The sequence below is a fragment of the Bacillus sp. 7884-1 genome (assembly GCF_002272245.1).
Lineage (GTDB): Bacteria > Bacillota > Bacilli > Bacillales > Cytobacillaceae > Neobacillus.
The window spans coordinates 1-42,551 of sequence record NZ_NPDD01000145.1 but is presented as its reverse complement, the minus strand read 5'-3'; the positions used below and the strand labels follow the sequence as shown (position 1 = coordinate 42,551).

Genomic DNA, 42,551 nt, shown 5'->3' with positions numbered 1-42,551 from the left:
ATTTATAAAATTTTATAATAATGGTATATGATGTAATGAAAAACCGAGAAGGAGATATTGTAAAATGACAACTTCTGAAAAAAATTTAAGGATTTGCGACAAAGGACACAAATATTATAAAAGTAGTGATTGTCCAACCTGTCCGACTTGCGAGACAGAACGAACACCTAAAAGTGGATTTCTTTCATTACTCTCAGCACCAGCAAGACGAGCATTGGAAAACAATGGAATCACTTCTTTGCTGGAGCTATCAAACTATAGTGAAAAGGAAATTTTGAAATTTCATGGTATGGGACCAGCTTCTTTACCTAAACTGAGGGATGCATTAAAGGAAGACGGACTATCATTTAAAAACTAATCCCGAATCTTATCAAATTGCCAGCCGAAACAGGCTGCTTTTCTTTTTGACATTACATATGCTGGATATTTTTACGATAAAGAGAAATTATAGGTGATTGTTCAAATTATTTAGGAACGAGGTATTTCTATGAAATTGAAAAATGGAGAATATCATATTCAAATTAACTCCATTAAACATTGGATAAAAATTGAGGGGAGTGAAAATCAGACCACACCTTTGGTTCTTCTTCATGGAGGTCCAGGTGGAAATCATTACACCTTTGAAAGAACGATTGGACCTTCACTCTCTAAAACAAGAACCGTTATCTATTATGAACAGCGCGGCAGTGGCAGAAGTGAAAATCCTATTTCTGATGAAGACTATAAAATGGAACAGCTTATATCTGATTTTAGCAAAATTAAAAAATGGCTCGATGTGGATAAGGTTGATCTATTAGGCTATTCCTTCGGGGGTGAACTCGCTTTAGAGATTGCCTATACTCTACCGGATGATATCAATAAAATGGTGCTATCTGGTCCAAGTTTAATTGATTTAGAAATAGGAAAATTAATTCAAATTAATGGTTTTATGTCAGTAGGTGACACTCCATTGTTAAAACAGGTGAATAATCTCCTAAAAGAAAATCTTCCTATTAATCATTTATATGAGAAGGTATGGAATTTGGTAGATACTAGTACAGTTGATAGGCTGCTATTTGAAAATCAAAAAATTGCTGAACAGAATAGAAAGCGATGGGAAGAAAGCAAGCTGACCAATTCAGGATTAATGGCAAAAGTAATAATGAATCATCCTAGGGAAACTCCGTTACTTGATCGGTTAAACCACATTAAACATCAGGCTTTAATTATTACAGGTATGTTTGATCGAAATACAGGTGTACCCATTTCCAACCTCATACACAGAGAATTAAAAAATAGTGAACTAGTACTTTTTAATAAAAGTGCTCATTTTCCAGACCTAGAAGAACCTACTCGTTTTCGTGATACTGTATTAAACTTTTTAAATTCTTAATAGATAGGAAATAGTCCTTAGAAAGATACACAGAATATGTAAAGAAGTGTAACAGGTAACATAAGGGAGAGTACGTAATGGAAAATATCATTTTAGAAGTTGGATGGAGCAAAGCTAAGTTATTTTGCAGCTGGAGATTACAAGAATCCAACGATTGTTTGCCTGCATGGATTGGCTGGCAGTGCATATTATAGTTTCGCAGAACTGAGTAAAAAGTTATCTAATCACTTTCATCTTATTTTAATTGATCAACCAGGGCATGGGAAAAGCGCATCATTTAAGAATGAAGAAGACTATTTATTTTCAAATTTAGCCTCATGGTATGAAAAGGTTTTTGATTCCATATTGGACAAACCATTTTTTATTTTAGGTCATTCATGGGGAGCAGATGCAGCCTTACATTATGCAAAACATTATCCTATAAAAATTAAGGGAGTTATTCTACTTGATGGTGGTTTTACTTTTCCTGAATTTCAGGAGGAAATGACTTTTTCAATAGCCTATGAAGGATGGAACACCTATATTGATAATGCCAAGTATAACGATTGGGAAGAAATTCTTGGTGAGTACAGCACATTCACAAAGCGGTGGGATTCTACGATTGAACAGTCAGTGACTTCCATATTCACGAAGAAAGAAAAGTATGAACTAATCGCCTCGAAATTTACTGTTTTAGCCATCATCAAGGCTTTCTATGAAGAACCGTTTACAACTACATTTCCTTATATTAAATCACCATTATTACTGGTACATGCGACAGAGCCAAAAGAGTTACATGCAGCAAGGGAAAAAGGAATATCCCAATTAAAGAAAGATATTAAAGACGCTACTATTATTAAAATAAAGGATACTAGCCACATGGTTCAATGGGATAAACCCGACGAAGTAAGTTCCGAAATTATCAAATGGGTGAATAAACAATAAGTAAAACTTCTCAATTCACGATAAAAACCCCCAGAGCGACTGCTTTGGGGGATATTCCTCATTTGAAATTTATTATTCCACCGTAATGACTACTTTTCCTTGTGCATGCCCTTGTTCAAAATATCTGAATGCTTCGGGAACCTCGCTTAACGAATACTGTCTATCAATAATAGGCTTTACTTTACCGGATTCCATCAGTTCTTTCATAATTACAAGATCCTTTTGATTAGCTCTCTGTAAAAAGGTCCCCATTTTTTTACTCGAGGTCTTAGAGATCCAAGCTCCCACTGTCAAAGCCTGAAACATTTGAGACCCAGAACCTCCAACGTGGACAAATATACCTTTAGGTTTTAAAGCACGCTTATAATCCGAAAGTGATTGGTGCCCGTTCACACCAAGAATTAGGTCATAGGTATTCTTATTTTCGGTAAAATTTTCCTTCGAATAGTCAATGATGTAATCTGCTCCAAGCGATTGTAAAATTTCTACATTTCTTGTACTGCAGACACCTGTAACCTCTGCCCCTAATGCTTTGGCAATCTGAACAGCAAAAGTGCCGACACCGCCCGAGGACCCATTAATTAAAACCTTTTGCCCAGCTTGAATCTTGCCTTTATCTCGCAGACCCTGTAAGGCAGTGACTCCTGCCATCGGAGCCGCAGCCGCTTCTTCAAAGGACAAATTGGCCGGTTTTAAGGCTAATGCAATTTCAGGGACTGCCACATATTCAGCAAATGTGCCCCATCCACTGCTGGACAAATCCCCGAACACTTCATCTCCAGGTTGAAATTGAGTAACATCTTTGCCAACTGCTTCTATTGTACCGGCCACGTCACCGCCAGGAATGGAATACTTTGGTTTTAATAGACCAAAAGCAAAACGGGCTAAGAACGGTTCTCCCTTTAAAAGGACCAGGTTTCCGAAATTGACTGATGCAGCATGAACTTTTACTAATACTTGACTGTCATTAGGAATAGGTTTTTCAACCTCTGTTATTTTAAGAACATCTGGCGGACCATATTTTTTATAAACGATTGCTTTCATAAATGCCCTCCAATGAAAATATTATCATCAAAAAAAATGTCTAGAATTTTAAAACCTCTAGATAAATAGATATTCCAGTTGGAGGACTTTGAATACATATTCCATTTAATTAATGAAGAATCCTGGTTTTAACTGAACCCATTCATTTTTTATTGTAATTACACCTTTGTCTATACACCTTACCGTTTCCCTACATACTATAATTTGGACAAACCTTCATTCATCTTTGTGTAAAAAATATTAAGGGGTGGACATATTGGGTAAAGAAGCCAAAAAGAGTAAAGATAGGAAAAAAAGTGAGGCGAGCGGAAGGGAAGAAATAGTTTTAGCGACTCAAAAAGCAGAAACAGAAATATCGGTGAATAAATTATACGATGAGATAAGGAGATTGAACAAAAATTTAGAAAATATGGAAAATTCCACAACACAGAATTCTCCTACCACACTATCTAATCTTCTGGGGAATCTGGATCTTACCACAATTATCGCAATTCTTACCGTTATTAATAGTTTGATGAATAACAATCAATCTCAGCAAACACAATCTCAGCAAACAGAATCTCTGCCAAATATGATACAAGAAATGCTGCCGTTATTAAATATGACCAACACTAACACAGATTTTACTAAATAATTGAAATTACAACTAGAGGCAAATAAAAGGTAAAAGGATAGGGGACTGAAACAACAGTCCTCTATCCTTTTATTCCTCATCATGGACAAGCTATATTTACAGATTTATGTAAACAAAGACCACCCAATATTGATGGTCTATGCTTCCTTCTATAAGTCTAGAAGTTCATTAAAAGAATGAAGAGGATGAAGAGGAGGAAGATAATTAATAAAACTAAAGCGAATCTAGTGAAATTAGCGTTATTCATCCGAATCCCCCCTTTCTTTGAGGTGATTTGCTTCACGCTAATAATATATTCGGACAAGCATATATTATATAGGACAAGCTGTTAGTCAAACGTGGATTTTTAATAGAAAGGTAAAAATGTTTTTATTTTGTATATGAATTTTGTTATCTTTGATACAAGTACACTATAGTAATTGGAATAAAGAGGAGGACAGTAAAAATGACCAAAAAAATATCACTCATTCATTCTGCCAATTTAGCCCAAGTCGACTATGCCTACGCAAGTCGAATTCCAGCGGGTATGGACATTCTCTTTCTAGCTGGTGCCTGCCCGCTTACAAAAGAGGGAATCGTACCTGATTCAAGTGATGTTGAAATGCAAGCAAACCTTTGTGTGGAAAACTTAAAAGAAGCAATGAAGGAATGCGGGGCTTCATTGGAAGACATCGTCTATACAAGAGTACTCGTTGCTACTCAAAATCAAAAAGATCTAGTTACCGCTTGGGAAACGATTAGAAAAGAATTTGGTGATCATGATGTTCCAAGTACGTTATCAGGGGTTACGGTGTTGGGATATAGAAATCAGTTGGTAGAAATAGAGGCAGTAGCTGCAGTAGATAAAAAATAATAAAAAGGGGAACGGAATCCGTTCCAAACAAAATCGAGGGGATCGGTTATGCAGAAACACAAAATCATCATTACTCAGTTTGACCCGAAATATGCAGAACAAACAGTGAAAATGTGGAGAGAGAGTAAAGAAAAGGCTATTGGTCAGAAGGATATTCACAGTTTTGAAAATCACGTAAACTTTTTAAATCATATATTGGCTAAAAACTTTCAAATAGATTTAGCGTTAATGGATCTTAAAGTAGTTGGAATGATTGCCTATAATCATACTGAAATAAGTCAGCTCTATATTCATATTGATTATCAAGGAATTGGATTAGGCCAAACATTACTCGATAAAGCTAAACGCAATTCAATGGGAAGATTAACACTATATACGTTTGAAGTGAACAAAGTTGCACAACGATTCTATGAAAAACATGGATTTAAATTGATTGGCACTGGGCATGAAAATGAAGAAAATTTAGCAGATATTCTATATGAATGGAAATCTATATAAATCTAGGACTCCCACTATTTTCTAATTATTCACTATTATTTTCCTATTCCGTCTATTATGGAAGCGCTTTTATGTGAAGCGCTTCACATGTATAATAAGAGTATAAGAAATCCAATAACCGTAACTGGAGGAATCAAGATGCTGACAGAATTTTTTCTTGAATTCAAAAACTGGTGGTTTGGCGAGTCAATGTATAATGTAGAGATTGAAGAATTTGAACGGATTGAATCCAAGCATACAAGAGTTCACCATGATGAGGATATTTTTGAAATGATTAAAGTACATTAAACAAAAAAAATAAATTTTCAAAGAAGACATCTAGTTTAGAAGTCTTCTTTTTTTATATTTTTAGATGGATAAAATTCATAATCTGTTTGATTTTAGGGTGATTGAAGTTCAATTTCCCATGCTACTCTTATTCTACTAGGTAATTTACTTTGCATTCTTGGAGGGTTAAAAATGAGCTGTGGTTGTTCATCACATATTAGAGATGGAAAAGACATCGTTGATCATGTAAAAAGTAAAGGAAAAGATAAACTTGCACCAACAGTGGCGCATGAAATTAACTGCGAATGTGGAGAAATGTTTACGTTAGAAACAGTTGTTATGAACTGCCCAAATTGTGAAATGACCTATGCAGTAACACCTTGTGGGTCCAGTGATTTCCATAATATCAAGCTTGCCGGCATAAAATACGCTTAACAAAATACTATCATTTTGAACCCTAGGCTGCGGCACGCAGCCTTTTTTTTATTGCTCTAAAAATGCCTGATATTTGCATTCTTTCTATGATTTATTTGTTCTTCTGTTTTTTTTGGATTATTAAACGATCCAGGCTAGAGGCAATGACAATTCCTGTTGTATATCGAATTAAATCAACAAGAAGGAAGCCTTTACCCAAAATCAACGCTCCCAGCAAAGTTCCGCGAATCTGATTGATCCAATCTTCTTGATACAGCTGACTGAATTCAATACCGAAGCTTAACAAAATACTGAGGAATATCGCTGTTAACATGCTTTTTTTCAAAAATAAGAAGCGAAATCCGAAATAAACTATCATCGCCCAAAGGACATCTCCAGCATTCTCTGCCAAAAAGGAGAATAATAGATAGCCAAATTTTCTGGATGCAAGGCCCAGTAGAACCGTGATGATAACCCCTATAAAATATGTTCTCCTCAGTTGATGATGAGATTCATTATTAGAAATCATTGGCAACCCCTTTTTTCCATCGTATAATCTTCATTATATTAATAATAATTTTGAGTATCAAATTATTCTGATAGAGGTGTTCAGTATGCTAAAAATTGAAGAAATTGAATCCATCGAGTCTCATATAGATCAACTCTCTGAACTTTTGGTGAAGGTGGTAGATGATGGGGCTTCAATAGGCTTTTTACCGCCTATGAAGCTAGCAGATGCAAGACAATATTGGCATTCTGCATTAAAATCAGATGTCATCTTATTTATCGCAAAAATCGATGACGAAATTGTTGGTACAATCCAGGTACATTTTTGTACAAAGCAGAATGGTCTTCATCGAGCAGAAATTGCTAAGCTAATGACGTGTCCAAATGCTAGACGAAAGGGTGTTGCCCGGAGCTTAATGAAAGTGGCCGAAGAAAGAGCAATCAATGAAAGTAGGACATTACTTGTCCTTGATACAAGGGAAGGGGACCCTTCCAATCTGCTTTATCAATCACTTGGTTATATCCCCGCGGGAAAAATTCCTCACTTTGCCCTTTCAGGTGAAGGAGAGCTGGATACCACCGTTATATATTATAAAATTTTAAGCTAATATTTATTTGTAATCCTTAAGAAAATCCCCCTGGATATATTATTATCTGGGATTTTTTTTGCCCAAATTAAAATAACATAATTTTTAGAAATATCGTCATAATATTTACCTCAATTTCCTTAATATGTCTATATAATGAATGTGAATGGAGTTGTTCTGATTCTAAAACATTATTCTAAGGGTGGGAATCAAAAATGAAGTATAAAAAGGCTGTCAGTTTGCTAGTTTATAGCATATCTATCTTAGCTATAATTGCTACAACTGCAGGAATCTTTTCAAAGAGCGGCCCTGGAGAATATGAGCATATTTCTATACGCGGTGAAACAGTCACGATTTTCGGTAAAGGTATTTATCAGGATATGTCAGCTGATGTAGCAATTCAAGGAATCGCACAGGATGTTGTTACATTATTCATTGCCATCCCATTGCTTTTGAATGCACTATATTTTGCAAGAAAAGGTTCATTAAAGGGGAGAATAATGCTTTCAGGATCGCTGCTCTATTTCTTCCTTACCTACCTCTTTTATTTAGCTATGGCGATGTTTAATCCATTGTTTTTAGTATATGTCCTTCTATTATCGGCGAGTTTCTTTGCACTGATTTTAACGATATTTCCACTATATTTTGAGAACCTTAGTAAGTATTTTCATTCAAGGCTGCCTGTTAAGTTTTTAGGTGGATTTTTAATCTTTAACGCCGTAGTTATCGGTAGTTTGTGGCTACAGGTTGTCGTTCCACCCCTATATAAAGAAGGGATTCCAATCGATTTAGATCATTATACAACCCTAATTGTGCAGGGCTTTGATTTAGCACTTTTTTTACCAATCTCGTTTATATCAGGGGTCTTTTTGATTAAAAGAGTTCCGATTGGTTATTTTTTAGGTTCGATTTATTTTGTTTTTTTATCCCTTTTAATGACCGCTCTTTCAGGTAAAATCATCGGAATGGCGCTGGCGGGTGTTAATGTAGTTCCAGTAATATTCATTATCCCAACTATTAACTTGATTACGATTCTTTCTTCTATCATTATATTTAAAAATATCCATGATAAAGTGAACAGCGATATCGTAATTAACTTGTAGGCATAATATAAATAATCCTTGGATACATTCATATCCAGGGATTATTTTTTGAGGTTAAGATAAATAGTTCAAATAAAATAGATGCCATAATAAGTGGGCTTGATGTATAAACTTTTTGAGAAATAGAGAAGAGATTAATCGTGACGTTTGAAGGTAATGTTGGTAAGATTATAAAAAAGTAGCTGACATAAACATTTTTCCATAGATATTTCAAGATTGACTGAAAGCGAGATTGATTATGAGAGTGATAGGTATTGATTTGTCAGGGCCAAGTAATCATAAAGATACGGTTTTATCGTTATTTGAAAAACAGGATAGAGAATTAAAATTTCTCAAACTAATGAGTGATGTAAGTGATTTTGAAATATTAGAAGAAATTCAGACTCAAAGTAAGAAAGATGAAGTTATCATCGGAATGGATGCCCCATTATCCTATGAGGATGGCGGCGGAGACAGACAAGGGGATAAGCTGCTGAGACAGTTTATTATTTCGCTGGGAATGAAATCTGGTTCCATCATGCCTCCCACTCTCAATCGAATGGTCTATCTTACATTGAGAGGGATAAAACTTACAAGAGAAATTGAAAATTTGAAGACTTTCAATCCAATCTCCATTGTCGAAGTTCACCCAGGTGCCACCATTGGATCGAGACTTCCTCAAGAGGATTTCCCATATGTTTTGAAATATAAACAAGACTTGTCATCGAGATGTTTTATTAGAAACTGGTTGGGTGAGCAGCAATTAACCCAGCTTCCTAAATCTATTGTGGAAGAAAGCCATATCATCGATGCATGTGCAGCTGCTTTAAGTGCATGGCATTGGCGGGACCCATTATTCAAACCGAAATGGCTGCTTCCTGCAAATCCACCGCTGCATCCTTATGATTATTGCTGTTGATCTTTGTTTTTCACCATAATTGAAGTACTCAGAAAGGGGTCATGATAATGAAGTTTTATATTGTGGATGTGTTTGCCGAAAACAAATATGAGGGAAATCAACTAGCTGTTTTTATTCCAGAGGGGGAAATGGAACCAACCGAAATGCAAAAAATTGCTAGAGAAATGAACTTTTCAGAAACAACCTTTATTATGTCTGAATTACAGGATAATGGAGGATATGATGTTAAGATTTTCTCTCCTGATTCTGAATTACCTTTTGCAGGACATCCAACCCTAGGAACAGCCTATGTTATCAAGAACTTATTAGACCGTTCAGAAAGTAGTGAAATTAAACTTAATTTACCTGTTGGGCAAATACCAGTTGTGTTTGAAGATCAATACGCCTGGATGACCCAAAACCAACCTGAATTTGGTGCAAATGTGGAGATTGATAGAATTGCAGCTATACTACAAATTAATCAAGAAGATATCAATACTGATTTTCCGATACAAGTTGTAACAACTGGATTACCAAGTGTAATAGTCCATTTGAATTCATTGGATGCTGTAAGTCGTTGCAAAATTAATCATGGTGCTTATGAGAAACTCTTAAAGGATATTGGAGAAGTTAACCTACTTGTTTTTACAACCGAAACGACAAGCCCTGAAAATGATCTTAACGTAAGATTGTTTATGTGTAATTCAGGATATTTAGAAGACCCAGCAACAGGAAGTGCTAATGGGAATTTAGCAGGATATTTATTGGTACATAACTTTTTTAACTCCCATGAAATAAACTATCGTGTTGAACAAGGTGCTTTTATTGGCAGACCATCACTACTAAAAATAAATGCCAAAAAGATAGATAATCATTATCTCATCCAAGTCGGCGGGCAAGTAATTGTAGTTTCAGAAGGTAAGTGGTATTAAGAATCAAGTGAAGGGATATATACTATGCAAACATTGCCACAAACTCAACCGGTAAAGAAATACATACCACTTTCATTTTTTGTTATTTTTCTAGGATATCTAGTTTTTGGGTTATCTGAAAATATCAAGGGACCAGCGATTCCTCAAATGCAAATCGATTATGGAATCGATGAGCTGCAGGTTGGTTTTCTATTAGCCATTAATTCAATTGGTTTTTTAATTGCTTGCAGCTTTACTGGTGCTTTCTCATCTAAAGTCGGGATTAAGATTACGAGTCTGATAGCCTTTGGAACTATGGCGATTTCAGGTGTTTTCATTTATTTTTCTAGTAATTTTGCCTTTTTTTCCGTTTCTTATTTCATTATGTATTTAGGAAACGGAATGTTAGAAATTGCGTTAGCGATATTGGCTGCGAGAATTTTTACGAAAAACACTGGCTTTATGATGAACTTATCTCATTTCTTTTATGGACTTAGTTCGACGGCTGCCCCTTTGATGGCAGCGGGTTTAATGGGTATGACTTTTTTGGGTGGGCGTGAGCTAGGCTGGCAGGGAATGTATTTTGTCATGCTTTCCTTATGTATCATCCCTATGATTCCTGCATTATTTAGTACGCTACCAGTGAATCAAACAACTACTCACGACCGACTGCCTATAAAGATGTTTTTAAAGGACCGAGTAGCTTGGTTCATTATTATCATTCTGTCGTTTGGGGTTATTGTGGAACTGTCGATTGCCGGCTGGCTTGTTAACTTTCTTGAAAGATCTTTTCAATGGAGTTCAACAGCAGCTTCTGGGATGTTATCTATTTTTTTCCTCTGTTTTATGATAGGAAGATTACTTCTAGGATTTATAACCGATAAAATAGGATTTATGATTTCTATCATTATATTTTCTGGTCTTGCTGGAATTACGACCATTATAGCTACATTATTGGGATCATCGGGTGTATGGTTATATGCAGCAGCTGGATTTGGAATTGCTCCGGTTTATCCGACCGTAATGGCATTGCTTGCTAAAAGATATCCTAATGGTATTGATGCTGCTATTACCGTTACTGTAACGATTATGGGCATTGTGGTCGTTATCAGTAATTTATTCTTGGGAGCGATGATTGAATTTTTTAAAAGATGGTTTACAAGTCTTCTTGGAGCTGAAATGGGTCTGATGAGAGGATTTCAAGCAGGGTTTCTATTCATTGGAGTCTGTGGGTTATTATGTTCTGTCTTTAGTATTATTTTGTATCGCTATTTGAAGAAGCGAAATGAAGTCATGTAAACGAGGTAACCAATAGGTTGCCTCGTTTGTTGCGGGAAAGTTAATTTATAGATAGATTCACATTAGAGAAAGCTTTTCAAAGAGACTCTATTGAAAATTAATTGTACAAGCATATGTCGGACCTCCGGTATATGCTTTTTTTATTTTTTACGTTATGTAATTTCACTAAGTTTTCACCAACCATGTTTATAGTAAGAGCATAAGAAGAAGCGAAAGTCACGTTGCACCTATATTAACTAAAATATATTGGAGGAATTTAGGAATGGATAAAAAAGTGAAATGGACCATTATTGCTGTCAGTACTGCAACTGCATTTAGCTTCGGGGGATTGGTATTGAATAATCAAAATCCATCAAGTACAACGAATAGCACAGCTGAAAATAATTCAAATCAGGACAACTCATCAGGATTTAATGAAAATCAAGGCCAGCAAGACCGTTTTTCCCGCGGGAATCATCCGCAACGTGATAGTGAACAAGCTTCTGTACCATCTGCATCTTATGATGAAGGTAGCATTAGCCAAAGTTCACCTGACCAAGGATCATCCTCTTGGGGACAGGATCAATTCCAACAGGCTCCAAGCAGCGGATTTGAACAAGGGAATAGAAGTTCAGGTGCATCACGATGAAGACGAGAGAATTTAAGGCAATGAATTGCATGATTAAGTTAGACGGAATGAACAAGCAGGTTCAATTAGAAGTCGAGCAAATAATTCGTGAATTTGAGCAGAACACAAGCAGATTTATTCCCGATAATTATCTGTTCTATCTTAACAATAGAGCTCTAAATGTACCGATTCATTTAGATAAATCATTTGTGGATCTACTTGATCAGTCTCTAACACTAGCAAGGAAGACAGACTATTACGTTCATCCATTTATGGGTGATAACATGAAAGAGATTGGATATACTTCTTCTTTCCATGAGAATTACAAACCTATTTTTGAAGAAGGGAAGTTTGCTATAAAAGAATTTAATGAAGAACCAATTGAACGATTAACGGAAAAATGGCTCATAAAGAAGAGGGACTTCTCCTTTGATTTTGGCGGGTTTGGTAAAGGATATATTATTGACCAAGTTAAAAGATTGCTTCATCAAAAGGGCTTAAATCGTTCCCTCATTAATGCAGGTGGAGATTTAACCGTAATAGGATCCTATGAAGTTGGCATTGAACATCCGATATTAATGGGAAAAGATATGATGAAGCTTGTAATCAAGGATTGTGCACTGGCGACTTCAGGAAAAAATTATCGGAAGTGGGGGAAGGACCACACCGCATATCATCATATTTTAAACGGCAGAACAGGTGAACCCGCACAAAATGGAGTTTTACAAGCAAGTGTAATTGCTAACACCGTAATGGAAGCAGAAACAGCTTCAAAACTCTTATGCATTCTTCCTTGTGAGGACGCAAAAGCATTGCTAGCAATAAGGTTTCCTAAGATTGCTTATTTTATTTATTTTCAAAATAACCAAATCGCCATCGGTGGTGATACAACATTATATGAAGGACTGGAGGTAGCACAATGAATTGGATTTGGATCATCATTAGGGTCGCTGGTTTGGCAGGTTATTTTTTGCTGACATTATCTTTACTGGCGGGAATCTATCGACATATTCCACGAAAAAAGGGTAACATCCTCGCATTTCACCAAATAATCGGTCAGGTAGCCTTATTATTTATAGGGGTACATACTTGTTTATTTTTGTATGATACGTATCAGCCTTATACTTTAAAGTCCATTCTCATCCCCTTCGCTTCTCCAAATGACCCAATCTTAACAGGGATTGGTACAATAGCAACATATTTATTAGTAGTTGTTATTTTTACATCTGATTTTATGAAGGAATTTGGACGTTCATTTTGGAAAAAAACGCATTATCTAGTATTTCCACTGTGGATCCTTTCAGCTATTCATGGGCTTTTTCTAGGAACAGATTCACAAACCGTTTGGGCGGAGGTTCTTTACTTAAGTACGACATTAATGGGTGTTTTATCGACACTTTATCTTGTTATTTTGATGAATAAAAAGAAGGTAGGAAACGTAGGAGCTAGACAATGAATGAGACACAACGCATATTTTAAATAGGTTCTTTGATAGTCTTAAAATAATGGATGAAGAAATATATGCCTATCAATAGTATCTAAATCCAAAAAAGTCCCAAGTACTAAACCAGCACTCGGGACTCTTTCTTCTATAGATAAGGACTTTCATGCTTCGCCTTAAGCATATTCCAACGGCGGTCAACTTCCTTATCAAACATCTCCAGCATGTCTTTGCTATTTTCATTGAGTAAGTGTTTCGTTTTACCCATTAGCTTCAGCCATTCAGATACGGCTAATCGTTTATTTTTTTCCTCAGGGTTATAGGTAACTGTTGTAATACCATGCTCAACTTCATAAAGAGGGAAGAAGCAGGAGTTAACGGCAGCCTCTACAATCGTTTGTCCTAATTCATCCTTTGATTTCCAGTTCAATGGGCAGGTAATTAATATTTTCCCATATACTAAGCCTTCATTATTCGCATACCACTGTGCTTTCGCGGCTTTCTTTAATAGGTCACGGTCAAAGGCTTCTGTCCCCGTAAATACATATGGAATGTGTGTGGCTGCCATAATTTGAGCAGTATCCTTGTGATGGAAGGGCTTTCCATTTTGGAAACCGCCAATATTGGATGTACTCGTCATATGTCCCATCGGTGTAGAGTAGGAGAGCTGACTGCCTGTATTCATGTACCCTTCGTTATCATACTCCAGTATAATCATTTTATGGTTACGTAAAGCCGTTCCAATCGCAGGTCCCATGCCGATGTCCATTCCACCGTCGCCCGTCACCATGACGAAAGTAAATTCATCACTCAGTCCCAGCTCCGCCAATTCACCGCGTCTTTTTCTTTCATGGAACATTTCCACAAGGCCGGACAGGGTAGCAGAGCCATTCTGGAAAAGGTTATGGATGTAGGTGGCTTTATGAGAGCTATAAGGGAAGCCTGTTGTTACTACCATTGCACAACCCGTATGGAATAATGCTACGATATCTCCTTCAATTCCTTTAAAGAACAATTCCAATCCAGAGAAGATTCCACAGCCTGGACAGGCGCCGTGACCAGAGGCAAGACGTTTTGGTTTCTTCGTTAGACTCCGCATTGGAGGAATTTTCACTTTCAGTTCTCCGGTTTTTTCATCAGGAGTTACCGTGATTAAACCAGTGTTCAAGTCTTCTTTTTTCATAGGATTTAAAACACGTTTCGGAGCAAATTCTGGGTCGCCTGGATTGTGCCCGAAGTAATCGAACGGCTTTTCAGCAAAGCCTTTCTCAGCAGCATCGAGTGCTAACTGGAAAAAGTGCTCAGCATCGTCAGCATAAAAGTCTTTTCCGCCTAATCCGTAGATGCGGTTGATTACTTTTGTATGTGCGTTACCAACGGTTTGCAAGGCTGCTCTTAATTCGAGTGCCATGTTACCGCCATGTGCTCCGTAAGAGTCTGCACGGTCACCAACCGTAACGGCCTTAATATTTTTTAAGGCTTCCGCTAATTGTTTTTGAGGGAAGGGACGAATCATATTTGGTGAAATCACCCCAGCTTTTATCCCCCGTGAGCGAAGTCGGTCGACCACGTCTTTACAAACCTCAGCGGCAGAATTCAGCATAAATACTGCGACTTCGGCATCCTCCATGCGATATAAATCAAGGATTGGATATTCCCGACCGGTTAACTCTGCATATTCTTTTGAAATTCTTTCAAAAACAGCTTCGGCATTGTACATCGCTTCAGATTGTTGATAGCAGTTATTAATATAGTCCGGTTCATTCATATAAGGTCCGATGGTAACAGGATTCTCACGGTCTAAGGCATGAGGGAAGTTCGTTGGCATCTCGCCGATGAATTTTTGAACATCACTTCTATTTTTGATTACCTGTACTCGGCGTTTTTGGTGAGAGGTGAAATATCCATCAAATGAAACGATAACAGGCAGTCTAACGGCTGGATCTTCTGCTAGTTTTATCGCAATAATGTTCATATCATAAACAATTTGAGGATCACGGGCCATCAAGATTGGCCAACCGGTATTCAAACCAAAATATAAATCAGAATGATCACCATGGATATTTAACGGACCGGAAACAGAGCGGTTAACTAAATTTAATACCATTGGAAACCGGGTTCCGGATTGAACAGGAAGCTGCTCTAACATGTAAAGAAATCCATTCGCGCTTGTTGCGTTAAAAACTCGTCCGCCTCCAGTAGAAGCCCCGTAACATATTCCCGCTGAACCATGTTCTCCATCTGCAGGAATCAAAACGATATCATGTTCGCCTCTAGATTTCATCCCATCAAGGAACTGAGCAACTTCTGTCGAAGGAGAAATAGGGAAGTATCCCATTACATGATAATTGATCTGATGTGCTGCGTAGGCAGCCATTTCATTGCCAGATTCAAATACAAAACTTTGTTCTACTGTTTCTTTTTCAGTACTAAGCTTTTCTTGGTTTATTTCAATGGACATATTGATCCCGTCCTTTCCTTAGTTTTGAGTGACTAAATCAAATAAGTGGGGCACACGGTTTTTGTCCGCATAGCCGTCATTATATTCTCTTTCTCCTGATAGCGCTTCCACAGGACAGGCGGTTACACACTTCAAGCAGCCTTTACAGTATTGATAGTCAATACCACTGAGAAACATTTGTGGGCGACCTTTTTTGTCTGCTTTTTCTTCCCAAACAAAGCAAAAGTCAGGGCAGGCTGTATCACATGCAGCGCAATTGATACATTTTTCCTCATGAAAATGAGGGAGCATTCCGGCACGTGAAATACTTAAATCCTTTAACATGCTGTTACCCGGATTTAGAATCATACCGCCAATGGCCTGATTTTCATAACCAAGAACAGGTACTGATCTTGAAAAAGGTATAGGATCCACTCCATTATCCGGAAGGAAGGTTTTAAATTCTACTTCATTAAATCCGCGGTCAAAGGTCCGAATATTTGGCTCAACCAGATGTGGGTATTTTTTTTCAAACGTACGCCGAATCGTTTGTTTCATCGATTCAGGGTCTAGAAAGTCCAAAATCCGATAAAGTGCACCAAGCATAGCTGTGTTGGCTTTTGTTTGTTCATCTAAAGCGATTCCAGTCGCATCAATAATGGCAATGGTTCCGCCTGTAATTTTCATGAGTTTTTTAAGTTCGTCAGGAGATTTTTGTGAGTTTACTAGGATTGTACTGTCTGGATAGATTCCGCTTGTACAATCGATGGTTTTAAACAGGGCATCATGGAAAATGCCGACAACATGGGGGCGTTCTATTGGTGTGGTGTCTCGAATGTTTGTTTCCGGTGCACAGAAACGTATGTGTGCTTTTACTGGAGAGCCTTTTTTCTCTGAACCGTATGATGAAAAACCAACTCCATTCAGTCCGTTTCCAACAACTCCATCCTCGGAAAGCATTTTTCCAGCCAGATTTGCTCCTAAACCGCCAATGGACTCAAGACGGATTTCAAAAAAACCTAATTCATTTGTTTTTGGCAATTTTGTCAAAGGTATTCCCCCTATATATAAAACGGAGTTTAATATAGAATATTATAAATATTCTATAAATTAAATTATTTTAATTGTAACAGGACACGAAAACAAATACAACAGATTTTTGAAATGAAGGGGATTACCTCTATTGATGTTGAAGTTGCTGTTTGAATATCATACTTAAGCTAATCGTGTGATATAGTACAGACGGATATTTGTTATATAACAATTAGATTGGTGAGGGGGATTTTAAATTGAGAATAATAAGGGAGTTGTTTCTAGGTCACTTGAGCCCAGTTCACACATATACTGTAAAAGGCAATTGGGTATTAAGAAGGAATCATTATTTCTCCAAACCTGTTGTGATATCACTATATTTGGTAAGAACATAATACGAACAGGAGGGGATGTTTGTGAAATTTACCATTCAGTATATACCCCTGAATAAGATCAAACCTGATGTATCACTAAAAATTACTGAGCACGTAAAGAAACTTCAAAGATTGATGTGGGACTGTATGTTTGTACTGGTTGTCAGAAAGAATCGGAAAGATAACAACTATACAATCATAAGTGGTCAAGAGCGTTATGAATCGCTTCGAAAACATACAAAAAGTATTTATGCTCCATGTATTGTCGATAAAAGTACTCCTAATGGAACTTTAACCTGGTTTCAGCGTTTACGAAGGAAACAACCGCTGGATGATTTTCCGTTAATGCCCTCAAGCTGGTCCATCGTACGGACCTTTTTAAAGCAAGAACCTCGTTTTAAACAATTGTCTCGATCCCAACAAATTAGAGTCCTTCTTTTAGCTGCACACTATAAAAAAACAGTCATCTATTCAATGAAAATGACGGTAGATGATATTTTGAGAGACCATTAGAAAAATGGAAAGGGTTTGGATACCACCAAAGCCATTATTTAAATCTCAATATTAAAAGTCGATCCACTATCAAATAGAGATCGACTTTTTTACTTACTGCACTGAAGCGGAAATTAAACCTCTTTTGCTAATTCTGCCAGTCGTGCTTTGTCTCGAATCTTGTAGCAACGTGATTGTTTTTCAATGATATTTACGTCGCATAATTGAGCTAATACATGAAGCAGATGACGGTAGGAGACACCAAGATATTCACATACTTCTGTATGTTTTTCATTGTAAATATCATTGTCTGCTGACAAAAGGATAAAGGCAGCAAGCCGATTAATCAGCGGGAATGCTTGGTTCGCTGCATATCTAGACGTAAACATCGTCTGCTTTTTACTTAAAAAAATGCATAAATATTTTAAAAAAGTGGCGTCCTTTAATAGTTTTTCTTTACAGGCATGTATGGGAATGGCTAGACAAATTACCTGTGTGGCCGTTTGGATACCTTTGGAATAACGTTCCTCATTTAATAATTCAATTTCGCCCATGAAGGTTGGGGCGTGTAAAAAATTGAGGATTGACACTTTACCATTTTTTTGAGTAACGTATAATTTTGCCTTACCCTCAACGAGATAGAACATGTAGTCAGGATAGGAGCCTTCCTTAAAGATAAATTCACCTCGTTCAAACTGACAAACCTGGATATAAGGGGTTATGGGAAAGGAAAAAATTGATTGAATAGGATATTTTTCAATATAGGAACTTCGCATTGGTTCGATTAAAAACTGCATTTCTACCTCCGTCAAAAAATATGAGATATCTCATATAATTGTATTTGTTTACGTGCTATGATGCAATGGATACGGAGGGGTCGATCTTGAATAATCAACAAACACTTAAACATTTAACGAATCCAAAAAAGTTAGTCTCGAGTAATCAACGGTGGATGTCACTGAATTTTTTTGTATTTTTCATAACTTGGGGAATATTTTTACCTTATTGGACTGGCTGGCTCGTGCAAGCAAAAGGACTCAGTGTAACTGAAGCGAGTATCATCATGGGGCTTGGCTTATTAGCACGAGGGGCATCATCGCTTTTTGCTTTTCCACTGGCATTTAAGTTTATGAGCAGTCAAACCGTTATTTTTGTTTTGACAGCTAGCTCACTTGTGGCTGCGATCCTTTATATACCATCTTCATCCTTTGTCACACTTTTTGTTGTAACTATGTTTTTTAATGCAGTATTTCCACCGCTGCTTCCTGCACTTGAAACAGCAGCAGGGAACTTGGTCCAACAAGGGGACGTTAATTATGGAAAAAGTCGATCCTATGGTTCTATTGGGTTTATTCTTTCGGTGCTCATCATTAGTTTGATAACAGGGTATTTTGGGGAACAAGCCATTTTAGGCAGTATGGTAATAGGGCTTTGTTTTATGCTATTCATGCACCTGTTGCCGACACCGCCAGTACTAGTGGTAAAGCCGACTGTGAAGGATCGTAAGGAGTCACTTACATTCAAAAGTTTATGGCAGATAAAAAGTTTCCCGATTGTATTACTTATTGTCATATTACTGCAAGGTGCCCATGCATCCTATTATAATTATGGTTATATTTACTTGCAGGATTTAGGTGTGAATAAATTTTATATCGGAATGATTATTAATATTGCCGTAATTTTCGAAATTGTATACTTTTTGAAGGCTGATCACATGTTTAAAAAATGGAAGCCTTCATCGTTATTAATTTTAGCTGCTTCAGGATCTACTTTACGCTGGGTACTCGTATTTTTGTTTCCTAATGTGTGGATTTTTATGATTTCACAAAGCTTGCATGCACTATCGTTTGGCGTAGCTCATTATGCATTTATGCTGTATATCACGAAAAATTTGCCAAAACAGCAAATTCCAAATGCACAAGGAATTTATTCGGCACTAGCATTAAGCTTTAGTACAGCAGTTTTAACACTGATAGGAGGCTTTTTATACGAAGTCTCACCTACACTTTCATTTTTATCAATGATCATCTGTACATTGCCAGCGATATTGATCTTATTAGCGACTAGAACAAAGTATCAATATTAACAAAAACACCTCCCATTACTTCAAATGGGAGGTGTTTTTAATTATAAACTATTCAATCTTTACCTTAACTTGATCGACTGCATTATATCCATAGCCTCTTCTATTCCAATAGGGTTTGATTGGCTGGATTCGACCATGAGAGTCAGTTGCTTTTGCCTTAATGGTATAAATACCTTTTTCTGCTGCCCTCCATTCATAAGTCCAAGAAACCCAGCTGTAACTTGAATTCGAATGAACAATCTTTGCATCAAACCAAGTATCACCATTATCCGTGCTAATTTCTACTTTGGTAATAAAGCCTTTACCTGACCAAGCAATGCCTTTTATTACATGGTTGCCAGTATTAAATTTAGCCATATCTAACGGTTTTTGAATCGTCGAATTTACATTTATGGTAGTGACAGGATGTGCACCATTGTCATTGTCCTGATTTGGATAATATTTATAATCAATGCTCTGAAATGGCCCAGTAAAGTTTGAACTTATTACACATATTTGCTTAATCCATTTGACAGAAGCCATGCCATACCACTGTGGAACAATTAACCTCAATGGAAAACCGTGTTTAAAGGGTATTGGTTGATTATTATATTCATAAGCAATTATGGTATCAGGATGAAGAGCCTTCTCGATTGGTAAACTCCTAGTATAAGAGATGACCTTGTCTAAATCTGTTCTTTCTCCAAAGTCATATCCTTCCACAACCACTTCTTTTGCTGCTTTTTTTATTCCGGAAAGTTCAAGCAGGGTGCATAAGGAAACGCCTTTCCAAATGCCTTGGCTAATGGCTCCCTTTTCCCATTGTTCGCCAAACACCTTTGGTTCAAATAAACTCCGCTTATTTCCCGAGCATTCAAGGACAACTTCTACCGTTTTTGCGGGTAATTGAAGAATGGTTTGCATAGATACCAGTATGGGCGTAGTAACTAAACCTTTTATAGGGAGAAAATAATTTGAATGGGTTAGCTTTGGATAAGAAAAATGGTTACGCCTATAGAATAAATGTTTATTGAATTTATCAGTCTTAATAAATTGTATCGGTGTTTCCTGATTTTCAGGTTGCAAACTCCGTGTTACTAAATAAGGCTTCACAACATGATGTTTTAGATCATCCATAATTTCCTCCTTATAAAAAAATATCAATAGTAATGTATGTTATAAGTGAATGAATTAGGTTTCATTATGAGAACATAAAAATTCTTTATATAGCAGTGGAGTGACCGTGAGCAAGAAAATAACAGCGTTACAGTCAATGCAAACCTACTGGAGTGACCGAGTGATAGAAATTAATAGCTTTACGGTCAATGGAGGTATGCTGGAGTGACCGATAACAAACAAATAACAGCGTTACGGTTAATGCAGACCTGCTGGAGTGACAGAGTGCAAGGAATTGTCCGCATTACCGACAATGCAGTTACCTCTTGCAGCCAGACATGAGATTCTATTAAAATATTTCACAATGAAGTGTATAATATATAGGAATATTATGGGCTAACTCAGCAAATCAGCCACTAAGCAGCTTCATGCTGAAAAGTAAACAGAAGATGGAGAGATACCTTTGAAAAAATATAAGACTTTGTTTTTCGATGTAGATGACACTCTATTAGATTTTGGTGCAGCGGAAAAATTAGCGTTACAACTCCTTTTCGAGGAGCAGAACATTCCTCTGACCTCAGAAATAGAAGAGCAATATAAAAAAATTAACCAGGGTCTATGGAAGAGATTTGAAGATGGAGAATTGGACAGGGATGAGGTTGTCAACACACGCTTTTCTGTCTTATTTAATCAGTATGACAAAGTAGTGGATGGGACCTTACTCGAAAAAACTATCGCCTTCACCTTGAAAAAGGGCATCAACTGATGAATGGAGCTTTTGAGCTAATCTCTGAACTTCACAACGATTATGACTTGTACGTTGTAACCAACGGTGTGTCCAAGACTCAGGATAAACGTTTACGTGATTCAGGATTATTTCCACTGTTTAAGGACATATTTGTATCGGAAGACACAGGTTATCAAAAGCCTATGAAGGAATTTTTTGATTATGTTTTTTCTAGAATCCCTAATTTCAGAGTTGATGAGGCACTAATTATCGGCGATTCATTAAGTGCTGACATTAAGGGCGGGGAGCTGGCTGGATTGGATACATGCTGGTTTAATCCTAATATGAAACAAAATCATACTAATATTAACCCATCCTATCAAATTCACAACCTTGAGGAAATAATACAAATATTACGTGTTAAAACGGGAAGCTATTAAAAGGGGAGTGGAGCGCATGGAATTGACATATGAAATCATAAACGATGACGAAATTGAATGCTGTAGAGACTTATGCAATGAACTGATGGCTTTCCAAAAGTCAAAAGCCTATATTAATCCTGAAATGTTTGACCATATGAATTTTGATACTCGGATGGTTCCTTCCGTAGAAAAAGCCATACACAATTACATCGTTGTGGTAAAAGATGGTGAGAAATTTGTAGCCTACGTCTATTCCAATATTTCTCCAAAGGAAGCCTATTCGAATAATTTCGCTACTTTTTTTGATCTTTCATCTGTTCGTAAAAAGAATGTAGGTTGTCTATCGCAATTTTATATAAAAGATGAATATAGACAGTATGGGATTGGTTCTAAACTTTTTAATATGTCTTTGGACTGGCTGAAGCAATTTGATGATGTCGAGGATTATTTTATCTATGTCTCAAATGGAAATGATAACGCCTTGGAATTCTATAAGCATAAAGGATTTTCAGTAAGTCATACAATTTTGGATGGTTTTATTACTGTTTTACGAAAATAGTGGGACCATTCATCCATAACTCGCCTGAGGTCCTACACTGTCTCTACTCCTCAAGTCTTAGATAAACTTACTACTTCAGTATCTTCTGGTAATTTAAAAACTCTACTATACTATGATTACATTATATAATGGAGTGAGAAGGATGACTGAATCAATATTGTCCCTTATCAAGGAATGGGGGATATGGGGAGTATTCATTTCTATATTTATTGAAGGAAGTGCTCTTCCCTTTATCGGCTCGTTTATCATGGTTACAGTGGGATTTATTTTAGATTTGACCTGGTTCGAGATGACCTGGATTTCAATAGCAGGCAGCTTTCTATACGCGATAGGGAGTTGGATTCCCTATTTTATTGGATATAAATTTGGTAAATCTGTGGAAAACCGGTTGAGTGATGCAAAAAGAGCAAAATTAACAAAGGCTAAAAAGGCTTTTAGCAAGAATGGAGTTTGGAGTGTTGCCATTTCGAGTCCGCTTCATTTAGGGAATTTTGTTCCTTTTTTAGCGGGAATGTCTCATATGAAACTTCGAACCTATACACTACTTACGATGATTGGAATTGCTCCGTCCACCTTTCTGTTTTTAAGTATTGGTCACTTTTATCCTGGTGATTTCAGTACCGTTATGAATACAGTAACTGATTATCAACTATTGCTATTTATTTTATTTGCCCTAATCACTTTGTTTTATATGGGAATAAAATTTTTAAGTTATCGTCAGCAAAAGAAATTAATGAAAGAAAATGTGATAAGCTAGATAGCTTTAAACTAAAAACACCTGAAATGGTGTTTTTTCTTTTATATAATCAAAGGGTATTGGAAGTTATTGTGTTAAAACTTCCTAACCTATAAACAATCGATTATAATTTCTTATGAATGGAATGTAATAGGAGTGTATAGATGAAAAGTATATCGATTTTAGTTGCAGATGATGAAGAAGAAATTGCAAATTTAATTGCCATCCATTTAGAAAAGGAAGGCTATAAAGTTATAAAAGTGTCTGATGGGGAGGAAGCCCTTCAAGTAATCCAGACTCAATCGATTGATTTAGCCATTTTGGATATCATGATGCCGAAAATGGATGGTTATGAGGTTACCCGTCAAATTCGTGAACAACATAATATGCCCATCATTTTTTTGAGTGCTAAGACATCTGATTTCGATAAGGTACAAGGTCTTGTGATTGGGGCAGACGATTACATGACGAAACCTTTCACCCCCATTGAATTAGTTGCTCGTGTAAATGCACAGCTGCGCCGGTTTTTGATGTTGAATCAACCTAAAGTCAATCATGTTTCTAGCTTGGAATTTGGCGGATTGGTTATTTCTCCAGAACAACGGACAGTTTCTTTATATGGTGAACACATCAACCTAACGCCAAAAGAATTTGATATTTTATATTTACTAACTAGTAATCCAAAGAAGGTATTTAGTGTGGAAAATATTTTTCAAAAGGTATGGGGCGAAGCCTACTTTGAAGGTGCTAATACTGTAATGGTACATATTCGTACGTTACGGAAAAAGCTTGAAGACGATAAACGAAAAAATAAATTAATTAAAACCGTGTGGGGAGTCGGGTATACATTCAATGGATAAAGTCGTACGAAGCTTCCGTTCTAGAATGGTTCTCTTATTTGGATTAAGCATGTTTTTGTCTGGTACCATAACCTATATCATCTTTAAAGGACTTCAATGGTACTATCGCACTTGGGTTCAATGGGGCGATCCACTGGCACAGCTCCGGTTATTTATGGGAAGTATTGGTGACATAAACTTCTTTTTACTGCTATTTATCCCGCTTTCAATCTTGTTTTTTTATTTACTTACTAAGCCCTATACAACCTATTTTAATGAGATATCAAATGGAATTCACAATCTCGCGCGTGGAGACTTTAAACAGCGGGTTCATATCCGATCAAATGATGAATTTAGCACTATTGCCCATGACATTAATCTCGCAAGTGAAAAATTGGAAGAAGCTGTTCTAAGAGGAGATTTTTCGGAAAGCAGTAAGGATCAGTTAGTTGTCAATTTGGCACATGATTTACGGACACCACTTACATCTGTTATCGGGTATTTGGATTTAATTCTTAAGGATGGAAATTTGACAAAGGATCAGGCTAAACATTATTTAACCATTGCTTTTACAAAATCTCAGCGTTTAGAACGATTGATTGATGAACTATTTGAAATTACTAGAATGAATTACGGAATGCTACAGATTCAAAAACAGCAACTTAATTTAAGTGACCTGCTTTATCAATTAAAGGAAGAAATGTATCCTGTCTTTGAAAAAAATCATTTGATTGTTCGTTTGTATATACTTCCTTCGCTTTCTATTTTAGGTGATGGGGAGCTGTTAGCACGAGTGTTTGAAAACCTTTTAACCAACGCAAACCGGTATGGGGTTGATGGTCAGTATGTCGATATTAACGGTTTTATCGAGAAAGGGGAAGTAGTTGTTCAGATTGTAAATTATGGGGACAGCATTCCTCCTAGTGAACTTCCACATATCTTTGATATGTTTTATACCGGTGACAAAGCACGGGGACATCAAGAGGATAGTACAGGTCTCGGTTTATTCATAGCGAAGAATATTGTCGAGCAGCACAATGGGACAATTTCAGTTGAAAGCAGTTTAATTCGTACGGTATTTGAAGTTCGTTTACCACAAGTGAGTATCGCTATGGATCAATCAAAGTAAAAAACTTAAGAAAAATTTAAACTTTACCCCACTTTTTATTTAAATAGTTTTTCCTATTCTAGTACCAAGATAGAAATAGGAGGATATTTAAAATGAAAAAGTGGGGATTTTTATTGTTAGTTGTATTAAGCCTGGGAATTACAGTGGTAAATAGATTAGAGTTTTTTAAAGATAATAAAGTAGAGATTAAACATTTTGTGCCAGATCATAAATTAGATGAAAGTACTCAATTGGTAGAGATAAGAGAGGAACTCGTTTATCAAGGAAATTTACTATTGGTCAACAATGAGTACCCTGTTCATGAAGAGAGTATTAAATCAGATGTCGTAAATTTAATTGAACACAGGGAATTGACAGAGGGTTATGGGCTATTAGAAAGTGAAATTTATTTGTCAGAAGAAGTTGCATATGAGTTTTCAGAGATGATAAATGCTGCAGGAGAAGAAGGGGTTCGTAATTTTTCTATTAATAGTGGTTTCAGGGACTTTGATGAGCAGAATGTACTATATCAACAAATGGGGTCTAGCTTAGCTTTGCCTGCGGGACATAGTGAACATAATTTAGGGTTATCATTGGATGTAGGTTCGACACAAATGAAAATGAGTGAGGCACCTGAAGGTAGGTGGATTGAACAAAACGCATGGAAATATGGTTTCATCTTACGCTATCCAAAGGATAAAACGCAGGTTACTGGAATTCAATATGAACCATGGCATATCCGCTATGTAGGACTGCCTCACAGTGCGATCATCCAAGAAAAGAATTTCGCTTTGGAAGAATATATGGAATATCTAAGAGAAGAAAAGCACATTACGGCTATCGTTAATGGTGAAGAATTTACCGTTACTTATTATCCCATCGTAACAAGTAGGTCAATAAAAGTGCCAGAGAATAGCAAATATGAGATCTCAGGAAATAATATTGATGGAGTTATTGTAACTGAATACACATCATAAATATAAGGTGAGAGCAAAGTCAGCATATCCGGGAGTTACTTTCGTTATGTGAGAGTAAATCCTGCTTATCCGAGAGTACTTTCCTTTATCCGAGAGAAAGCCCCCGCTTATCCAATAGAATTACCATCTCACGTGCGATATAATTTTTTTTGTAATGGAAATTTATCAATGAAATTGTGCAAAATAGTATTAATACAGGGTAAACATAATTTATACTATTATTACGGTGCAATCTTACTTAGGGGGATAAAATGGAGTTTTCTTTGTTAGTAGAGTATGGATGGGTTTTACTTATTTTGATTTTGTTAGAAGGCTTATTATCTGCAGATAATGCTTTGGTATTAGCTATTATGGCGAAGCATTTGCCAGAGGAACAGCAAAAAAAAGCAATTAATATTGGATTATTATTAGCCTTTGTCTTTAGGATTGGTGCCATCTTTATTATTTCGTTTTTGTTTCATGTTTGGTGGATTCAAGCGATTGGGGCTGCGTATTTAATTTTCATCGCATTAAAGCATTTGCTTAAAAAGGATCATGGCGGTAAAGAGAAAGCAGGGAAAAGCTACCGAGCTACTGTAGCTCAAATTGCATTAGCCGATATAGCCTTTGCTGTTGATTCAATTTTAGCTGCAGTCGCTCTTGTTATCGCATTACCAGGTACGCCAATGCGCCAAATCGGTGGAATGGATGGCGCGCAATTTATTGTTATATTAATCGGTGCAATCGCTGGATTAATCGTAATTCGATTTGCTGCAGGATTCTTTGTTAAAGTCCTAACACAACGCCCTACCCTTGAAACAGCAGCGATGTTACTTGTTGGCTGGGTCGGGGTTAAGCTATTGATGCACACTCTTGCGCATCCGGCATTACACATTATTCCTCATGATTTTGTAGAAGGACCGATTTGGAATACCATCTTTTGGTCTGTTATGCTTCTTATTGCATTAGGCGGCTGGTTTTTATCTGGTAAGAAAACAGAACAATCTACGTAAGGAACAACATCATAGAAAAATGGCTTGGAACCATATCAAGCCATTTTTTCATTTATTTGGAAAGGGAAACAATATGAAATTATCATTTGATCATTTAGTTTGGTTTAAACATAAACCTGAAAATGCGATACAACCTCTTTCAGAAAATGGAATCCATGTTGTTCAAGGCGGCCGTCATGAATCATGGGGAACCTACAATACTCTCAGTTTTTTTGATTTAAGCTATATAGAATTTTTAGGGATTGAACAGGTATCGATTGCTGAACAACATGAAGAGAATCAATTAATTACCCAAATTGTGAAGCAGCTGTTTAAAGAGAATCGAGAAGGTCCTGCTAAAATAGCGATTCGAACGGATCAGATAAACGAATTAGCCATAACGCTAAGAGAAGAGAGTTTTACCGTACATGGTCCACTCCCAGGACAACGTGTTACTGCAAGCGGGGAAGTGATCAAGTGGAATCTTCTTTTCATCGAGGATCAACCTAATGAGCTATCACTTCCTTTTTTCATCCAATGGGAAAAAAGTGATGAAGAAAGGATGGCCGCGTTTAAGGAACAAGGAATCTTAGGAAGGCATGCTAGCGAAAATTCCAAATTTGAAAGTGTCGGGTTTGTCGTAAGGAATTTAGAAGATACGATAAGTACATGGGGAAAGTTATTTAACCTAACCCCGAGTGAAGAGTTCAGGGAGGAAGGCTTACAGGCACGATGTCGAAAATTAGAATTGCCTGGCACAAATCTATTATTCTGCACACCGCTTGGTAATGGGCCAGCAGGAAAGGTCTTACATGAAAGAGGGGAAACACCTTTTCTAGTAAACTTAGCAGAAACCAATCAAAACAGCTTTATTGAAATGTTAAATGGATATTGGCGATTTCAGTAAGGATGGGGTAAAAAATGTTGACATAAAATTCTAGTTGACATTATATAGGTTTAAAATCAAAACAGAGGAGGGTGTACATGATAAACACGAAATTAATTTTAGTAGAGGGATTGCCTGGTTCGGGGAAAACCACGACGGCAACGATCACGAACGATATATTAAAAGAATGGAATGTTGATACAAAGTTGTTTCTGGAGGGAAATGCTGAACACCCAGCGGATTATGAAGGAGGCTCTTACTTCTCAAAAACTGAATTTGCCCAACTTTTGGAACAGTATAAAGAAGTGCAGGCTATTTTCGTAAAACATGCCATTGAACGCTGTGATGGATTTATATTGCCGCAAAATAAGCTGAATCAGGACCTTGCTGAGAGAATGGTTCCTAATTCCTTTTGGGATAAAATTTGGAATCATGATATCTATGAGCTGCCGTTAGAAAAGAACATTGAATTAATCACGGATAACTGGCAAAGGTTCGTAGAACAGGCGGTGACAGGAAATCAAACGTATATTTTCGAATGCTGCTTTATCCAAAATCCTGTAACCATCGGCATGCTTAAATATGGTGCCTCCCAGGAAAGTGTCATGAAATATGTAAAGAAATTAGCTGATATTATTGAGCCGTTAAACCCTGTTTTAATTTATGTAGACCAACAAGATTTGTCGCGTTCTTTTAAAAAGGCTGTTCAGGAACGACCAAAGGAATGGTCTACTGGTTTTATGGATTACTATAATAACCAAGGTTACGGGAAAATACATAGTGCTGAAGGTATCGAAGGAACAATAGCAGTTCTAGAAGCAAGAAAACAATTAGAATCCTCGATTTTTAATACATTAAACATGAAAAAATGTAAAATTGATAATTCACAGTTTGAGATGGATTCTTACAAATATTATATTAAAGAAATATTTAAGAATATGGTAAAAATTTAACGCTAAGAATCAGAGTGCACATCGCCTCTGATTTTTTTCATCATTATTAATTATTTTGTTGGATTGGTGACCAAAACGATGACGCTCTTATCTAAATCAAAATCCCAGTCGACAAAAATATCGATGACTTTGGTATTCAAAATCGCTTCAAAATGGTTATTGTTATGAAGCAATCCTTTTTCGAGCGTTCGCTTTGCTAACCTAAGCTGTTCTCGCATTCCTTGTCTGATTAGCTGCTTTTCAATTCTTACCAATATTCCATTACGAATAACAAGAACATTCCGATGATTTAATTGGCAGGCATAAATCTCTTCGGGCTTCTTTTCTGATTCGGAGCTTAAATTAATAATCTCTGTAATCAGTTCAGTTTTACCTGTGAATTCTTCTTTAATAGGTACATCGATACCCGATAAATCATTACATATACCGGTGAACATCGCTGATTTATTATGCAGACCCCAGTCATAGTAGAATTCTCTTATCTCCATACCGGTAACAATCTTAATATAGGCTTTTATTTCAGGAATCAGTGTTTGCATGACTAAATCCCGAGTCTGCTGAACACTTTCATCTTGTTTTTGATTCATTAGTACTTTTTCTGTTGGAGATAAGAAATTACGAATATAGAAAATAATAAAGGTTTTACCTAGTGAAACATGCACCGATTCTGGACCTTTGCCAAAATTGTCTCGTAGGATTTTCCCAATATAGCTGCTTAACTCGGTTGTTTGTTTATATGTTTCTGTTTCCATTATAGTGTCTCCTTTCAAAACTAGGTCGTATACCCTAGGTTGCCCTTTTTATTGGAAATAATTAGCATGGTTTGTACCTTCGAATAAAAATATAATGTTAGTAGGTGAAGGGACAGAAAGCCATTCGCTTTGAGGAGTAGGATATGTTTTCAAGTATGGGCAACAAAGTTTTAATAGACACATATTTTAATGCTGTAAAGCTAAAGCTAGACGAAGAATTTATTAAACTATTAGAAGAAGAAATAGATAGAAGAGGGATACAATTAGATAAGGTTGAAAGAATGGTATAAACCATAGCTTTTAACTGAAGATTCTTTGAACCTTTTTCCAAATGTTAATAGGTTGTATTGTAATAAGAACAGCGAATGGCTTTTTGCTCTTCACTTATTTTATTGAAAAAGTAACTATTAAATAATCAGACTACTTATACTTTTTAAAAAGCTAGGCCTTGTCTGGCTTTTTTCTTATAGTTATTTTGATTAAGTGGTTATTTTCCCTTATATCTCATTCAATAGTTTTGTATAATTCTATATAATAAGAATCCTTAAACATGACTACGAATTATACCTTTGAAAAATGGAGTGCTTGAAATGTTAATAATACGTAACGTAACGATGAATGATTTACCTGACCTTGTAATCATTGAACACATTTGCTTTCCAATAGAAGAAGCAGCTACGGAAGAAGCTTTTAAAAAGCGGATTCAATTAATTTCAGATAGTTTTTTTGTGGCGGAAGAATGTGGTGTAATCATAGGTTTAGTGAATGGCCCTGTGATTAATACGGAATATATTACAGATGATTTATTCGATGAGATTAAGCCAAATCCACCATCCAGCGGTCATCAAACCGTTTTAGGAGTAGCGGTGACTCCGCACTTCCAAACTAGAGGAGTGGCAACAGCTTTACTAGAGCATCTTGAAAAAGAAGCAATATCAAAAAATCGTGAGAGTATAACACTGACATGTAAAGAAGATTTAATCCGATTCTATGAAAACTTAGGATATAAAAATAGGGGTGTTTCAAAATCGGAGCACGGCGGGGTAACATGGTACAACATGATTAAAAAATTGCAATAAGGCTATATTTATTATGAACATATTACATATAAAGATTATCTGAAAACCAAAGTAGTAATTGGAATATTTTTTAGTAAAGGAGTGAAACATATGTACGAATTAAAAACAAAAGAAACAGACAATAGTGTCATTGAATTTATCGAACAAATAGAAAACCCTAAAAAACGCGAGGACGCATACAGATTATTGGATATTTTCACAGAGACCACTGGATTTGAAGCGAAAATGTGGGGGCCGAGTATTATTGGTTTTGGATCCTACCATTACAAATATAAATCTGGTCATGAAGGTGATGCGCCACTAGCTGGCTTTTCCCCGAGGAAAGCCAAAATTAGTTTATATTTTGAACCAGGTGAACCGAAGAGGGAAGAATTATTAAAACAGTTTGGAAAACATACTACAGGGAAAGCGTGTGTGTACGTTAATAAGGTTGCAGATATTGATGTAGATGTTTTAAAAGTATTAATTAATGAATCCATATCCTTTACACACAAATTGTATCCTGCAAAATAACGCAAGTGAGTTCCTTATTTGCAATCATACCGATTGCAGATAAGGGACTCTATTTCATTTCCTGTAAGCTTGGATGGAAGAAGAACAAGAGTATAATGATAAATATGGCAGAGGCAAAAAAGGCTCGTATATAATTTTTATAGTGAAGTCTGAGGATGATAAAGGCACATATATTAAATAATGCTGACCAGCCGATATGCCAGCCATTATCGTGGACAAATAATCCTATACGTCTAGATAGAAACTCTATCAAAGTGAAATAGGCCACCCACGCTCCTATATAAAGATATTTCTTATTTCCTTCTGGGTAATACTGCAGATAAATATATAGGGTAATCGGAATAATAAAAAAAGTAAAAACCAGTTCGATTAGAGTACGGTTTAGCCAAGGTAAAGTAATGGATTTATATATCCAAAGATTATGTTGATAAAAAAGAAAATTATATAGCAAATTACAAATGATAAAGAATTGAATGGTAGGATAGAATTCTTTCCATCTGCTCCAATCAATAAATCTCTTCGCCAAAAGCAAATAGATGATTACCATAGCTAACAAATACATAATTTTTCCTCATTTATTGTCTTTATGGTAATTATTACCAATAAAAACAATAATTATAATCCTGCTTTTGGAAGAGACTTTTCCATTTATATATATTCAAGGAAGGAAGCCGGCTATTCCTAGTAGTGAAAGAACTATTTCAAATAGGATGAGAATGACAATAATCCATTCGACGAAAAGTCCGCGAATGGAGTGACTGATGGTCGAAAATCCATCCATAATGTTGTAAAGTATTTCTGTTTTGCTTTTCAAAATTTTATAACGATCATTTAATTCGAAAAACTCGAGCATCCTGTCATAAAATTCACCCGCTGTACTGCTTGTCCAGGTGATATCAGGCTTATCAAGAATCATGATGTAAGCAAGGGTATTATACTCGTGACGGATTATTTTAGCTGTCGTCCTAGCTAGTTCCTTATTTCCGATTCTCAGCTTGCCTTTTTCTAAACGGTCAATCATCGTTTCGAGTTTATCATTAATTTCTCCCAACTGTTCCTCGGTCTTTTCCAATGCCACCGACTTCGCTAGTACGGTAGAAATCAACTCAGGATAGTAGCTTTCATACTCAGGAACGACAACATACTCGTCTGTTAACTCAATGCTTTCCGTTTCCTTAATGTGCAAGCTGTAATCATCGCTATACCTATCTGCACTTTTGACATCAATGTCCGGCTCGAAGGAGTAGAGATAGTTCAAAAAAGCAGTTATCTCATTTGGAGTAGAATGATTTATAAAAACAATGCTGCCAAAGGAAAAAACAAGTACCATTTGAGATTCGTCTACACTTTTGAAGAGGATTGATTTTAAAATTTCACCTCTTAGTATTAATGGCTCCTCCCAGGTGAATTTCTTTGGTATCCCACAATGAACAGCGATTTTGTTTAAATCTATTTCATTTGTAGTCGCAAAGGCTTTAAAAGTTAAATCTCTCATATTCACCACTCTTTTCTTTTTATTTAGTATATGAACCATAGTGTTAAATTAATGAAGGATTAGTGAAAACAATATCGAATAAAATAAAAGGTGCATGAGAATAGAATAAATTTAAGGAGAATTGTTTATGAATCATACCGAATTTGTTTATGTAACTTACATAGCCACTACACCGAAAAAACTTTGGCAGGCTTTAACAAGCAGCGAATACACAGAAAAATACTTTTTTGGAAGCAGCATTAATTCAGATTGGCAAGAGGGAGCAGAAGTTACCTATTCTCGGAACGGGAAGGTTACGGATTATGGACAAATCGTAAAATGCGAGCCGTACCAAGAGCTCTCCTATACCTGGACCTATGTGGGGGATGGTGTCGAGGGGAAGGAGCCGTCAAGGGTTAGCTTTAAATTAATCTCTTTGAATGAAACCGTAAAATTGGTGCTAAGACATGAAAATCTTCAGCCTGGTGATTTAGTGGATAAAGAAGATACTTTTGAGGGTTTAAACAATGGCTGGCCTGCGATTTTAAGTAATTTGAAAAGCCTTCTAGAAACCGGAGAAACTATGCCTGCTATTTCAATTTAAAATATAGGATGATTTTTGAAACCATTGTAATACTTTCTCCTTAAAGTCAAATAATAAAAAATAAAGGAGAGATGATTATGGATGAATTAAAGGATTATGTCGCAGCAGACTTGTCGTCAAATTTAGTAAGTGAAATCAAATCACTTGAAGAAAAGCTAAGCGAACAAGCCAATAAAGAAGTAGTGGTTATCGCATACGAAAAAGACAATTAAAAGGCAAAAAAAAGAGCCGTTGACGGCTCTTTTTTTTTAATCTATTTTGCAAATACATGGTTTCCAATTGTCTTTACTACTTCACGGGTAGTGATCCATGTATCGGTTGCGATTTCTGGATTATAAAAATAAATACAATCGTTTAATCGATCTTGTCGAGTTAATGCTTCTTCAACCGCTCGGATCGATTCATCTGATGCTGGTTCATTAATTTTTCCATTTTGAACGGGTGAAAAGGCATAAGCATCACCGACTACTTCATTAATGACTCCTGATATTGTATTTGGAAATTCAGGTGAATCCACTCGGTTTAATACAACTGTTGCAACGGCTACTTTTCCTTCATACGATTCACCTTTTGCTTCGGCCTCTACTAGTCTTGCAAATAGATCTTTCTCTTCATTTGAAATAGAAACCGCTGGTGTCGCTGGTTCTGGTGGAGCAACCACTTCAGGTTCTGAGGTTTGTGGTTCTGTAATAGCTGTTTCATCCACCTTTGTTTCTTGAGATTGTTTTTCAAGAAGTTCTGGTTTATATGGAATGAATTCTTTTTCGTCATCGAATTCATTATTTTCTTGGTTCATTTCATACATGATTGGTCCATATGCATATGCTTGTCCAATTTCAGCCAGGCTGTCTACATTTACAACTTGATATTCCGTAATTGCTTCAACTGTAGGATTGTGAATTCCAATAAATGCAAATGTAGCTACACAAGCTACTGCAACTTTTTTAAAATAAGTTTTTTTCATGTGTGCTACCTCCTGTTGTTTTGTATGATATAACACTAACATGGGCAGGCACGCGTTATACAGAACGATAAGGTTACATTTCTTTATAGTTTGATGAACAAAATTACAGTAGAGGTGACAATATGACATTATGCCTATAATCCTGTCATATTCGACCCAATTTTACGGTATAGAGGAAGATTTTGTCTGAGAATAACCAAGAAAAACCAGGAGAAAACCAAGGGAAAACCAAGGGAAAACCAAGGGAAAACCAAGGGGACGGTTCTCCCGGCCTTTTGGGGCCGAGAGAACCGTCCCCTTGGTTTCTTTTGAAAAATATTTCTATAATCTAATATTTCGGAAATGAAAATAAATAAGCGTTATGATACGATATACCATATTAAATTATTCAATATATTGGGGATGAATTTGTATGCTAATTTGGAAGCGTAATTTATGGGTGCTATGGATTGGAGTATTTTTCACTTCAGCAAGCTTTTCCATGGTTATCCCGTTTTTACCTATTTTCCTGCTTCAAATTGGTGTGCACGAACACACAGAAGTTTGGTCCGGTCTGTTATTTAGTGCTGCTTTTTTTGCCGGAGCGATTGCTTCTCCGTTCTGGGGGAGAGTGGCCGATAAATATGGAAGAAAGCCTTTGTTAATCCGAGCGGGTTTAGCTCTATTTGTTGTCTATACGTTAACTGCTTTTGTTACAAATCCATATCAGCTGTTAGGATTACGAATTATGCAGGGTTTGTTAAGTGGATTCATTCCAGGGGCTATTGCTTTAATAGGAACCAATACTCCAAGCAACAAAGTCGGATATGCACTATCTATGATATCCTCAGCTTCAGCGTCTGGTGGAATTGTTGGACCTTTATTAGGAGGGGGAATTGCTTCATTAGTGGGTAACCGAGTGGCGTTTGGCAGTGCAGGAATGTTTGCGCTCATTTCCACGCTGCTTGTAATCTTTTGGGTGACGGAAGAAAACTTTACTCCTAGTAAAGAAAAAGGCTCAATCATGAATGATTTTAAAGTGGCAGCAGCAAATCGTTCATTGATGCTGGTACTTGCTTTAACTGCGATTACATCCGGTTCGATCATGACGATTGAACCAGTTCTACCATTATATATCGTAGATCTTGGTAGTTCTTTTGAGCATGCATCGTTACTTGCAGGAATTGTGTTCTCTCTACCTGGTATCGCTAGTGTCATTTTTGCTCCGAGGTGGGGAAGATGGGCTGACAAAGTTGGTTTCCAAAAAGTCTTATTTATTGGATTAATGGGAGGGGGAATCGGAACCATTGCCCAAATTATCTTCAGCAATATTTGGGGATTTTCAATTACCCGATTCATATTTGGCATCTTTTTCTGTGCAGTATTCCCAGCTCTAAACGGTCTAGTGGTAAGGTCAACACCAAAAGATTTCCGTGGACGAGCATTTGGTTTACACCAAACCTCTAATCAGATAGGCGGTATGATTGGCCCGATAACCGGAGGAATCCTTGGTGGTTTTTTTCCTGTTCAAACGGTATTTGTAGTCACAGGTATCTTACTTCTCGCCGCAACAGGTATGGCTTATTGGCATGCAAATGACTTAAATCGCGGTATTAAGACAAATGTCGTTCCAGAGAAGTGACCTTAAAAAGGATATAAATAGTATGTAGTTACGCCTACAATGATTCCTGTTATAGCTCCAAAAAAGACCTCTGTGGGTTGATGACCTAATAATTCTTTTAGTTTCTCTCTAGACTCTGGTTTCTTTAAATTGGGGTCTTTTAGCGTTTCAATCAGACTGTTAAAATCAGATAAAAGGGTGTTAAGTATTTCTGCATGATATCCTGCATGTCTTCTAACACCCATCGCATCGTGCATAACGATTGCAGAAACCACAACGCAAATAGCAAATTCAGTTGATTTAAATCCTGACATCATTCCAATCACAGTCGTTAAGGAAATAATCATGGCAGTATGAGAACTTGGCATTCCACCAGTACTAAACATTAAATTCCATCTTAATTCCTTTGAGGCTATATAGTGTATCGGAATCTTTACGAATTGGGCAATGAACATCCCTGAAAATGCTGCTAATAAAGGACATGATAAAAACATAATAACCCCCTAGTTATTGACCGAGGGGACGGTTCTCCTGGCTTTTTCCGGCCAGGAGAACCGTCCCCTTGGTTATTAATTTAATGTTTCAATTGTCTCTATTAATTGTTTCAATGCTTCTCGATCATCGGAGCCAGAAGCTTCTAAACTAATCTCAGCATTGTTCGGGATGGCTAAAGATAAAACGCCCATTATCGATTTACAGTTAACTTTATGACCATTGTAGGTTAGGTAAATATCTGACTCGAATTGAGACGTTACCTGTACCAATTGGTTTATTGCTCGACTGTCTAAACCTGACTTTCTATTTAGTTGTATTGTTTTTAAGACCATTAAGGAAACCCTCCTTAGTATTCTGGTTAATGCACACTCTTTTATGTATGAATGGAAATATGGAAATATGCACCCAAGGGGACGGTTCTTCCGGCCTTTTGGGGCCGGGAGAACCGTCCCCTTGGTCCCCCTTGGTCCACCTGGTGTTCTATATCCCTAGAATTTCACTTAATTTCTCTTGGTCAAAACCCAAAACAACCTGTGAACCATTTTCATCCTCAACAACAGTAGCAGGTGTCGCAGATGCACCTAATTCAACAATTTCATCAAGGTACTTAGGATTTTCTCTGATATTTCTATCCTCAAATTCAATCCCATTATCCTTTAACCATAATTTCTCAGCAGTACAAGGACTGCAGCTTTCCTGTGTATAAATCACTACTTTACGCATTTAAATTCCTCCTTAAGTCATCATAATACCATCTTAAACCTTTCATTAATAAAAGTCTCATCTCATGATTAAATCATGTAGTGTTCATATAATCATTTGACTAACATACATATACAGTAACAAGACAAGCAGTTGTATATATTGTAAAAACAATGAAAAGGGGATCGGAACAAGGGAATGGAGTTCATACAAGAAATCATAGCGAATTATGGTTCATTTTTATCATTAGACGCCTTGGGAGATGTATTAACAGATCCTGCTAGTTGGGGAATCATTGGTACCTTGGTCATTCTAGAAGGGTTATTATCGGCTGATAATGCGTTAGTACTTGCTGTTTTGGTTAAGCACTTGCCCGAAAAACAACGAAAGAAGGCCCTTTTCTATGGAATTATTGGTGCTTATCTATTTCGGGTTATTGCGATTGGAATAGGTGTTACGTTAATTAATATTGGCTGGATTAAAATCGTTGGCGGTCACTATCTCCTTTGGCTGGTCCTCCAATACTTTATTAACAAAAGAGATGGAGAGGAAGAGATTCAAACCAAACAAGTGGGTTTTTGGAGCACCGTCTTAACCGTAGAGCTTATGGATATCGCGTTTAGTATCGATAGTGTTATAGCTGCGTTTGGTGTATCGAATCAAGTTTGGGTCCTGTTTTTAGGCGGAATTCTAGGAATATTAATGATGCGTGGTGTAGCACAATTATTTTTAGCGCTGATTGAAAGAATACCTGAATTTGAAACCACCGCATTTATCTTAATCGGAATTATTGGATTGAGAATGATTACAGCAGCCTTTGGCTTCCAAATGCACGAAGTTATTTTCTTTAGTATATTAATCGGAATCTTTTTAGGGACATTCCTTGTCCATTTTTTAAAAGGAAATCCGACAACAAAGTAGAAATTCTAGAGACCCGCTTATGGTCTCTTTTTGAATTGAATTAAATTTTTCAATTATTTTAAAATAAGCTAAAATTAAATGGTGATAATATATTTTTGTTTTACTAGGGGGAAGGATTTATGCAAGAAGAGGGATACATAGAGGTAACTGGCGGAAGAGTTTGGTATCAAAAGTTTAATGAAAACTCTGGAGGGACTCCTGTCATCATTTTGCATGGAGGTCCAGGATCTTCAAGTTACTCATTAGAAGGTTTACAAGCACTCCAAGAAGATAGACCTGTTATTTTATACGATCAATTAGGATGTGGAAGGTCAGATCGTCCAACTGACAAATCTCTTTGGCAGCTTGACCGCTTTGTGGAAGAATTAGAGCAAGTAAGAGGAGCATTAAATTTAGATGAAGTACATATTTTAGGTCATTCATGGGGTACAACCTTGGCAGCTGCTTATTGTTAAACAAAACCAAGAGGTGTAAAAAGTGTTATTTTTTCAAGTCCATGTCTGAGTGCACCACGTTGGGAAAAGGACCAGATTGAAAATCTTAAAAAGCTTCCTTTTGAAATCCAAGAAACAATTAAATATTGTGAGGAAAATGGAACCACCGATTCAGAGGAATTTAAAGCTGCCATTCAGGAATTTAACAAAGTATTTGTTTGTCGAGTACAGGAAGAACCAGACCCTGAATGGGTTAAAAGGGGCTCAGGATATCGAAATCCTGAAATATATAATATCATGTGGGGTCCATCTGAATTCAGCGTAAAAGGTAATTTAAAGTTTTTTGATTGTACTTCCAGATTACATGAAATTAGTTGTCCGACACTCTTTACATGTGGACGATATGATGAAGCTACTCCTGAATCGACGGAGTACTTTAGCAGCCTAGTGCCTAATGGTCAATTTCATGTTTTCGAGAACAGTGCTCATTTGCCTTATTTTGAAGAAAAAGATGAGTTTTTACGAGTTGTAGGAAATTTTTTAAATAAAATCGATTTTGATTAATCTTTTAAAAAAATCCACCATATTGGTGGATTTTTTAAGTTCAATGTCTAATTTACTAACTATTACTCGTTCATTCCATCTCGATCTATAGCTTCGACTTCTTCTTCTGCTACTTGTACATCCTGACCTATAGCTTCGACTTCTTGGTCTTCTACATCGACATCCTGTTCTATAGCTTCGACAACATGGTCTACTGCAACGCCATCATCATTTTCAAGTGAAACGGCAGATTCTTCTGCCAGATACTGAAATAAGTCTACCTCTTGAATAATAGATGGATTATAATACACAAATTCAGCTTGGTGGTTATTGTCGATTTTCTGTTTTTTAAACTTAGTGTCTTCAACATGGATGTCTGAAGATTCATCTTTCCGGTCCTTCTTTTTTTTAGACGACTTGTCCTTATAACGGTTGTCTGAAGTTTCATCCTTTCTGTGCTTCTTTTTTTCGAACTGCTTGTCCTCTACATGGATGTCTGAAGTTTCATCCTTACGGTGCTTCTTTTTATGCTTTCCTTTATGTGGCATTCTTTTTCACTCCTTATTTATTTTTGTTTTAACCATATCAATGGTCAAAATATTGGAATAAGATTTGAATCGTTTTCACAATTCTCACCTTTACATTTAAATTTCCATTATCAGCATATGCATTTGGTTACTATAATTCCTGCACTATTCGTCCAAAAGCAAACAAGAAAAAGGCTAAAAATGAAATATATGGTATAATTCGGTATTACATTATAAGTAAAGTTTGAGAGGGATATAAATGGATAGGACGACTCAATCTTATTTTGAAAATTTCCAAGCCGAAGATAGGGACTTACAATATGAAGGTTTTAATCAAATTATGGCTGCTACTCAGGAAAAGGTGGGTTGGGCCTATGAGGTCAAATACAAGAAGAATTATGCTGCCGTTTGGAAAAATGTCTAAGATCTATGAAGGGAAATGTAGATAAGTGAATTTTCTAGAGTCGCTTCTAAATACTCTAATGTTAAGTGTAGTGGAATTATTTTACCTTGTAGGATTTTTAATTGGTGTTGGTTTCCTATTAGGAGTGTTGGAAAAATACTCAAATAAGTTTTTATTTAAAGCATTTGGACAAAGAGGAGTATTGGCTACCGCATGGATTGGCACACCGATCCATGAACTCGGACATCTACTCCAGTGCTTCATTTGGGGTCATCGAGTAACAAGGGTTAAATTCTTGCAAGTAAATAATCCAAATGGTGTTCTTGGATATGTGGAACACCAATATAATCCGGGCAGCATGTATCAACAGATTGGAAACTTTTTTATTGGAATGGGTCCCATTTTTAGTGGGATAGGTTCATTAATTTTTGGCATGTATCTATTAGTACCTGAATCCTATCAGACTTTTAGAGAATATATTGATTTTCATGTTACTTCTGCCATTCAAAATAGAAATTATTTAATGGTGCTCGGAAATGCGGTTCTAGTAATCACTAAAAGTTTCTTTACATTTAAAAATTTGCTCAATCCGCTTTTTTGGATTTTTCTAATGCTTGCTATCTGTATATCCTCACATATTGCATTGAGTAAGGCAGACATTAAAGGGTCAACCAAAGGACTATTCATGATATTTTTCGTTCTGTTTGTAATTAACCTTGTTTCTGGTTTCTTTGATATAGATACTTTTATATTTATCACGAAATTAACCGAATACAATGCCTATGTATTAGCTTTTTCTAGTATTGCGATCCTTTTTTCATTTATTACACTTTTAATATCTTATATTTTGTATAGACTGAAATCCGGCAGGTGATTAATATGGATAAAATTTTCGGAAATAAACTAGAGGGTTATGAATATCGACCGCGGCAAGCGGTATACGCAATTATTTTTAACGACACAAGAGAAGAGGTTGTTACGGTAAAAACTCCTGATGGCTATTATTGGCTGCCTGGCGGTGGTATAGAAGTTGATGAGAGTCATTCCAATTGTCTTAGGAGAGAATTATTAGAAGAAACAGGTTATGATATTGAAATTGCTAATTCTATTGGTAAAGCAAAACAATATTTTATTACACCAAATAATGAGCATATAGTCAACGAAGGTAACTTTTATTTAGCTCATTTGTTATCAAAAGTTTCTGACCCAATTGAGGATGATCATTCTCTTACATGGATATCAGTGAGTAGCGTGAAGGAACTGCTTTACCACCAACATCAAGTCTGGGGTGTTAAAGAGGGCTTAAAGCATTGTCTTCAATTGAAAGAAGGCTATAACAATTGAAACTATTATCCGTTATGCTTGGCGGGTTCTTTGGAGCAATAACTAGATATTGTATCGGAGAATGGATACAAACCACTAATGGATTTCCTCTGGGAACCCTATTAATAAATCTCTTAGGTTGTTTTTTACTTAGTTGGTTCCTGACTTTCTACACTTTAAAGAAACCAATTAGGGCAGAATTTACTTTATTTATAGGAACGGGGTTTATTGGCTCATTCACTACTTTTTCTACTTTTTCAGTTGAGACCATTCTGTTATTTCAAAATGGGCTTGCTGTTTATGGGGTCTTATATATTTTAGTAAGCATTATTTTCGGAATTCTGCTTGCTTACTTAGGCTTTAAATTAGCTTATATTAATGGAGAAAAAGGGGTAACACATTGATTTGGTTAATCGGTATAGGCGGTTCTTTTGGGGCAGCAGCTAGATATTTATTGGGTAATTTCATGAATAAAAAAAAGAAACTCAGTCCATTCCCTCTGGGGACTTGGGTAATCAATATTATGGGTTCCTTTCTTTTAGGGCTCCTTGCCAATCTTCATCTGTCGAATGATCTCAGTGATTGGGTATGGTTTTTTGTTGGGGTAGGTTTTTGTGGAGCTTACACCACTTTTTCAACGTTCGGTTATGAAACGATTACTTTATTACAATCAAATAAAAAGTTTCTTGCAGGTATATATGTTATTACATCAGTAATTTTAAGTATTACAACGGCAGCTATGGGTTTTATTATTTAGCTTGTAGGTTTATTGATGATTATTTTGATAAAAAGAATACAAAATAAGAGAGGTAAGTACTGATTTTATTAGGAGGATTAGGATGACTAAGAAAAAGTTTACCCCTTCGTCTGATGTTGACCAAAAGCAATTACTTAACGATAAAGTAGAGAAAGCTCGTAAAAACAACTTTGAAGATGATCATGTACGTAGAGGGACACCCAACGGTGCTCAAGGTAAATAGGTTAAAAGCAGGGGTTGTTGCTAAAGCAACAGCTCCTTTATTATTATTTATTGGATAATATTTCTATTGAACTAAATAGCGTGAGGGTGTTATTATATAAAAGTTCCCTTCAGAGGGACGGCATAACTAACAGAAAAAATGATGACAATAATCAAGTTAATATGTTATTATAAATTTTGTCACTTTTTGAAACTATCAAGCT

53 protein-coding genes and 2 pseudogenes are annotated in these 42,551 nt (G+C 36.4%); 41 read left to right on the top strand and 14 right to left on the bottom strand.

Translation table 11 applies throughout. The features are described from left to right. The first annotated feature begins 64 nt into the window (after positions 1-64). The 3 genes from CHI06_RS17170 to CHI06_RS17160 all read left to right on the top strand — a co-directional run bounded on the left by CHI06_RS17170 (position 65) and on the right by CHI06_RS17160 (position 2,296). Entirely contained in the window at positions 65-358 is a 294-nt protein-coding gene (locus CHI06_RS17170) for an RNA polymerase alpha subunit C-terminal domain-containing protein (RefSeq protein ID WP_095249848.1), read from the top strand. A gap of 129 nt (positions 359-487) precedes the next feature. Next, positions 488-1,372 carry an alpha/beta fold hydrolase gene (locus tag CHI06_RS17165; protein ID WP_095249847.1) on the top strand — a complete coding sequence of 295 codons (885 nt, stop codon included), beginning with the start codon at positions 488-490 and terminating at the stop codon, positions 1,370-1,372. Positions 1,373-1,471: 99 nt separating this feature from the next. Then, entirely contained in the window at positions 1,472-2,296 is an 825-nt protein-coding gene (locus tag CHI06_RS17160; protein WP_095249846.1) for an alpha/beta fold hydrolase, read from the top strand. Positions 2,297-2,368: 72 nt separating this feature from the next. On the opposite strand, the gene CHI06_RS17155 is transcribed toward CHI06_RS17160, so the two are convergent. Further along, the gene (locus tag CHI06_RS17155; RefSeq protein WP_095249845.1) at positions 2,369-3,340 is read right to left on the bottom strand and encodes an NAD(P)-dependent alcohol dehydrogenase; all 972 of its coding nucleotides are present in this window, start codon (positions 3,338-3,340) and stop codon (positions 2,369-2,371) included. Between the two features lie 256 nt (positions 3,341-3,596). Here CHI06_RS17155 and CHI06_RS17150 point away from each other — a divergent pair, with 256 nt between their 5' ends. The 5 genes from CHI06_RS17150 to CHI06_RS17135 all read left to right on the top strand — a co-directional run bounded on the left by CHI06_RS17150 (position 3,597) and on the right by CHI06_RS17135 (position 6,027). Next, positions 3,597-3,974 carry a hypothetical protein gene (locus CHI06_RS17150; protein WP_095249844.1) on the top strand — a complete coding sequence of 126 codons (378 nt, stop codon included), beginning with the start codon at positions 3,597-3,599 and terminating at the stop codon, positions 3,972-3,974. 445 nt (positions 3,975-4,419) lie between these two features. Further along, on the top strand, positions 4,420-4,827 hold the full coding sequence (locus CHI06_RS17145) for a RidA family protein (protein ID WP_095249843.1): 408 nt from the start codon (positions 4,420-4,422) through the stop codon (positions 4,825-4,827). Between the two features lie 48 nt (positions 4,828-4,875). Then, the gene (locus tag CHI06_RS17140) at positions 4,876-5,325 is read left to right on the top strand and encodes a GNAT family N-acetyltransferase (protein ID WP_095249842.1); all 450 of its coding nucleotides are present in this window, start codon (positions 4,876-4,878) and stop codon (positions 5,323-5,325) included. A 138-nt stretch (positions 5,326-5,463) separates the two neighbouring features. Further along, complete coding sequence (locus tag CHI06_RS29830; RefSeq protein ID WP_179292663.1) at positions 5,464-5,613, top strand: hypothetical protein; 150 nt, start codon at positions 5,464-5,466, stop codon at positions 5,611-5,613. Between the two features lie 171 nt (positions 5,614-5,784). After that, a complete protein-coding gene (locus CHI06_RS17135) occupies positions 5,785-6,027 on the top strand; it encodes a hypothetical protein (protein WP_095249841.1) in 243 nt (80 codons plus the stop codon). A gap of 91 nt (positions 6,028-6,118) precedes the next feature. Here the strand turns inward: CHI06_RS17135 and CHI06_RS17130 are convergent, their stop codons facing one another. Further along, entirely contained in the window at positions 6,119-6,535 is a 417-nt protein-coding gene (locus CHI06_RS17130; protein WP_179292662.1) for a ribosomal maturation YjgA family protein, read from the bottom strand. 85 nt (positions 6,536-6,620) lie between these two features. Between CHI06_RS17130 and CHI06_RS17125 the strand changes: the two genes are divergently transcribed. The 8 genes from CHI06_RS17125 to CHI06_RS17090 all read left to right on the top strand — a co-directional run bounded on the left by CHI06_RS17125 (position 6,621) and on the right by CHI06_RS17090 (position 13,353). Continuing rightward, a complete protein-coding gene (locus CHI06_RS17125; RefSeq protein WP_095249840.1) occupies positions 6,621-7,121 on the top strand; it encodes a GNAT family N-acetyltransferase in 501 nt (166 codons plus the stop codon). A 194-nt stretch (positions 7,122-7,315) separates the two neighbouring features. Continuing rightward, positions 7,316-8,203: a hypothetical protein gene (locus tag CHI06_RS17120; protein WP_095249839.1), complete on the top strand. Its 888-nt coding sequence runs from the start codon at positions 7,316-7,318 to the stop codon at positions 8,201-8,203. Positions 8,204-8,441: 238 nt separating this feature from the next. Then, positions 8,442-9,101: a DUF429 domain-containing protein gene (locus tag CHI06_RS17115; protein ID WP_095249838.1), complete on the top strand. Its 660-nt coding sequence runs from the start codon at positions 8,442-8,444 to the stop codon at positions 9,099-9,101. 47 nt (positions 9,102-9,148) lie between these two features. Further along, complete coding sequence (locus CHI06_RS17110) at positions 9,149-10,012, top strand: PhzF family phenazine biosynthesis protein (protein WP_095249837.1); 864 nt, start codon at positions 9,149-9,151, stop codon at positions 10,010-10,012. A gap of 24 nt (positions 10,013-10,036) precedes the next feature. After that, positions 10,037-11,290 carry an MFS transporter gene (locus CHI06_RS17105; protein ID WP_095249836.1) on the top strand — a complete coding sequence of 418 codons (1,254 nt, stop codon included), beginning with the start codon at positions 10,037-10,039 and terminating at the stop codon, positions 11,288-11,290. Between the two features lie 262 nt (positions 11,291-11,552). Further along, complete coding sequence (locus CHI06_RS17100) at positions 11,553-11,918, top strand: hypothetical protein (protein ID WP_095249835.1); 366 nt, start codon at positions 11,553-11,555, stop codon at positions 11,916-11,918. Then, positions 11,915-12,820 carry an FAD:protein FMN transferase gene (locus tag CHI06_RS17095; protein WP_095249834.1) on the top strand — a complete coding sequence of 302 codons (906 nt, stop codon included), beginning with the start codon at positions 11,915-11,917 and terminating at the stop codon, positions 12,818-12,820. The genes CHI06_RS17100 and CHI06_RS17095 overlap by 4 nt, the downstream gene beginning before the upstream one ends. Beyond that, positions 12,817-13,353, top strand: a complete 537-nt coding sequence (locus CHI06_RS17090; protein ID WP_095249833.1) for a ferric reductase-like transmembrane domain-containing protein — start codon at positions 12,817-12,819, stop codon at positions 13,351-13,353. The genes CHI06_RS17095 and CHI06_RS17090 overlap by 4 nt, the downstream gene beginning before the upstream one ends. A 133-nt stretch (positions 13,354-13,486) precedes the next feature. On the opposite strand, the gene CHI06_RS17085 is transcribed toward CHI06_RS17090, so the two are convergent. Then, on the bottom strand, positions 13,487-15,799 hold the full coding sequence (locus CHI06_RS17085; protein ID WP_095249832.1) for a thiamine pyrophosphate-dependent enzyme: 2,313 nt from the start codon (positions 15,797-15,799) through the stop codon (positions 13,487-13,489). An 18-nt stretch (positions 15,800-15,817) separates the two neighbouring features. After that, positions 15,818-16,828: a 2-oxoacid:acceptor oxidoreductase family protein gene (locus CHI06_RS17080; protein WP_095249831.1), complete on the bottom strand. Its 1,011-nt coding sequence runs from the start codon at positions 16,826-16,828 to the stop codon at positions 15,818-15,820. A gap of 398 nt (positions 16,829-17,226) precedes the next feature. Between CHI06_RS17080 and CHI06_RS17075 the strand changes: the two genes are divergently transcribed. Then, a complete protein-coding gene (locus CHI06_RS17075) occupies positions 17,227-17,697 on the top strand; it encodes a hypothetical protein (RefSeq protein WP_095249830.1) in 471 nt (156 codons plus the stop codon). 113 nt (positions 17,698-17,810) lie between these two features. Here the strand turns inward: CHI06_RS17075 and yeiL are convergent, their stop codons facing one another. After that, positions 17,811-18,473: a transcriptional regulator YeiL gene (gene yeiL, locus CHI06_RS17070; RefSeq protein ID WP_095249829.1), complete on the bottom strand. Its 663-nt coding sequence runs from the start codon at positions 18,471-18,473 to the stop codon at positions 17,811-17,813. 155 nt (positions 18,474-18,628) lie between these two features. On the opposite strand from yeiL, the gene CHI06_RS17065 reads away from it, so the two are divergent. Beyond that, the gene (locus tag CHI06_RS17065) at positions 18,629-19,762 is read left to right on the top strand and encodes an MFS transporter (RefSeq protein ID WP_095249851.1); all 1,134 of its coding nucleotides are present in this window, start codon (positions 18,629-18,631) and stop codon (positions 19,760-19,762) included. Positions 19,763-19,810: 48 nt separating this feature from the next. On the opposite strand, the gene CHI06_RS17060 is transcribed toward CHI06_RS17065, so the two are convergent. Next, the gene (locus CHI06_RS17060) at positions 19,811-20,878 is read right to left on the bottom strand and encodes a sulfite oxidase (protein WP_095249828.1); all 1,068 of its coding nucleotides are present in this window, start codon (positions 20,876-20,878) and stop codon (positions 19,811-19,813) included. Positions 20,879-21,320: 442 nt separating this feature from the next. On the opposite strand from CHI06_RS17060, the pseudogene CHI06_RS17055 reads away from it, so the two are divergent. The 9 genes and pseudogenes from CHI06_RS17055 (at position 21,321) to CHI06_RS17015 (ending at position 29,035) form a co-directional block, all read left to right on the top strand. Beyond that, a pseudogene (locus CHI06_RS17055) lies at positions 21,321-22,024 on the top strand (YjjG family noncanonical pyrimidine nucleotidase). 16 nt (positions 22,025-22,040) lie between these two features. After that, positions 22,041-22,565, top strand: coding sequence for a GNAT family N-acetyltransferase (locus CHI06_RS17050; RefSeq protein WP_095249827.1), 525 nt, complete (start codon positions 22,041-22,043; stop codon positions 22,563-22,565). Positions 22,566-22,707: 142 nt separating this feature from the next. Further along, a complete protein-coding gene (locus CHI06_RS17045; RefSeq protein WP_179292661.1) occupies positions 22,708-23,322 on the top strand; it encodes a DedA family protein in 615 nt (204 codons plus the stop codon). Positions 23,323-23,465: 143 nt separating this feature from the next. Beyond that, positions 23,466-24,161 carry a vancomycin resistance response regulator transcription factor, VanR-F/VanR-M family gene (vanR, locus tag CHI06_RS17040; protein ID WP_095249825.1) on the top strand — a complete coding sequence of 232 codons (696 nt, stop codon included), beginning with the start codon at positions 23,466-23,468 and terminating at the stop codon, positions 24,159-24,161. Next, positions 24,154-25,269, top strand: coding sequence for a sensor histidine kinase (locus tag CHI06_RS17035; protein ID WP_095249824.1), 1,116 nt, complete (start codon positions 24,154-24,156; stop codon positions 25,267-25,269). Before vanR ends, CHI06_RS17035 begins: the two co-directional genes overlap by 8 nt. 92 nt (positions 25,270-25,361) lie before the next feature. Further along, positions 25,362-26,225 (top strand): VanY-A/VanY-F/VanY-M family D-Ala-D-Ala carboxypeptidase, encoded by an 864-nt coding sequence (vanY, locus tag CHI06_RS17030; RefSeq protein ID WP_095249823.1) that lies wholly within the window; start codon positions 25,362-25,364, stop codon positions 26,223-26,225. Between the two features lie 251 nt (positions 26,226-26,476). Beyond that, positions 26,477-27,217, top strand: coding sequence for a TerC family protein (locus tag CHI06_RS17025; protein WP_095249822.1), 741 nt, complete (start codon positions 26,477-26,479; stop codon positions 27,215-27,217). A 73-nt stretch (positions 27,218-27,290) separates the two neighbouring features. Continuing rightward, on the top strand, positions 27,291-28,103 hold the full coding sequence (locus CHI06_RS17020; protein WP_179292660.1) for a VOC family protein: 813 nt from the start codon (positions 27,291-27,293) through the stop codon (positions 28,101-28,103). An 80-nt stretch (positions 28,104-28,183) separates the two neighbouring features. Next, on the top strand, positions 28,184-29,035 hold the full coding sequence (locus CHI06_RS17015; RefSeq protein WP_095249850.1) for a hypothetical protein: 852 nt from the start codon (positions 28,184-28,186) through the stop codon (positions 29,033-29,035). A 50-nt stretch (positions 29,036-29,085) separates the two neighbouring features. Here the strand turns inward: CHI06_RS17015 and CHI06_RS17010 are convergent, their stop codons facing one another. Beyond that, positions 29,086-29,787 carry a Na-translocating system protein MpsC family protein gene (locus tag CHI06_RS17010; protein WP_095249820.1) on the bottom strand — a complete coding sequence of 234 codons (702 nt, stop codon included), beginning with the start codon at positions 29,785-29,787 and terminating at the stop codon, positions 29,086-29,088. A gap of 143 nt (positions 29,788-29,930) precedes the next feature. On the opposite strand from CHI06_RS17010, the gene sda reads away from it, so the two are divergent. The 3 genes from sda (at position 29,931) to CHI06_RS16995 (ending at position 31,379) form a co-directional block, all read left to right on the top strand. Further along, a complete protein-coding gene (gene sda, locus CHI06_RS17005) occupies positions 29,931-30,077 on the top strand; it encodes a sporulation histidine kinase inhibitor Sda (protein WP_095249819.1) in 147 nt (48 codons plus the stop codon). Positions 30,078-30,377: 300 nt separating this feature from the next. After that, positions 30,378-30,866, top strand: a complete 489-nt coding sequence (locus tag CHI06_RS17000) for a GNAT family N-acetyltransferase (RefSeq protein ID WP_095249818.1) — start codon at positions 30,378-30,380, stop codon at positions 30,864-30,866. A gap of 90 nt (positions 30,867-30,956) precedes the next feature. Then, entirely contained in the window at positions 30,957-31,379 is a 423-nt protein-coding gene (locus CHI06_RS16995) for a DUF1801 domain-containing protein (RefSeq protein ID WP_095249817.1), read from the top strand. A gap of 49 nt (positions 31,380-31,428) precedes the next feature. Here CHI06_RS16995 and CHI06_RS16990 read toward each other — a convergent pair whose 3' ends face one another. After that, positions 31,429-31,941, bottom strand: coding sequence for a CBO0543 family protein (locus tag CHI06_RS16990; protein WP_095249816.1), 513 nt, complete (start codon positions 31,939-31,941; stop codon positions 31,429-31,431). A gap of 96 nt (positions 31,942-32,037) precedes the next feature. Then, positions 32,038-32,874: an RMD1 family protein gene (locus CHI06_RS16985; RefSeq protein ID WP_095249815.1), complete on the bottom strand. Its 837-nt coding sequence runs from the start codon at positions 32,872-32,874 to the stop codon at positions 32,038-32,040. A gap of 127 nt (positions 32,875-33,001) precedes the next feature. On the opposite strand from CHI06_RS16985, the gene CHI06_RS16980 reads away from it, so the two are divergent. Both CHI06_RS16980 and CHI06_RS29825 read left to right on the top strand, forming a co-directional pair. Next, complete coding sequence (locus CHI06_RS16980; RefSeq protein ID WP_095249814.1) at positions 33,002-33,457, top strand: SRPBCC family protein; 456 nt, start codon at positions 33,002-33,004, stop codon at positions 33,455-33,457. A gap of 71 nt (positions 33,458-33,528) precedes the next feature. Beyond that, positions 33,529-33,669, top strand: a complete 141-nt coding sequence (locus tag CHI06_RS29825) for a hypothetical protein (RefSeq protein WP_179292659.1) — start codon at positions 33,529-33,531, stop codon at positions 33,667-33,669. A gap of 41 nt (positions 33,670-33,710) precedes the next feature. Here CHI06_RS29825 and CHI06_RS16975 read toward each other — a convergent pair whose 3' ends face one another. Continuing rightward, positions 33,711-34,421 (bottom strand): cell wall hydrolase, encoded by a 711-nt coding sequence (locus CHI06_RS16975; protein WP_095249813.1) that lies wholly within the window; start codon positions 34,419-34,421, stop codon positions 33,711-33,713. A gap of 412 nt (positions 34,422-34,833) precedes the next feature. Here CHI06_RS16975 and CHI06_RS16970 point away from each other — a divergent pair, with 412 nt between their 5' ends. Next, positions 34,834-36,042 carry an MFS transporter gene (locus CHI06_RS16970; protein WP_095249812.1) on the top strand — a complete coding sequence of 403 codons (1,209 nt, stop codon included), beginning with the start codon at positions 34,834-34,836 and terminating at the stop codon, positions 36,040-36,042. 2 nt (positions 36,043-36,044) lie between these two features. Here CHI06_RS16970 and CHI06_RS16965 read toward each other — a convergent pair whose 3' ends face one another. The 3 genes from CHI06_RS16965 to CHI06_RS16955 form a co-directional block, all read right to left on the bottom strand. Next, on the bottom strand, positions 36,045-36,515 hold the full coding sequence (locus CHI06_RS16965; RefSeq protein ID WP_095249811.1) for a divergent PAP2 family protein: 471 nt from the start codon (positions 36,513-36,515) through the stop codon (positions 36,045-36,047). Positions 36,516-36,590: 75 nt separating this feature from the next. Further along, positions 36,591-36,848, bottom strand: coding sequence for an HPr family phosphocarrier protein (locus CHI06_RS16960; RefSeq protein WP_095249810.1), 258 nt, complete (start codon positions 36,846-36,848; stop codon positions 36,591-36,593). A gap of 148 nt (positions 36,849-36,996) precedes the next feature. Continuing rightward, the gene (locus CHI06_RS16955; RefSeq protein WP_095249809.1) at positions 36,997-37,239 is read right to left on the bottom strand and encodes a glutaredoxin family protein; all 243 of its coding nucleotides are present in this window, start codon (positions 37,237-37,239) and stop codon (positions 36,997-36,999) included. Between the two features lie 177 nt (positions 37,240-37,416). Here CHI06_RS16955 and CHI06_RS16950 point away from each other — a divergent pair, with 177 nt between their 5' ends. Next, entirely contained in the window at positions 37,417-38,139 is a 723-nt protein-coding gene (locus CHI06_RS16950) for a TerC family protein (protein WP_095249808.1), read from the top strand. Between the two features lie 119 nt (positions 38,140-38,258). Next, positions 38,259-39,137, top strand: a pseudogene (locus tag CHI06_RS16945) (proline iminopeptidase-family hydrolase). A 62-nt stretch (positions 39,138-39,199) separates the two neighbouring features. On the opposite strand, the gene CHI06_RS16940 reads toward CHI06_RS16945, so the two are convergent. Then, the gene (locus CHI06_RS16940; protein WP_095249807.1) at positions 39,200-39,664 is read right to left on the bottom strand and encodes a hypothetical protein; all 465 of its coding nucleotides are present in this window, start codon (positions 39,662-39,664) and stop codon (positions 39,200-39,202) included. 238 nt (positions 39,665-39,902) lie between these two features. On the opposite strand from CHI06_RS16940, the gene CHI06_RS29820 reads away from it, so the two are divergent. The 6 genes from CHI06_RS29820 to CHI06_RS29815 all read left to right on the top strand — a co-directional run bounded on the left by CHI06_RS29820 (position 39,903) and on the right by CHI06_RS29815 (position 42,349). Then, complete coding sequence (locus CHI06_RS29820; RefSeq protein ID WP_179292658.1) at positions 39,903-40,067, top strand: hypothetical protein; 165 nt, start codon at positions 39,903-39,905, stop codon at positions 40,065-40,067. A 25-nt stretch (positions 40,068-40,092) separates the two neighbouring features. Continuing rightward, positions 40,093-40,920, top strand: coding sequence for a hypothetical protein (locus CHI06_RS16935; protein ID WP_257009342.1), 828 nt, complete (start codon positions 40,093-40,095; stop codon positions 40,918-40,920). Between the two features lie 5 nt (positions 40,921-40,925). Continuing rightward, on the top strand, positions 40,926-41,390 hold the full coding sequence (locus CHI06_RS16930) for an NUDIX hydrolase (protein ID WP_095249806.1): 465 nt from the start codon (positions 40,926-40,928) through the stop codon (positions 41,388-41,390). Then, positions 41,387-41,773: a fluoride efflux transporter CrcB gene (crcB, locus tag CHI06_RS16925; protein WP_095249805.1), complete on the top strand. Its 387-nt coding sequence runs from the start codon at positions 41,387-41,389 to the stop codon at positions 41,771-41,773. Before CHI06_RS16930 ends, crcB (CHI06_RS16925) begins: the two co-directional genes overlap by 4 nt. Continuing rightward, entirely contained in the window at positions 41,770-42,126 is a 357-nt protein-coding gene (gene crcB / locus CHI06_RS16920; protein ID WP_095249804.1) for a fluoride efflux transporter CrcB, read from the top strand. Before crcB (CHI06_RS16925) ends, crcB (CHI06_RS16920) begins: the two co-directional genes overlap by 4 nt. A gap of 82 nt (positions 42,127-42,208) precedes the next feature. Then, positions 42,209-42,349 (top strand): hypothetical protein, encoded by a 141-nt coding sequence (locus CHI06_RS29815; protein WP_179292657.1) that lies wholly within the window; start codon positions 42,209-42,211, stop codon positions 42,347-42,349. The last annotated feature ends 202 nt before the right edge of the window (positions 42,350-42,551 follow it).

What these genes read in the sequence shown, in the direction of transcription:
- CHI06_RS17170 (WP_095249848.1), top strand. Translation starts at nt 65, where the DNA reads ATGACAACTTCTGAAAAAAATTTAAGGATTTGCGACAAAGGACACAAA.
- CHI06_RS17165 (WP_095249847.1), top strand. Translation starts at nt 488, where the DNA reads ATGAAATTGAAAAATGGAGAATATCATATTCAAATTAACTCCATTAAA.
- CHI06_RS17155 (WP_095249845.1), bottom strand. Translation starts at nt 3,340, where the DNA reads ATGAAAGCAATCGTTTATAAAAAATATGGTCCGCCAGATGTTCTTAAA.
- CHI06_RS17145 (WP_095249843.1), top strand. Translation starts at nt 4,420, where the DNA reads ATGACCAAAAAAATATCACTCATTCATTCTGCCAATTTAGCCCAAGTC.
- CHI06_RS17140 (WP_095249842.1), top strand. Translation starts at nt 4,876, where the DNA reads ATGCAGAAACACAAAATCATCATTACTCAGTTTGACCCGAAATATGCA.
- CHI06_RS29830 (WP_179292663.1), top strand. Translation starts at nt 5,464, where the DNA reads ATGCTGACAGAATTTTTTCTTGAATTCAAAAACTGGTGGTTTGGCGAG.
- CHI06_RS17135 (WP_095249841.1), top strand. Translation starts at nt 5,785, where the DNA reads ATGAGCTGTGGTTGTTCATCACATATTAGAGATGGAAAAGACATCGTT.
- CHI06_RS17130 (WP_179292662.1), bottom strand. Translation starts at nt 6,535, where the DNA reads ATGATTTCTAATAATGAATCTCATCATCAACTGAGGAGAACATATTTT.
- CHI06_RS17125 (WP_095249840.1), top strand. Translation starts at nt 6,621, where the DNA reads ATGCTAAAAATTGAAGAAATTGAATCCATCGAGTCTCATATAGATCAA.
- CHI06_RS17120 (WP_095249839.1), top strand. Translation starts at nt 7,316, where the DNA reads ATGAAGTATAAAAAGGCTGTCAGTTTGCTAGTTTATAGCATATCTATC.
- CHI06_RS17115 (WP_095249838.1), top strand. Translation starts at nt 8,442, where the DNA reads ATGAGAGTGATAGGTATTGATTTGTCAGGGCCAAGTAATCATAAAGAT.
- CHI06_RS17110 (WP_095249837.1), top strand. Translation starts at nt 9,149, where the DNA reads ATGAAGTTTTATATTGTGGATGTGTTTGCCGAAAACAAATATGAGGGA.
- CHI06_RS17105 (WP_095249836.1), top strand. Translation starts at nt 10,037, where the DNA reads ATGCAAACATTGCCACAAACTCAACCGGTAAAGAAATACATACCACTT.
- CHI06_RS17100 (WP_095249835.1), top strand. Translation starts at nt 11,553, where the DNA reads ATGGATAAAAAAGTGAAATGGACCATTATTGCTGTCAGTACTGCAACT.
- CHI06_RS17095 (WP_095249834.1), top strand. Translation starts at nt 11,915, where the DNA reads ATGAAGACGAGAGAATTTAAGGCAATGAATTGCATGATTAAGTTAGAC.
- CHI06_RS17090 (WP_095249833.1), top strand. Translation starts at nt 12,817, where the DNA reads ATGAATTGGATTTGGATCATCATTAGGGTCGCTGGTTTGGCAGGTTAT.
- CHI06_RS17085 (WP_095249832.1), bottom strand. Translation starts at nt 15,799, where the DNA reads ATGTCCATTGAAATAAACCAAGAAAAGCTTAGTACTGAAAAAGAAACA.
- yeiL (WP_095249829.1), bottom strand. Translation starts at nt 18,473, where the DNA reads ATGCAGTTTTTAATCGAACCAATGCGAAGTTCCTATATTGAAAAATAT.
- CHI06_RS17065 (WP_095249851.1), top strand. Translation starts at nt 18,629, where the DNA reads ATGTCACTGAATTTTTTTGTATTTTTCATAACTTGGGGAATATTTTTA.
- CHI06_RS17060 (WP_095249828.1), bottom strand. Translation starts at nt 20,878, where the DNA reads ATGGATGATCTAAAACATCATGTTGTGAAGCCTTATTTAGTAACACGG.
- CHI06_RS17050 (WP_095249827.1), top strand. Translation starts at nt 22,041, where the DNA reads ATGGAATTGACATATGAAATCATAAACGATGACGAAATTGAATGCTGT.
- CHI06_RS17045 (WP_179292661.1), top strand. Translation starts at nt 22,708, where the DNA reads ATGACTGAATCAATATTGTCCCTTATCAAGGAATGGGGGATATGGGGA.
- vanR (WP_095249825.1), top strand. Translation starts at nt 23,466, where the DNA reads ATGAAAAGTATATCGATTTTAGTTGCAGATGATGAAGAAGAAATTGCA.
- CHI06_RS17035 (WP_095249824.1), top strand. Translation starts at nt 24,154, where the DNA reads ATGGATAAAGTCGTACGAAGCTTCCGTTCTAGAATGGTTCTCTTATTT.
- vanY (WP_095249823.1), top strand. Translation starts at nt 25,362, where the DNA reads ATGAAAAAGTGGGGATTTTTATTGTTAGTTGTATTAAGCCTGGGAATT.
- CHI06_RS17025 (WP_095249822.1), top strand. Translation starts at nt 26,477, where the DNA reads ATGGAGTTTTCTTTGTTAGTAGAGTATGGATGGGTTTTACTTATTTTG.
- CHI06_RS17020 (WP_179292660.1), top strand. Translation starts at nt 27,291, where the DNA reads ATGAAATTATCATTTGATCATTTAGTTTGGTTTAAACATAAACCTGAA.
- CHI06_RS17010 (WP_095249820.1), bottom strand. Translation starts at nt 29,787, where the DNA reads ATGGAAACAGAAACATATAAACAAACAACCGAGTTAAGCAGCTATATT.
- sda (WP_095249819.1), top strand. Translation starts at nt 29,931, where the DNA reads ATGTTTTCAAGTATGGGCAACAAAGTTTTAATAGACACATATTTTAAT.
- CHI06_RS17000 (WP_095249818.1), top strand. Translation starts at nt 30,378, where the DNA reads ATGTTAATAATACGTAACGTAACGATGAATGATTTACCTGACCTTGTA.
- CHI06_RS16995 (WP_095249817.1), top strand. Translation starts at nt 30,957, where the DNA reads ATGTACGAATTAAAAACAAAAGAAACAGACAATAGTGTCATTGAATTT.
- CHI06_RS16990 (WP_095249816.1), bottom strand. Translation starts at nt 31,941, where the DNA reads ATGTATTTGTTAGCTATGGTAATCATCTATTTGCTTTTGGCGAAGAGA.
- CHI06_RS16985 (WP_095249815.1), bottom strand. Translation starts at nt 32,874, where the DNA reads ATGAGAGATTTAACTTTTAAAGCCTTTGCGACTACAAATGAAATAGAT.
- CHI06_RS16980 (WP_095249814.1), top strand. Translation starts at nt 33,002, where the DNA reads ATGAATCATACCGAATTTGTTTATGTAACTTACATAGCCACTACACCG.
- CHI06_RS29825 (WP_179292659.1), top strand. Translation starts at nt 33,529, where the DNA reads ATGATTATGGATGAATTAAAGGATTATGTCGCAGCAGACTTGTCGTCA.
- CHI06_RS16975 (WP_095249813.1), bottom strand. Translation starts at nt 34,421, where the DNA reads ATGAAAAAAACTTATTTTAAAAAAGTTGCAGTAGCTTGTGTAGCTACA.
- CHI06_RS16970 (WP_095249812.1), top strand. Translation starts at nt 34,834, where the DNA reads ATGCTAATTTGGAAGCGTAATTTATGGGTGCTATGGATTGGAGTATTT.
- CHI06_RS16965 (WP_095249811.1), bottom strand. Translation starts at nt 36,515, where the DNA reads ATGTTTTTATCATGTCCTTTATTAGCAGCATTTTCAGGGATGTTCATT.
- CHI06_RS16960 (WP_095249810.1), bottom strand. Translation starts at nt 36,848, where the DNA reads ATGGTCTTAAAAACAATACAACTAAATAGAAAGTCAGGTTTAGACAGT.
- CHI06_RS16955 (WP_095249809.1), bottom strand. Translation starts at nt 37,239, where the DNA reads ATGCGTAAAGTAGTGATTTATACACAGGAAAGCTGCAGTCCTTGTACT.
- CHI06_RS16950 (WP_095249808.1), top strand. Translation starts at nt 37,417, where the DNA reads ATGGAGTTCATACAAGAAATCATAGCGAATTATGGTTCATTTTTATCA.
- CHI06_RS16940 (WP_095249807.1), bottom strand. Translation starts at nt 39,664, where the DNA reads ATGCCACATAAAGGAAAGCATAAAAAGAAGCACCGTAAGGATGAAACT.
- CHI06_RS29820 (WP_179292658.1), top strand. Translation starts at nt 39,903, where the DNA reads ATGGATAGGACGACTCAATCTTATTTTGAAAATTTCCAAGCCGAAGAT.
- CHI06_RS16930 (WP_095249806.1), top strand. Translation starts at nt 40,926, where the DNA reads ATGGATAAAATTTTCGGAAATAAACTAGAGGGTTATGAATATCGACCG.
- CHI06_RS29815 (WP_179292657.1), top strand. Translation starts at nt 42,209, where the DNA reads ATGACTAAGAAAAAGTTTACCCCTTCGTCTGATGTTGACCAAAAGCAA.